A 56,548-nucleotide genomic window follows, 5' to 3' on the forward strand; every position below is an offset into this window, starting at 1 on the left:
AAATACCAGCTCCGCCCCCGCGACTGGGACGCCGCCGCCCGCGAGGGCCGCACCATCGCCCCCCTCATCACCCGCCTCAACGACATCCGGCGGCGGAGCCCCGCCCTGCGTCAACTGCGCGACATCCACTTCCACTCCGTGGACCAGGACGCGGTGATCGCGTATTCGAAGCGGCACGGTTCGAACACGGTTCTGGTGGTCGTCAACCTCGACCCTCACCACACCCAGGAGGCCACGGTCTCGTTGGACATGCCGCAACTCGGCCTCGACTGGCACGAGTCGGTGCCGGTGCGCGACGAGCTCACCGGCGAGACCTATCACTGGGGCAGGGCCAACTACGTGCGCCTGGAACCGGGCGACCGGCCCGCGCACGTCCTCACCGTCCTGCGACCGTCCACCCCGCAGACCGGAGGGTCACCCACACAATGATGCTCAACGAGCCCGTTCCGGACACGTTCGAGGACACTCCCGCCAAGGACCGGGACCCGGATTGGTTCAAACGCGCCGTCTTCTACGAAGTCCTCGTCCGGTCCTTCCAGGACAGCAACGGCGACGGCGTCGGCGACCTGAAGGGCCTCACCGCCAAACTCGACTATCTGCAGTGGCTGGGCGTCGACTGCCTGTGGCTCCCGCCCTTCTTCAAGTCCCCCCTGCGAGACGGCGGGTACGACGTCTCGGACTACACCGCCGTCCTGCCCGAGTTCGGCGACCTCGCCGACTTCGTGGAGTTCGTCGACGCCGCCCACCAACGCGGCATGCGCGTGATCATCGACTTCGTCATGAACCACACCAGCGACCAGCACCCGTGGTTCCAGGAGTCCAGGAAGGACCCCGACGGCCCCTACGGCGACTACTACATGTGGGCCGACGACGACAAGCAGTACCAGGACGCCCGCATCATCTTCGTCGACACCGAGGTGTCGAACTGGACCTTCGACCCGGTCCGCAAGCAGTACTTCTTCCACCGCTTCTTCTCCCACCAGCCCGATCTCAACTACGAGAACCCGGCGGTGCAGGAGGAGATCATCTCGGCGCTGCGGTTCTGGCTGGACCTCGGCATCGACGGCTTCCGCCTCGACGCCGTGCCCTACCTGTACGCCCAGGAGGGCACCAACTGCGAGAACCTCCCCGCCACGCACGAGTTCCTGAAGCGGGTGCGCAAGGAGATCGACGCCAGTTATCCGGACACGGTGATCCTGGCCGAGGCGAACCAGTGGCCCGAGGACGTCGTCGACTACTTCGGCGACTACGCCGGCGGCGGCGACGAGTGCCACATGGCCTTCCACTTCCCCGTCATGCCGCGGATCTTCATGGCGGTGCGCAGGGAGTCCCGCTACCCGGTGTCGGAGATCCTGGCGAAGACACCGGCGATCCCCGCCGGCTGCCAGTGGGGCATCTTCCTGCGCAACCACGACGAGCTCACCCTCGAGATGGTCACCGACGAAGAACGCGACTACATGTACGCGGAGTACGCGAAAGATCCGCGGATGCGCGCCAACATCGGCATCCGCCGCCGCCTCGCCACGCTCCTGGACAACGACCGCAACCAGATCGAACTCTTCACCGCCCTGCTGCTCTCCCTGCCCGGCTCGCCGATCCTCTACTACGGCGACGAGATCGGCATGGGCGACAACATCTGGCTCGGCGACCGCGACGCGGTCCGCACCCCGATGCAGTGGACCCCCGACCGCAACGCGGGCTTCTCGTCCTCGGACCCCGGGCGGCTGTACCTGCCCACGATCATGGACCCGGTCTACGGCTACCAGGTGACCAACGTCGAGGCGTCCATGTCCTCGCCGTCGTCCCTGCTGCACTGGACCCGCCGCATGATCGAGATCCGTAAGCAGAATCCTGCCTTCGGACTGGGGTCCTATACCGAGCTGCAGTCCTCCAACCCGGCCGTGCTCGCCTTCCTGCGCGAGGCCCCCGCGACCGAGGACCAGGGGGACGACCTGGTGCTGTGCGTGCACAACTTCTCCCGCTTCGCCCAGCCGACCGAGCTGGACCTGCGGGCGTTCCACGGGAGGCACCCGGTCGAGCTCTTCGGCGGGGTGCGCTTCCCGGCCATCGGCGAACTGCCGTACCTGCTGACCCTGACAGGGCACGGCTTCTACTGGTTCCGGCTCCGCAAGGACGCCGCCTAGAAGCCCCGGGCGGGGCGGTTTCCACCGCCCCGCCCGGGGCACGCATCAGTAACACCCCGCCCCCCGGGGAAAGGACGCGACCCATGTCGGAAGCCGTCACGCGCACCGCAACCACAGACCCTGGCCTTCTTGCGTCCCTGGACCCACTGCTGCGGGAGTGGCTGCCGCGGCAGCGCTGGTTCGCGGGCAAAGGACGTCCGGTCACCGGGTTCTCGCCGGTCGCGGCCACCGAGCTGCTGCCGGCGCACGGCTCGCTGGGCCTCTACCACCTGCTGGTGCGCGCCCACCAGCCGCCCACGCTGGGTGCCCCCGCCCAGCCCGGCGACTGCTACCAGCTCCTGATAGGCGCGCGCGAGGCGCTGCCGCCCCGGCTGGCGCCCGCGCTGATCGGACATGTGACGCAGGGGCCGCTCGCCGGACGGACGGTGTACGAGGCCCTGTACGACCCCCGGCCCGCCGATGTGCTCCTGGAGGCCCTGCGCTCCCAGGCCCGCATCGGCGGGCTGCGTTTCGAGCGGGACCGGAGCCAGGAGATACGCACCGGTCTGGTACCGCGGGTGATGACCGCCGAGCAGTCCAACTCGTCGGTGGTATACGGAGATACGTTCATTCTCAAGCTGTTGCGCCGGGTGGTGCCCGGCACCAACCCCGACCTCGAACTGCCGCTCGCCCTGGCCCGCGAGGGCTGCGCGCGGGTACCGGCGCCCACGGCCTGGCTACGGGCCGAGCTGTCCGGCGAGTCGTACGTCCTGGGCGTGCTCCAGCCGTTCGTGCAGGGCGCGTCGGACGGCTGGGAGCTGGCGCTGCGCGAGCTGGCCAAGGGCGAGGACTTCGTGGCCGAGGCACGGGCCCTGGGACGCGCCACGGCCGAGGTGCACACCGCGCTGGCCCGGGCGCTGCCCACGGTGACCCTGGGGCATGCCCAGCTGCGCCCGATGGCCGACGGCATGATCGAGCGGCTCGACGCGACCGCGCAGGCGGTGCCCGCGTTACGCCCGTACGCACCCGGTCTGCGCACCGCCTTCGAGGCGCTGGCCGACCTGGCGGCCGAGGGCCAGACCTGGACCGCCCAGCGCATCCACGGCGATCTGCACCTCGGACAGTGTCTGCGTTCGCCGTCCGGCGCCTGGTCCCTGATCGACTTCGAGGGCGAGCCGGCCAGGCCGCTGACCGAGCGGCGGATGCCGCAGCCCACGGTGCGGGACGTCGCGGGGATGCTGCGCTCCTTCGACTACGCCGAGCACTCCGTGAGCCCGTCGGTGCCGGGATGGGCGGACGCCTGCCGGGCCGCCTACTGCACCGGGTACGCCGAGGCCGGCGCCCGCGACCCGCGCACCGACCCCGTGCTGCTGCGGGCCTACGAGACGGACAAGGCCGTCTACGAGGTCCTGTACGAAGCCCGGCAGCGCCCCGACTGGCTCCCGGTCCCGCTGTCCGCGGTGCGCCGTCTGGCCGCGCCCGACCTGTCCTGACCTCACCCTCGCCCAGGAGGCTCCGTCCGTGACCCCCAGCCCCCCGTCCAACGGTTCGCATCCGAAGAAGACGGCCGAGGAGACGACGACAGCGAAGAAGGCGGCGGCGAAGAAGGCGGCCACCGAGAAGGCGGTCGCGAAGAAAGCGGTGACGAAGAAGGCGACGGCGCGGAAGGCGGTCGCGAAGAAGACGGCCGCCGACCACCCGGCCGACGAGAAGGTCGTCGCCAAGAAGGTCGTCGCCAAGAAGGCGGTCGTCGAGAAGGCGGTCGTCGAGAGGGCAGTGACAGCGAAGGCCGTGACAGCGAAGGCCGTGACAGCGAAGGCCACGGTCAAGAAGGCGGCGGTCAAGAAGGCCGCCGGGAAGACCCCCGGGAAGACCGTCCCCGCGCCCAGGGCCGCGGCCGCCCCCTCGGCCATACCCCTGGCCATCTCCCCCGCCGTGGACGCGGGCGACCGTGAGCGTCTTCTGCACGGCACCCACCACGCCCCGCACTCCGTGCTGGGCGCCCACCCGGTGCCCGGCGGTGTGGCCTTCCGCGCGTTCCGGCCGTACGCGCGGTCCGTGACCATCGCCGCCGGGAACCTGCGTGCCGAACTGCACGACGACGGCGACGGGTTCTTCTCGGGCCTGCTCCCCCTGACCGACGTCCCGGAGTACCGCCTGCTGGTGGCGTACGAGGGAACGGTCCAGGACACCGAGGACTCCTACCGTTTCCTGCCCACGCTGGGCGACCTGGACCTGCACCTGATCGGCGAGGGCCGGCACGAGCAGTTGTGGACGGTGCTCGGCGCCGATCCGATGACCCACCAGGGCGTGGCCGGAACCCGCTTCTCCGTGTGGGCGCCGAACGCGCGCGGGGTGCGGGTGACGGGCTCCTTCAACTTCTGGGACGGCGCGGGACACCCCATGCGTTCGCTGGGCTCGTCCGGCGTCTGGGAGCTGTTCGTGCCGGGCATCGGCGAGGGCGAGCTGTACAAGTTCGAGATCACCCGCCCCGACGGTTCACGGACCGTGCGGGCCGACCCGCTGGCCCGGCGCACCCAGGTCCCGCCCGAGACCGCCTCGATCGTGCACGCCTCGCACTACGAGTGGGACGACGCGCAGTGGCTGGCGCACCGCGGGGACACGCCGGCGCACGAGGCCGCGTTCTCCGTCTACGAGGTCCATCTCGCCTCCTGGCGCCCTGGACTGACGTATCGCCAGCTGGCGGACCAGTTGCCCGCGTACGTCAAGGACCTCGGCTTCACCCATGTCGAGCTGATGCCCGTCGCCGAGCACCCCTTCGGCGGCTCCTGGGGCTACCAGGTCACCGGCTTCTACGCGCCCACGGCCCGGATGGGCACCCCGGACGACTTCAAGTACCTGGTCGACGCCCTGCACCGGGCGGGGATCGGCGTCCTGATGGACTGGGTCCCGGCCCACTTCCCGCGTGACGACTGGGCCCTGGCCGAGTTCGACGGCCGTCCGCTGTACGAGCACGAGAACCCGCTGCGCTCCGCGCACCCCGACTGGGGCACGCTGGAGTTCGACTTCGGCCGCCGTGAGGTGCGCAACTTCCTCGTCGCCAACGCCGTGTTCTGGTGCGAGGAGTTCCACATCGACGGGCTGCGCGTGGACGCGGTCGCCTCGATGCTCTACCTCGACTACTCGCGCGAGCCGGGCCAGTGGGTGCCGAACGAGCACGGCGGCCGGGAGAACCTGGACGCGGTGGCGTTCCTCCAGGAGATGAACGCCACGGTGTACCGGCGGGCGCCGGGGGTCGTGACGATCGCGGAGGAGTCCACCGCCTGGGACGGCGTCACCCGTGCCACCCACCACAAGGGGCCGAGCGGTTTCGGCGGGCTGGGCTTCGGCCTGAAGTGGAACATGGGCTGGATGCACGACTCGCTGGAGTACATGAGCCACGAGCCGGTGCACCGCAAGTACCACCACAACGAGATGACCTTCTCGATGGTGTACGCGTACAGCGAGAACTACGTCCTGCCCATCTCGCACGACGAGGTCGTGCACGGGAAGCGTTCACTGGTGTCGAAGATGCCGGGCGACTGGTGGCAGCAGCGCGCCGACCACCGTGCCTACCTCGGCTTCATGTGGGCCCATCCCGGCAAGCAACTCCTCTTCATGGGCCAGGAGTTCGCCCAGGGCGCGGAGTGGTCGGAGGCGCACGGCCCGGACTGGTGGCTGCTCGACCCGGCGTACGGGGCGGAGGCCGACCACCGCGGTGTGCGCGACCTGGTCCGCGACCTCAACACCGTCTACCGCCACACGCCGGCGCTCTGGCAGCGCGACACCGAACCGGCCGGCTTCCAGTGGATCGTCGGCGACGCGTCCGAGGACAACGTCGTCGCGTTCGTGCGGTACGACGCCGAGGGCTCACCCCTGCTCGCGGTCTCCCACTTCTCCCCAGTGGTCCGCCACGACTACCGCCTCGGCGTCCCCGACGACGTCCCCGCCTGGCACGAGAGCCTCAACACCGACGCGGCGAGGTACGGCGGCAGCGACGTCACCAACCCCGACCCGGTCAAGCCGGAGCCCCAGCCCTGGCACGGCCGCCCGGCCAGCATCCGGCTGACCCTGCCGCCCCTGTCCACGGTGTGGCTGCGGCCGGCCTGAGAGCCGCCGGTTCGAGCGCCGCGCGGTGACCGCCGGTCGGCGCGGTCGTGTGCGGTGGGATCCGCCCACCGCACACGTACCGCGCCGACCGCGCCTCAGGCGGTGGGGACGGCCAGTGCCTTCGGCAGCCGGCCGGTGTGCAGCACCCCCAGCCGCTGGGTGGCCCGGGTCAGGGCCACATACAGATCGCTGGTGCCGTACAGCGCCGGCTCCACCACCAGCACGGAGTCGAATTCCAGCCCCTTCGACTGCCGCGGGTCGAGCAGGACGACGCTCCGGGTCAGGTCGGGCTGCGCGCCCGCCGTCACCCCTTCCAGCCGTGCGGCCAGCTTCCGGTGCAGATGGCGCGGGGCGATGACGGCGAGCCGCCCCTCGGCGGGCGCCAGCTCCTTGACCGCGTCGGCGACCGCGCCGGACAGGTCGTCGGTCGCGCGCACCCACGGCCGTACGCCCGTCGAACGCACCGAACTCGGCGGCTCGAAGTCGGGCTGCTCGGCGCGCACCACGGCCGCCGCGAGCTCCATGATCTCGGCGGGCGTGCGGTAGTTGACGCCGAGGCGGGTGTGCACCCAGCGGTCCTCGACATACGGTTCGAGGATCTTCCCCCAGGAGCCGACGCCCGCCGCCTCCGCGGTCTGCGCCGGGTCGCCGACCAAGGTCATCGAGCGGGTGGGGCTGCGCCGCATGAGCAGCCGCCACGCCATCGGCGACAGCTCCTGCGCCTCGTCGACGATGATGTGCCCGAACGCCCAGGTCCGGTCGCCGGCGGCCCGCTCGGCGGCGCTGCGGTGGTCGTCCTCCTCGTGCCGCTCGGCGAACCGCTCGGCGTCGATGATGTCGTGCGCGGACAGGACCTCGGAGTCCTCCGCGTCGATGTCCTCGAACTCGTAGGTGCGCGAGGCGTAGGAGACGTCGAGCACGCCCTGCGCGTAGGCGACCTGTGTCTCCCGCTCGCGCTCCGCGACCGCCCGCGCCACCCGCTCGTCCACGCCGAGCAGTTCGGCCGCCTCGTCCAGCAGCGGTACGTCCGCGACGGTCCACGCCCGGGTCACCGGACGGCGGACGGCGGCCGCGTCCTCGTCGGAGACGTAGCCCACCGGGTCGGCGAGGAAGTCCGCGACCAGGCGCTGCGGTGTCAGCCGCGGCCACAGCTGGTCGATGGCGGCCCAGACCTCGGGGTTCTCGGCGAGGTCGTCGCGGATCTGGGTGATGTCGCTCGGGTCCAGCAGGTTGGTGCCGTCGAACGGGTCCGTGCCGATGCGCTCGGCGACCATGTCGGTGAGCGTGTTGAGGATGTGGCCCTCGAAGTGCTCACGCGCCACGTTGTGCGGCAGTCCGGCCGAGCGGGTGCGCTCCCGGGCCACCCGCACCAGGCCGTCGTCGAGCATCAGGACCTCGCGGTCGTGCTCGATCGCGAGCACCGGGTCGGGCAGCGCCTGCCAGTCGCGTACGACGTCGGCGAGGACGTCCGCCATGTCGGCGCGGCCCTTCACGGCGGCCGCCTCGCGGGTGTCGGTCGCGGTCGCCTTCACGCCGGGGAACAACTCGCCGACCGTCGCCAGCAGGACGCCCGTCTCGCCGAGCGAGGGCAGCACCTCGCCGATGTAGCCGAGGAAGGCGGGGTTGGGTCCGACGATCAGGACGGCGCGCTTGGCGAGCAGTTCCCGGTGTTCGTAGAGGAGATAGGCGGCCCGGTGCAGGGCCACGGCCGTCTTTCCGGTGCCGGGACCGCCCTCGACGACCAGCACCCCGCGGTGCGGCGCCCGGATGATCTCGTCCTGCTCGGCCTGGATGGTCTGCACGATGTCGTTCATGCGGCCGGTGCGCGCGGAGTTGAGCGCGGCGAGCAGCACGGCGTCGCCGGTCGGGTCCTCGTGGCCGGTGCGGGTGGCGTCGCCGAGGTCGAGGATCTCGTCGTGCAGGGCGGTCACCGTACGGCCGCTGGTGGTGAGGTGCCGGCGCCTGCGCAGGCCCATCGGGGTGTGGCCGGTGGCCAGGTAGAACGGGCGGGCGACGTCCGCACGCCAGTCGATCAGCATCGGGGTGCGTTCGGCGTCGTCGGTGCGCAGGCCGATGCGGCCGATGTGGTGAGTCGTACCCGAGGTCAGGTCGATCCGGCCGAAGCAGAGCGAGCCGTCGACGGCGTCGAGCGCGGCGAGCAGCCCCGATCGCTCGGCGACCAGGATGTCCCGCTCCAGCCGCGCCTGCATGGGCGTGTTGCCCTGTGCGAGGGCGTCCGTGACGCCTGCCTCGGTGTCCCCGCGCAGGGCGTCCACGCGCGCGTACAGGCCGTCGACGAATTCCTGCTCGCTCCGCAATTCACTGTCTGGAAAATCGGTGTTTGACAATTCTGCTCCCGCGCGGATACACTGTGGCCAGTGAACTTCTTCGCGACCTTTTCCTCTTGAAGTCGCGAATTATCGAATATACGCAAGGAAATCCCCCGAGCGCAATTGCTCGGGGGATTTCTTGTGTACTGCGTGCATATCGCGCCTACCGCGGCCGTCGGACCGCGTGTGTTCAGCCCGCCTCGAGCACGTCGGACAGCTCCTCGAGCAACCGCCGGCCGGGCCGGGCGCCCACCATCGACTTCACCGGTTCACCGGCGCGGAACACCATGAGCGTGGGCGTCGCCAGCACGCCGTAGGCGATCGTGGTCCGCGGGTTGCGGTCCACGTCCAGCTGGACGACCTTGATCCGGTCCCCCTCCTCGAAGGCGATGCCCTTCAGCACCGGCCCGAGCTGCCGGCACGGCCCGCACCAGTCGGCCGTGAACTGCACCAGCACCGGCAGATCCGAGCCGATCACCTCCGCCTCGAAGTCCTCGTCCGTCACCTCGGTCACGCCGTCCGCCTTGATCATGGTTTGATCACCGTTTCCGACCTCCCAGTTCGCACCGGGGTTCCGGACCGCCCGGAACCAGCGCCTCGGCGGCCAGTCCGTTCCGCGCCAGCTCGGCCTTCGCCAGCTGGTCGCCGACCAGTGCCCGCACCGCCCGCAGCTCGCCGATCAGGGCGTCGAGCTCGTCCAGCTTGCGCCGGTAGACCGCGAGCGACGCCGGGCACGAGTCCCCCTCGGGGTGCCCGGCCCGCAGACACTCCACGAAGGGCCGGGTCTCCTCCAGGTCGAACCCGAAGTCCCGCAGGGTCCTGATCTGCCGCAGCAGCTTCAGGTCCCGCTCGTCGTAGGACCGGTGCCCGTGCTCGTCCCGTCGCGCGGGCAGCAGCCCCCGCGACTCGTAGTACCGCAGCGTCCGCGTGGTGGTTCCGGCCCGTGCGGCCAGCTCGCCGATTCGCATGCGGACGAACGTACGCCTTGACGCCGACGTCAAGGCAAGCGCTCGTCCTGCGGACGCGCGGCCTGGACCGGCACCCCGGCGGACTCCTCCACCTCCATCAGCGACGCGCTGCGCCGCTCCTCCTCGAACGCCCGGCGCCCGCCCCGCAGCCCGAACAGCCGCTTGGCGAGCGCGATGTAGAGCACGGCCAGGATGTTGAGGACCAGGGTGGCGATCTTCAGCCAGCTGATGTGCTCGGTGAGTTCGTAGATCTCCAGCGGGAGGAACGCGGCCGTGGCGACCACGGTCAGGTACTCCGCCCAGCGTCTGGCGTACCAGAGGCCGACCGCCTCGACGAGCTCGACCAGCGCGTAGACCAGCAGCAGACCTGCCACCAGCACCAGCGTCGAGTGCTCGTAGCCGAACGCCTTCTGGATGGTGCCGACCACGGGTGAGTGGTCGAGGTCGTAGTGGAAGTGCCGGAAGACCGGGCGGAAGACGTCGAGGTACTCGTCGAAGAGCCGGCGCACCGCGTCCTGGCTGTTGCTGAACTTCCACACGGCCGCCGCGACCAGCACGATGAACACCCCGCGCACGGCCCGTTCGATCGCGAGGAAGCGCAGGATGAACAGGTCGCGCAGCACCTTGCCGCGCGGGACGAGCGGTGCCTGGTCGGCGGGGCCCGTGCCGTGCGGCTCGCCGAGGGCGAAATCGCCGCAGCGCAGACAGCGCCAGACGTCGCCGAGGGCGGTCTCGGCGTGCAGTCGCAGCCGCAGTCCGGCTTCGTCCGGCGCGTACGTCACATGACCGTGCCGTGCGCAGGTCCGCCGGTCCCAGTCGATCTTCATCCCCCGTGCCTCCATGTGCGTGCCGCGCCAGTCGATCGGCGCGGCACGGTAATGGAGGCGATTAAGAAGACGGTAAGAATCCGGTCAGTGCGCCCGGGCGGTCTCGGCCGCTTTCGCCGGCTCGGCCTCGGGTTCCCCCGCGGCAGGCTCGGCCGCGGGTTCGCCCGCGGCGGGCTCGACATCCGGCTCCCCCGCGGCAGGATCGACATCCGGCTCCCCCGCGGCCGGCTCGGCCTCGGGTTCCCCCTCCGCCCCGGCCTCGGCCGGCGTCTCCGTCCTCGCCTTCCTGGGCAGCAGGACCGCGACCAGGACCGTGCCGACGCCCAGGATCACCGCGCCGATGAGGCTGGTGTGGGCCACCGCGTCGGAGAAGGACGAACCGACGGCGTCCGCCATCCGCTGCGCGCCCTGGGCGAGCTGCTCCGCCTGCGCCTTCAACTGGGCCGCCTGCTGCGGGTCGCCGGTGCGTGCCGCCTGTCCTGCGAGGGCGTGCGCCTTGTCGCCGATGCCCTGGGCGACGGCGTACCCGGCGCCCACCGAGTCCTGGGCCGTGGACAGCGTGTCCGCCGGGAGCTCGCCGCCGGCCGTGGCGTCCGCGAGGTGGTCCGAGTACGAGGTCGCCAGCAGCGAACCGAGGAGGGCGATGCCGAGCGAGCCGCCGAGTTCGAGCGAGGTGTCGTTCACCGCGCCGCCGACGCCCAGCTCGGACTCCTGGAAGGCGCCCATGATCGCGTCCGTGCAGGGCGAGAGGGCGAGCCCGATCGCGAGGCCGAGGACGACGAGCGGGGCGACGAGATCGCCGTACGCCGAGCCCGAGTCCACCTGGGAGAGCAGGGCCAGGGCCGCCGTGCCGCCGACCATGCCCGCGCTCACGGTCCACTTCATGCCGACCCGCGGGGTGAGGTAGCCGGTCAGGGCCGAGCCGACGAACACGGCGCCGGCCAGCGGCAGCATGCGTGTGCCGGTCTCCAGGGCGTCGTAACCGAGGACGAACTGGAGGTGCTGGGTGAGGTAGTAGAAGGCGCCGAAGACGGCGAGGAAGAAGAGGGCCACGGCGAGGTTCGAGCCCGCGAAGCGACGGTCGGCGAAGCGCCGTACGTCCAGGACCGGGCGCGGGTGGCGCAGCTCCCACAGGACGAAGGCCGCCAGGCCCGCGCCGGCGACGGCCGCCGCGGTGACCGCCCTGACGTGCCAGCCGAAGTGCGGCCCCTCGATGATCATGTAGACGAGCGCGCCGATCCACGCCACCGACAGCAGTCCGCCGACGTAGTCGATGCGCTGGTGGTGCGCGGCCTTCGACGGCGGCACGAGGACGAGGGCGCCGACGAGAGCCACGGCGGCGATCGGCACGTTGATCAGGAAGGTGGCGGACCAGCCGTGGCGCTCCAGCAGCGCCCCGGCGACCAGCGGCCCGGCCGCGATGGCGAGTCCGGCGGTGGCGGTCCACAGGGTGATCGCCTTGGCGCGTTCGGCGCGCGGAAAGGTCGCGGCGAGCAGGGACAGTGTGGCGGGCATGATCAGCGCCGCACCGACGCCCATCACCGCGCGGGCCGCGATGACCCCCGTGGAGCTGTCGACCAGGGAGCCCACGACGGCCCCGCCCCCGAAGACCACGAGCCCGAGGACGAGCGCGCCGCGCCTGCTGTACTTGTCGCCGATCGCGCCGAGCAGCAGCATCAGCGCGGCGTACGGGACGGTGTAGCCGTCGATGACCCACTGGAGGTCCGCGCTCGACAGGCCCAGGTCCCGGGTCATGTCGGGGGCGGCGACCGTGAGGGCGGTGTTCGCCATCACGATGATCAGCAGGCTCAGGCAGAGCACGAGGAGCGCCCACCAGCGCCGCCGGTAGGGACCCTCCATCCTCTCGACCGGTTCGTTCATGACGAGTCGCATGGGCGGGGTCGCCTTCCTCTTCCGCTACGTCCGAAGTAGTTGCACAGTGGAGTGCAATTACACAACGATGTGCAATCTACGACTCTGCACACCACTGTGCAAGTCGCGGAGAGGGGCAGAATGGCTGCCATGACCACGGGTAACAGCAGTCGTGCCGACGCGAACCGCCGCCGCATCCTCGACGTCGCCCTCGCCGAGCTGCTGCGCGACCCCGACGCGTCCATGGACCAGATCGCGCGCGCGGCCGGCGTCGTACGGCGGACGGTGTACGGCCACTTCCCCAGCCGTGAGGCGCTGATCAGCACGCTGCTCGACGGCGCGGTGGAGGCCGTGGAGACGGCGAACGCGGCGGGCCGCGACGGCGTGGCGGACCCGGCGGAGGCGCTGGCCCGCTCGACGCTCGCGATGTGGGCGGTCGCCGACCGCTATCGCATCCTCGTCGCGCTGGCCCAGCGCAGCGTCACGGTGCAGGGCATCCGGGACCGGCTCACCCCGGTCCGCGAGGCCTGCGTGGAGGTGCTCCGGCGCGGCCTGGACCAGCGGGTCTTCACCTCACCGCTGCCGGCGCCCGCCCTCGCGTACGTGCACGAACAGATGCTGTTCGCGCTGATGGAGGCCGTGAACGACGGCCTGCTGAGAACCGAGGAGGCGGGCCGCTCCGCCGCGGTCACGATCCTGACCGCGGCGGGCGTACCCGCCTCTCGTGCCACCGAGCTGGTGACGAAGCTGAGCGAATGAGCGCCGGTGCGCCGCGCGGCTACGCCTTGGCCAGTTCCCTCTCGCCGCCCTCGCGCGGCTCGGGCAGGTCGGCCCCGGCCCCGGCGTCGCCCTCGTCCAGCAGCGTGCGCTCGTCGAAGGGCAGCTCACCGGCGAGCACCTGCCGGACCCGGTCCGTGTCGATCTCCTTCGTCCAGGTGCCGACCAGGACGGTGGCGACGGCGTTGCCCGCGAAGTTCGTCAGGGCACGGGCCTCGCTCATGAAGCGGTCGATGCCCACGATCAGACCGACGCCGTCCACCAGCGCGGGCTTGTGCGACTGGAGACCACCGGCCAGCGTGGCCAGACCGGCACCGCTGACGCCCGCCGCGCCCTTGGAGGCGAGGAGCAGGAACAGCAGCAGCGGGATCTGCTCGCCGATCGACATCGGCGTGCCCAGGGCGTCGGCGATGTACAGCGACGCCATGGTCATGTAGATCATCGTGCCGTCGAGGTTGAACGAGTAGCCGGTCGGGACCGTGATGCCGACCACCGACTTGCTGACGCCCAGGTGCTCCATCTTCGCGATGAGCCGCGGCAGCGCGGACTCGGAGGAGGAGGTGGACAGGATCAGCAGGAACTCACGGGCCAGGTACTTGCACAGCACGAAGACGTTCAGACCGGCGACGACCCGCAGCAGCACGCCGAGCACGACGAAGACGAACAGGAAACAGGTCACGTAGAACCCGAGCATCAGCACGGCGAGGCTCTTGAGCGCGTCCAGGCCCGCCGAACCGGTCACCGCGGCGATGGCACCGAAGGCACCGATCGGGGCCGCCCACATCACCATGGCGAGGATGCGGAAGACGAGCCGCTGGATGTGCTCGACACCGCGCAGCACCGGCTGCCCGACCGGGCCCATCGCCTGCAGCGCGAAGCCGGCGAGCAGGGCGATGAGCAGCGTCTGGAGTACCTGCCCCTCGGTGAAGGCCGACAGGAACGTGGTCGGAATGATCGACAGGACGAACTCGACGGGCGGCAGCGCCTCGTCGGACACCTGGTCGTGCCCGGTCGCCTTGAGCGCGTCCGTCAGGTGCAGTCCGTCACCCGGGTGCAGGACGTTGCCGACGACCAGCCCGATGGCCAGCGCGACCAGGGACATCACCAGGAAGTAGCCGAGCGCGATACCGCCGACGGCGCCGACCTTCGCGGCCTTGCGCACCGAACCGATGCCCAGCACGATCGTGCAGAAGATGATCGGAGAGATCATCATCTTGATCAGGTTGACGAAGCCCGTGCCCAGCGGCTTGAGCTCGACCGCGAAGTCGGGAGCCACCAGGCCCACGACGATGCCGAGGGCCACCGCGGCGATCACCGCGAGATAGAGGTAGTGCGTGCGGTCCCGCTTCGCTGCGGGTGCGGCAGGTGCCGTATCGGGGGTGCTGGCGGCCACGGCTGCCCTCCTTGACGTCTTTGTCGGCTTTCCCGGAGTGCGGCTCACGGCCGGGAAGTGTCGGGAGCGGCGCTCCCGGGGGATGGGGGGATGCCGTGACTATCCACCCCTGTGTGAGGGCGGTCACCCTTCCGTTCATTTAGTTCACGCTTAACGTGGGGGGCACACTGACGACATGCCCATCCGCTTCCCGAGGCCCCGCAGCCTGGCCGGCCAGCTCTTCGCGATGCAGGCCGTGCTGATAGCGGTCGTCGTCGCCGGGTACGCGCTGTTCACCTACGTCAACGACCGCAGCCAGGCCGAGGAGGCGGCGGGACGTCAGGCCACGGCGGTGGCCCGGTCGGTCGCCGACGCCCCCTCGGTCCGCGCGGCGATCCACAGCGCCGACCCGACGGCCCTTCTCCAGCCCTACTCGCTGCGGGTCATGCGCGACACCGACGTCGACTTCGTCACGATCATGGATCCGCGGGGCATCCGCTGGACCCACCCCGCCGAGGAGGAGATCGGCCGGCGCTTCCGGGGCAACACCGCCCGTGCCCTGAAGGGCCAGACCTTCACCGAGACCTACACCGGCACCCTCGGCGCCTCGGTCCGCGCGGTCACCCCCGTCGAGGACGGCGACAAACGGATCATCGGCCTGGTCAGCGCGGGCATCAAGGTCGAGGCGATCAGCGCACGGGTGCAGGACCAGGTCACGGCCCTGCTCGGGGTCGCGGCGGGCGCGCTCACGCTCGGCGCGATCGGCACGTACGTCATCAACGCCCACCTCCGCCGCCACACCCACGGCATGAACGCCGCCGAGCTCAGCCGGATGCACGACTACCACCAGGCCGCCCTGCACGCCGTGCGCGAGGGCCTGCTGATGCTCGACGGCCGCTACCGGGTGGCGCTGATCAACGACGGCGGGCGGGAACTGCTCGGGGTGTCCGGCGAGGTGGTCGGCCGGTCGGTGGCGGAGCTGGGTCTGCCGGCCCCGCTGACCGGGGCGCTGCTGGCGTCGGAGCCCAGGGTGGACGAGGTGCATCTGAGCGCGCGACGGGTGCTGGTGGTGAACACCTCACCGGTGTCGGGCGGCGAGCGCCGGGGCACGGTGGTCACCCTGCGGGACGTCACCGAACTCCAGTCCCTGATGGGCGAACTGGACTCCGAGCGGGGCTTCACGCAGGCGCTGCGCTCCCAGGCGCACGAGGCGGCGAACCGGCTGCACACGGTCGTGTCCCTCATCGAACTGGGCCGGGCGCAGGAGGCCGTGGAGTTCGCGACGGCCGAACTGGAACTGGCCCAGGCGCTCACCGACCAGGTCGTGGCGGCGGTGAGCGAACCGGTGCTGGCGGCTCTGCTGCTGGGCAAGACGGCCCAGGCGAACGAGCGGGGCGTGGAGTTGGTGGTGTCGCGGGAGAGCGGCCTCGACGACGGACTGCTGCCGAGGACCCTGCCCGCGCGGGATCTGGTGACGATCCTCGGGAACCTGATCGACAACGCCGTGGACGCGGCGCAGGGCAGCGGGCGGGCCCGGGTGACGGTGACGGCGTACACGAAGGCGGCGGACCTGGTCCTGCGCGTCTCGGACACGGGGGCGGGCGTGGACCCGGCCCACGCCGAACTGGTCTTCCAGCGCGGGTTCTCGACGAAACCGGCCGGACCGGGCGGCCGGGGTCTGGGCCTGGCCCTCGTGCGGCAGGCCGTGGCCCGGCACGAGGGGGTGCTGTCGGTGGCGGCGGCCGAGGGGGGCGGGGCGGAGTTCGTGGCGCGGTTGCCGCTGCGAACGGGCGCCGCGGTCCAGGAAGCCGATACGCACGAAGCCGTTGCGCACGAAGCCGTCGCGCGGGGCGCCGTGTCGGGAGGCGGTGCATGACGGCCGAGCAGCCCATCCGGGTCCTCGTCGTGGAGGACGACCCCGTCGCGGCGGACGCGCATGTGATGTACGTGGGCCGGGTGCCGGGGTTCGTGGCCGTCGGCAAGGCCCACACGGGCGCGCAGGCACGGCGGCTGCTGGACCGCACGGCCGTCGACCTGCTCCTCCTCGACCTGCACCTGCCGGACGTGCACGGCCTGCAACTGGCCCGGTCGCTGCGTGCGGCCGGGTACCACGCGGACGTCATCGCGGTGACGTCGGCGCGGGATCTGACGGTCGTACGGGAGGGCGTGTCGCTCGGCGTCGTGCAGTACGTACTGAAGCCGTTCACCTTCGCGACCCTGCGGGACCGGCTGGTGCGGTACGCGGAGTTCCGGGGCGCGGCGGGCGAGGCGAGCGGACAGGACGAGGTGGACCGGGCGCTGGCCGCGCTGCGGGCACCGGGACCGGCCGCCCTGCCCAAGGGCCTGAGCGCGCCGACGCTGGAGCGGGTGACGGGAGCGCTGCGGGAGGCCGAGGAGGGGCTCACCGCGGCGGGCGTCGCGGAGACGGTGGGCATCTCCCGGATCACGGCCCGGCGCTACCTGGAACACCTGGTGGAGGCGGGACGCGCCGAACGCAAGCCGTTGTACGGCCAGGTCGGACGGCCCGAGCTGGTCTACCGGTGGGTCCGGGGGGTGGAGCGGGGGAGGTAGACGCGGCGGAACGCTTCAACGGCGGCCACTCACAGGGCACCCGGCCCGGCTCCGGCCGCTGTTCCCGCACCGGCACCCGCTCCGGGCCCTGTTGCCGCACCCGCACCGGCGCCCGCCCCAGCCGCCGCCCCCGTCCCGAACGGCAGTGCGTACACCACGATGTACGCCCCCAGCCCCGCCACAGCGACGGCCTCGATCACCGAGAGGGTCAGCAGACCGCGTTCGAGGTGTCCGGCGGCCCAGTAGACGACCAGCGCGCTCAGCGGGACGACGCAGAAGGCGAGCAGGTCGACCGCGCACTGCACGACCTTCCGTGACAGCCGCCGGGCGTCCCCGCGGTGGAAGGTCTCCCACCCGAAGGCGGGCGTCGCGCCCTCACCCGCGAGGGCGGCCAGCCGGGGCGCCAGCTCCCCGCGCACGTACGCCCCGATCGCCGAGATCTTCTCGTCGTTGACGAGGTAGGTCCACCCGAGCACCACGCACACCGGCGGCAGGCTCAGCAGCATCGACGCCTGCCTGGCCTGCGCCGCCGCGGCGATGACGGCGGCGACCACGGCGAGGGTCACGTACAGCAGGTTGTCCCGGAACCCGATCCGCGCCTTCTGCTCGTCCTTGACGCTCTCGTACTCGGCGAGCAGCAACTGCCCGACGGTGACGTCCCGCTCCGTCACTCCCTGCCCCTTTCCCGGTACCAACATCCCGTATGGGCCGACCACTTGGCAGTACCTTAAGGGGATGCCGGAGACGAACCCCACCGTCGTGGTCCTGACCGCGCTCGCGCTCGAGTACGCGGCCGTGCGCTCCCACCTCACGGACCGCGTGGAACACGTCCACCCCGAGGGGACCCGGGTCGAGCTCGGCCGGCTCGACGGCACCCCCTGGACGGTGGCCGTCGCCGAGCTGGGCGAGGGAGCCGTGGCCACGGCCGCGCTCACCACCCGGATCGCCTCCTGGCTGCGCCCGCAGGCGGTGTTCTTCGTCGGGATCGCGGGCAGCCTCAAGTCCGACATCGGGATCGGGGACGTCGTGGTGGGCACCAAGGTGTACGGCATCCACGGCGGCAAGCAGACCTCCAAGGGCTTCCTGGTCCGCCCCGAGGCCTGGCCGGCCTCGCACGCCCTGGTCCAGGCGACCCGTTCCGCGGTACGGGACATGCCGGACGTACGGGCGCACTTCAAGCCGATCGCGGCCGGGGACGTGGTGCTCGCGGACTCCCGGTCGGACATCGCCCGGCATCTGCGCGAGCACTACAACGACGCCGCGGCGATCGAGATGGAGGGGTCGGGGGCGGCCCACGCGGCGCATCTCGACGGGCAGCTGGACGCGCTGGTGATCCGCGGGATCAGCGATCTGGCCGACGCGCGCAAGAGCGCGGCCGACCAGGGGGGCTCACAGCAGCGGGCGGCGGCGCAGGCCGCGTCCGTGGCGATGGCGGCACTGCGCAAGCACCGGCCGCGTGCGGACTCGTCCGGCGCGCGGGGCGACCTTCGCCGCGGCTCCGACGGCGGTCCGGGGGGCGCGTTCGCGGACGGACCCGTCTACCACGGGGACCACATCGACTTCAGCAACGGCACCTTCCTCGGCCCCGTCGTCGGCAAGACGACGCGGGGAGATCGGGCGCCCCGCGGCGAGTAGGAGCGGGCGCCGCGACCACCTGCCGAAATCCAATATCACGCAGACTCATTGACCTGACTAGACCACTCCTCTTACCTTCGCACGGCAGCCATCCCGGCCACGACGAAGTGAGTCCGCAGGAGGTCATGTCCGTGCGTCCTACCGCCCGCCCCCGCCCCACCGCCCTGCTAGCGACACTGATCACGCTCGCCGCGCTCTCCGCCTGCGGCTCCGGTTCCGGCAGCGATCCGGACACCGTGAAGATCTCCTTCAAGCAGTCCACGGACAACTCGATCCATGTCATGGACGACTACCTCGCAGGCATCAAGAAGCAGTTCGAGAAGGAGCACCCCGGCAAGAAGGTGGAGCTCGTCCCCATCAAGGCCCCGGACTCGGAGTACTACACCAAGCTCCAGCAGATGCTCCGCTCCCCCAAGACCGCCCCCGACCTGGTCTACGAGGACACCTTCCTCATCAACTCGGACATCACCAGCGGGTACTTGAAGCCCCTCGACCCGTACCTCGCCAAGTGGCAGGACTGGAACCAGTTCATCGACACGGCGAAGGCGGCCGCGCAGGGCCAGGACGGCAAGACGTACGGCGTCCCGGACGGCACGGACACCCGAGGGCTCTGGTTCGACAAGGGCGTCTTCGAGAAGGCCGGCCTGCCCGCCGACTGGCAGCCGAAGACCTGGGACGACGTCCTGACCGCCGCCCGCACCATCAAGAAGAAGGTCCCCGGCGTCACTCCCCTCAACGTGTACACCGGCAAGCCCGCCGGCGAGGCCGCCACCATGCAGGGCTTCGAGATGCTGCTGTACGGCACCAACGACGGGCAGTCGGACCCCCTGTACGACAGGACGGCCAAGAAGTGGATCGCCGGCACCCAGGGCTTCAAGGACGCCCTCACGTTCGTCGAGACGGTCTACAAGGACAAGCTCGGCCCGGACGTCTCCGACGCCCTCGACCCCAACTTCGGCACCCGGGTGCGCGGTGAACTCTTCCCGCAGGGCAAGCTCGGCATCGACCTCGACGGCTCCTGGCTGCCGCAGGACTGGCTGCCCGGCAGCGGTCACGAGTGGCCCGAGTGGTCGGAGAACCTCGGCCTCGCCGCCATGCCCACCCAGCACGGCCAGGCCCCGGGCAAGGTGAGCATGTCCGGCGGCTGGACCTGGTCGATCCCGGCCAAGGCGGGCAACCCCGACCTCGCGTTCGACTTCGTCAAGACGATGCAGACGAAGGCCAACGCCCAGAAGTGGTACATCGCCAACTCCGGTATCGCGGTCCGCAAGGACGTCGCCGCCGACCCCGCGTACGTGAAGGCCCAGCCCGGCATCAAGTTCTTCACCGACCTCGTGGCCAGCACCCACTACCGCCCGGCCTATCCCGCGTACCCGAAGGTCTCCACCGCCGTCCAGGAGGCCATGGAGGGCGTGACGACGGGTGACCTGTCCGTCGACAAGGCGGCGAGCGGCTACGACGAGACGCTCAAGGAGGTCACCGACAACCAAGTGGTCGAGAGGTGACCGCGCGCTCGCTCACCCGCGCCCTCCCCCTCACCCCGGCCCTGGTCCTGCTCGTCCTCTTCCTGGCGGGCCCGATCGCGTACTGCGCCTACATCGCCTTCACCGACCTCCAGCTCACCGGCCAGGCCCACTCGTCCTTCGTCGGCTTCGACAACTTCCGTACGGCGTTCCAGGACGAGGATTTCCTGAACGCCGTATGGCTGACCCTCGTCTTCACGGTCCTGTCGTCGCTGGTCGGCCAGAACACCCTGGGCCTGGCCCTGGCCTCCCTGATGCAGCGCGCCTCCAAGCCGGTCCGCACGCTGACGGGCGCCGTGGTCATCACCGCGTGGGTGCTCCCGGAGGTCGTGGCCGGCTTCCTCCTCTACGCCTTCTTCCGCCGCGAGGGCACCCTGAACGCCATCCTGGACTGGCTCCATCTCCCGTCCCAGAACTGGCTGTTCACCCTCCCCATCCTGGCCGTCTCGTTCGCGAACGTCTGGCGGGGCACGGCGTTCTCGATGCTGGTCTACTCGGCGGCCCTGAACGAGATCCCGAAGGAGATCACGGAGGCGGCACAGGTGGACGGCGCGGGCGGGTGGCGCCGGATGTGGCACATCACCCTCCCGATGATCCGCCGCTCCATCGGCACGAACCTCATGCTGAACACGCTGCAGACGCTGTCCGTCTTCGGGCTGATCTGGGTGATGACGAGGGGCGGTCCGGGAGACAGGAGCCAGACCCTGCCGCTGTTCATGTACGAACAGGCCTTCCAGAACAGCATGATCGGCTACGGCACTGCGGTGGCGCTCCTGCTGCTCGTGGTGGCCTCCCTCTTCTCGGTCGTCTACATGCGTCTGCTGCGGACGGAGGTCTGACCCGCACATGTCCTCGATCTCCCGACGCTCGACCCGGCGGCTCGCCGCCGACCTGGGCCTCCTCGCCGTGGCCCTGGCTTTCGCGCTCCCCCTCGTCTGGGTGGTCCTGTCCTCGCTGGACCCGCACGCCGACCTCAGGGTGAAGGCCCCCGACGGCCTCACCCTGGGCAACTTCGACGACATCCTCACCCCGGACATCACCTTCACGCCGCTGCTGAACAGCCTGATCCTGTGCGGGGGCGCGACCGCGCTGACGGTGGCGTGCGCGGCGCTCGCGGCCTACCCGCTCTCCCGCTTCCGCTCCCGCTTCAACCGGCCGTTCCTGCTGTCGATCCTGTTCGCGACGAGCCTGCCCATCACGGCGATCATGGTGCCCGTGTACGCCCTGTTCGTGCAGGTGAACCTGATCGACACCCTCCAGGGCACGATCCTGTTCTTCGCCGCCTCCCAACTGCCCTTCGCCATCTGGCTGATGAAGAACTTCATGGACGGCGTCCCGAAGGAACTGGAGGAGGCGGCCTGGACGGACGGGGCGTCGTCCTTCCAGTCCCTGGCCCGCATCGTGCTGCCCCTCATGGGCCCCGGGGTCGCCGTCGTGACGGTCTTCTGCTTCGTGATGATGTGGGGCAACTTCTTCGTGCCGTTCATGCTGTTGCTGACCCCGGACCAGATGCCGGCGTCCGTGAGCATCAACGAGTTCTTCGGAAACCGCGGAATGGTGGCGTACGGCCAGCTCGCGGCGTTCTCGGTGGTCTACTCGACACCGGTGATCCTGCTGTACGTGCTGATCGCCCGACGGCTGGGCGGGGGGTTCGCGCTGGGCGGCGCGGTCAAGGGATGAGCACCCGGGCGGCGGCGGGTACGGCGCCGCCCGGGACAGCCGTGTCCGGGGCGTGTTTCGAAAGTCCCGTCCGGCCCGCCCTCCGGGCGGACGGCACTGCTTTCGAAACACGCCCTGGAAGTCAGAAGACCGATTCCGCCTCGTCCATGCGGTCCTTGGGGACCCTCTTCAGCTCGGTGACCGCCTCCGCCAGCGGGACCATCTCGACGTGCGTCCCGCGCAGCGCCGTCATCTTGCCGAACTCGCCCTGGTGCGCGGCCTCGACCGCGTGCCAGCCGAACCGGGTCGCGAGCACCCTGTCGTACGCGGTCGGGGTGCCGCCGCGCTGGACGTGGCCGAGGATGACCGGCTTGGCCTCCTTGCCGAGGCGTCGCTCCAGTTCGTACGCCAGTGCCGTGCCGATGCCCTGGAAGCGCTCGTGGCCGAACTGGTCGATCGCGCCCTTGCCGTAGTCCATGCTGCCCTCGACCGGGTGCGCGCCCTCGGCCACGCAGATCACCGCGAACTTCTTGCCGCGGGCGAAGCGCTCCTCGACCATCTTCACCACGTCGACGGGGTCGAAGGGCCGCTCGGGCAGACAGATGCCGTGCGCGCCCGCCGCCATGCCGGACTCCAGCGCGATCCAGCCCGCGTGCCGGCCCATGACCTCGACGACCATCACGCGCTGGTGCGACTCGGCGGTCGTCTTGAGGCGGTCCATCGCCTCCGTGGCGACGCCCACGGCCGTGTCGAACCCGAACGTCCGGTCGGTCGAGGAGATGTCGTTGTCGATCGTCTTCGGGACGCCGACCACCGGCAGACCCGCGTCGGACAGCATCCGCGCCGCCGTCAGCGTGCCCTCGCCGCCGATCGGGATGAGCGCGTCGATGCCGAAGTCGCGGGCGATGTCGGTCGCCTTGTCGCAGGCCTCGCGCAGCCGGTCACGCTCCAGCCGGGAGGACCCGAGGATGGTGCCGCCGAGGGCGAGGATGCCGCCGACCGCGTCGAGGTCGAGGGTGCGGTGGTGGCCGTCGAGCAGACCGCGGAAGCCGTCCTCGAAGCCGATGACCTCGTCGTCGTACTGGGTGACCGCTCGGTGCACGACCGACCGGATCACTGCGTTCAGGCCAGGGCAGTCGCCGCCTGCGGTCAGAACTCCGATGCGCATCGTGCTGTGTCTCCTGCTCGCTGTTGATACCGGTGAGCCGGTCCGATTGTTTCACGTCCCTCAGGACGATGTCGCTTCCGTGCGGTCCGTCGCTATCCGTCCCGATTGGCGCCATCGGACCCTCGCCGGGGCACCGGTCTTGACGGGCGCCTTATATAGCGGCAGGGGTATTGTCAAGGGGGTCCTGCTCGCGACAGCGGGCCATTTTTCGCGCCACAACGAGCACAAGAGCAGCTGACGGCGGCAGGCCCCACGAGGGCGCCCCGCGGCAGCCGGCCCTACGAAACGGAGAGCACGCGTGACGCGCAGCGTGTACGTGACCGGGATCGACCGCGGCGACGGCCGCCAGGTCGTCGAGCTGGGAGTCATGGAACTCCTGACCCGGCAGGTCGACCGGGTGGGCGTGTTCCGTCCGCTCGTCCACGATGGGCCCGATCGCCTGTTCGAGCTCCTGCGCGCTCGTTACCGGCTCTCCCAGAACCCGGCGACCGTCTACGGCCTGGACTACCACGAGGCGTCCGCGCTCCAGGCCGAGCGGGGGACGGACGAGCTGGTGTCGACCCTCGTCGACCGGTTCCACCTGGTCGCCCGCGACTACGACGTCGTCCTCGTGCTCGGGACCGACTTCGCCGACACCCAGCTCCCGGACGAGCTGTCCCTCAACGCCCGGCTCGCCAACGAGTTCGGCGCCTCGGTCATCCCGGTCGTGGGCGGCCGCAAGCAGCCGGCCGAGTCCGTGCTCGCCGAGACCCGCAACGCCTATCGGGCCTACGACGGGCTCGGCTGCGACGTCCTCGCCATGGTCACCAACCGGGTCGCCCGGGACGACCGGGACGAGATCGCCCAGCGCCTCGACTCGCGCCTGCCCGTCCCCTGCTACGTCGTGCCGGACGAGCCGGCGCTCTCCGCGCCCACCGTGGCCCAGATCGCCCACGCCCTCGACGCCAGGGTGCTCCTCGGCGACGACTCGGGACTGGCACGGGACGCCCTGGACTTCGTCTTCGGCGGCGCCATGCTGCCGAGCTTCCTCAACGCGCTGACCCCGGGCTGCCTGGTCGTCACCCCGGGCGACCGCGCGGACCTCGTCATCGGTTCGCTGGCCGCGCACAGCGCCGGCACCCCGCCGATAGCCGGCATGGTGCTCACCCTCGACGAGGTGCCCAGCGACGAGGTCCTGACCCTCGCCGCCCGCCTCGCCCCCGGCACCCCGGTGCTCTCCGTGGCCGGAAACAGCTTCCTGACCGCCTCCGAGCTCTTCTCCCTGGAGGGGAAGCTGAACGCGGCCACCCCGCGCAAGGCCGAGACCGCGCTCGGCCTGTTCGAGCGGTACGTCGACACCGCCGGTCTGCTGGGCCGCGTCTCCGCGCCGAGCAGCGACCGGGTCACGCCGATGATGTTCGAGCACAAGCTGCTCGAACAGGCCCGTTCCGACAAGCGGCGGGTCGTCCTGCCGGAGGGCACCGAGCCGCGCGTGCTGCACGCCGCCGAGGTGCTGCTGCGCCGGGGCGTCTGCGACCTCACCCTGCTCGGCCCGGTCGACCAGATCCGCAAGAAGGCCGCCGACCTCGGCATCGACCTGGGCGACTGCCGGCTGATCGATCCGGCCACCAGCGAACTGCGCGACTCCTTCGCCGAGCGGTACGCCAAGCTGCGCGCCCACCGCGGCGTGACCGTCGAGCTGGCGTACGACGTGGTCAGCGACGTCAACTACTTCGGGACGCTGATGGTGCAGGAGGGCCACGCCGACGGCATGGTCTCCGGGTCCGTGCACTCCACGGCAGCCACCATCCGGCCCGCCTTCGAGATCATCAAGACCAAGCCGGACGCCGACATCGTGTCGTCCGTCTTCTTCATGTGCCTCGCCGACAAGGTCCTGGTCTACGGCGACTGCGCCGTGAACCCCGACCCGGACGCCGAGCAGCTCGCCGACATCGCCATCCAGGCCGCGGCCACCGCCGAGCAGTTCGGTGTGCGGCCGCGGATCGCGATGCTGTCGTACTCGACCGGTACGTCCGGCTCGGGCGCCGACGTCGACAAGGTGCGGGAGGCCACCGAGCTGGTCCGCTCCCGGCGCCCCGACCTCAGCATCGAGGGACCCATCCAGTACGACGCGGCCGTGGAGCCGAGCGTCGCCGCGACCAAGCTGCCCGGGTCCGAGGTCGCCGGCCAGGCCAGCGTGCTGATCTTCCCGGACCTCAACACCGGCAACAACACCTACAAGGCCGTGCAGCGCTCGGCCGGCGCGATCGCCGTCGGCCCCGTCCTGCAGGGCCTGCGCAAGCCCGTCAACGACCTGTCCCGCGGCGCGCTCGTCCAGGACATCGTCAACACCGTCGCCATCACGGCGATCCAGGCCCAGGCCCCGAACGAGAAGGCGTCCGCCCAGTGAGCCCCACCCGCGTCCTCGTCCTCAACTCCGGCTCCTCGTCGGTGAAGTACCAGCTGCTGGACATGCGCGACAGCAGCCGGCTCGCGGTGGGCCTGGTCGAGCGGATCGGCGAGCGGTCCGCCCGGCTGAAGCACACGCCGCTCGCCACCGGCGAGGCGCGCGAGTGGAGCGCCCCGATCGCCGACCACGACGCGGCGCTCAAGGCCGTGGCGGAGGAACTCGCCAAGGACGGCCTGGGGCTCGACTCGCCGGAGCTGGCCGCGATCGGGCACCGGGTGGTGCACGGCGGGCTGGCCTTCACCCGGCCGACCGTGATCGACGACGCCGTGCTCGCCGAGATCGAGCGGCTGATCCCGTTGGCCCCGCTGCACAACCCGGCGAACGTCACCGGCATCCGCACGGCCCGCGCGATGCGCCCCGACCTGCCCCAGGTCGCCGTCTTCGACACCGCCTTCCACACCACGATGCCGGAGTCGGCCGCCCGCTACGCGATCGACGTGCAGACCGCCGACGAGTACCGGATCAGGCGTTACGGGTTCCACGGGACCTCGCACGCGTACGTGTCCCGGGCGACGGCGAAGCTGCTGGGCAAGGCGCCCGAGGACGTCAACGTCATCGTGCTGCACCTCGGCAACGGGGCGTCGGCCGCCGCCGTGCGGGGCGGGAAGTGCGTGGACACCTCCATGGGGCTGACGCCGCTGGAGGGGCTCGTGATGGGTACCCGCTCCGGAGACATGGACCCGGCCGTCATCTTCCATTTGAAGCGTGTTGGCGGAATGTCCACGGACGAGATCGACACTCTTCTCAACAAGAAGAGCGGGCTGATCGGGCTGTGCGGTGAGAACGACATGCGCGAGATCCGTCGGCGGATCGACGAGGGCGACGAACAGGCCCGGCTGGCCTTCGACATTTACCTTCACCGTCTGAAGAAGTACATCGGCGCGTATATCGCGGTGCTCGGCACGGTGGACGCCATCGCCTTCACCGCCGGGGTCGGCGAGAACGCGGCGGAGGTGCGCGAGGCCGCGATCGCGGGTCTGGAGGGGCTGGGCCCCGCGGTCGACGCCGGACTGAACGCCGTACGTTCCGACGAACCGCGGCTGATATCGCCCGCCGGAGCGCGGGTGGCGGTCGCCGTGGTGCCGACCGACGAGGAGCTGGAGATCGCCACTCAGACCTACGCGCTGGTCGGAAAGAACAGCTGAGCGAAAAACTGACGAGTAGTACGCCTGAGCGCCGACGCGCCCATTTGTATCTTCCGCCAGACGGAATATTCCGGAGCGAAACAAACCGATAGGATCGCCCCATGCGCCGTTCGAAAATCGTCTGTACTCTCGGCCCCGCGGTCGACTCCCACGAGATGCTGGTCGCTCTGATCGAGGCCGGCATGAATGTGGCCCGGTTCAATTTCAGCCATGGCACCCACGCCGAGCACCAGGCGCGGTACGACCGCGTCCGGGCCGCCGCCAAGGAGACCGGCCGGGCCATCGGTGTGCTCGCCGACCTCCAGGGCCCGAAGATCCGTCTGGAGACCTTCGCCGAGGGTCCGGTGGAGCTGGAGCGCGGTGACGAGTTCGTCATCACGACCGAGGACGTGCCGGGTGACAAGCACACGTGCGGAACGACGTACAAGGGCCTGCCGGGCGATGTCTCGCGCGGCGACCAGGTCCTGATCAACGACGGCAACGTCGAGCTGAAGGTGCTGGACGTCGAGGGCCCGCGGGTGAAGACGATCGTCATCGAGGGCGGTGTCGTCTCCGACCACAAGGGCATCAACCTGCCCGGCGCGGCCGTGAACGTGCCCGCGCTGAGCGAGAAGGACATCGACGACCTGCGCTTCGCCCTCCGGATGGGCTGCGACATGGTCGCGCTGTCCTTCGTCCGGGACGCCAAGGACGTCTCCGACGTCCACAAGGTGATGGACGAGGAGGGCCGCCGGGTCCCGGTCATCGCCAAGGTGGAGAAGCCGCAGGCGGTGGAGAACATGGAGGACGTCGTGGCGGCGTTCGACGCCGTCATGGTCGCCCGTGGCGACCTGGCCGTCGAGTACCCGCTCGAGAAGGTCCCCATGGTGCAGAAGCGCCTGATCGAGCTGTGCCGGCGCAACGCCAAGCCGGTGATCGTGGCGACCCAGATGATGGAGTCGATGATCACCAACTCCCGCCCGACCCGCGCCGAGGCCTCCGACGTCGCCAACGCGATCCTGGACGGCGCGGACGCGGTCATGCTCTCGGCGGAGTCGTCGGTGGGCGCGTACCCGATCGAGACCGTCAAGACGATGTCGAAGATCGTCAAGGCGGCCGAGGAGGAGCTGCTCTCCAAGGGCCTTCAGCCCCTGGTCCCCGGCAAGAAGCCGCGCACGCAGGGTGGTTCGGTCGCCCGCGCCGCCTGCGAGATCGCCGACTTCCTCGGCGGCAAGGGCCTGGTGGCCTTCACCAAGTCCGGCGACACCGCCCGCCGCCTCTCCCGCTACCGCGCGGCCCAGCCGATCCTCGCCTTCACCACCGACGAGGGCACCCGCAACCAGCTCGCGCTGAGCTGGGGCGTCGAGTCGCACGTCGTGCCGTTCGTGAACAGCACCGACGAGATGGTCGACCTGGTCGACCAGGAGCTCATCAAGCTCAACCGCTTCGACGCGGGCGACGTCGTGGTCATGACGGCCGGCTCCCCGCCCGGCGTCCCCGGCACCACGAACATGGTCCGGGTGCACCACCTGGGCGAGAGCGGCAAGTAGGACCGCCGACACGGCAGTACGGCACTGAGGGCGCCCCCTGGTGACAGGGGGCGCCCTCAGCTGTGCGGCTCCCGGACGGGCTCTGTGGCGACGGTCAGTCGGTGATGTACTGGTGCATCCCCGGGACGGTCAGATTGCCGCCGAACTGGCCGGCCTGCTGGACCTTCGCGTTGGTGAAGTAGATCAGCGGGATGTTCAGCGGCGGCGGGCTCTTCGGGCTGAACGTGATCGGGATCAGGCCGAACAGGTTGCCCGAGATGCTCTCGGTGTACATGACCGTGTCGCCACCGGTGATGGTGGAGTCGGTGCCCTTGCCCGCCTGCACGTGGTACGTCTTGCCGGCCTGCGCGTCCTTCACCGTCTGGTGCAGGTCGCCGATCTTCGTGCCGCCGGAGATGACGTACTTCAGGACCTCTTTGACCGTGCCGTTGGCGGTCCTGACCTTGACGACGCCCTTGTAGTCGGCGCCCGTCAGGGTCAGCGAACTGGCGTTCAGGAACCAAGGGTCGTCGGGCAGCGCGATCTTGTTGTCGACGCCGCCTTCCGCGTCCGTGGCGGCCGGGCAGTCGTCGGGGTCCGTGGTGGAGCTCGCGGAGGGGCTCGGCGACGCGGTGGCGTCCTGTGCCGCCTCGGACACCTTGTCGGTGGCGTCCTTCACGGTGTCTTCCACCGTGTCGGTGGTGTCCTTCACCGTGTCGGTGGTGTCCTTCACGGTGTCGTTCACCGTGTCGGTGACCGTCTTGGTCGTGTCCTTGACGGTGTCCGCCACGTTCTTGTCCGTGGTGGACGTGTCCTTGCCGTCGCTCGCCGGAGCGGAAGCGGACGGCGTGGACGCGGCGCTCGGGGTCTCCGTGCCGCCACGGCCCCCGGTGAGGACGTCCTTGAGCGTGTCCCCGATGGTGTCCAGCAGGTTGCCGCTGGTCGCGGAGGGCGACGGCGTCGCCGTACCCGTGTCGCCACCGGAACCGGACGAGCCGCCCGCGGGGGACGTCTGCGACGGGGTGGGCTCGGTCTCGTCGTCGGAACCTGAATCCGGCGAAGAGGGCTTGCCCGCCGTGCCCGAGGACGTCCCGTCGGAGTCCTTGCCGTCGCCCTTCGTGGCGTCGGAGGACTCGCTGGCGCTCGCCGACGCGGAGGGCGACGGTGACGCCGAGGCATCCGTCGAGCCCGTCATGGCCGCGACGCAGTCCTTGTACTCCTCGGCCGTCAGGCTCTTGGGCGCGGGCTTGTCGTCGGCACGGGCGAGCGTCGGCGTGAACCCCATCCCCATGAGGACCGCGGTCGGCATCGCCGCCAGGGCTATCGCCTTGCCCGCCGGCACGTGGAACCTGGTGAACAGCGGCTTCTTGGGCGCCGCGTGTCGCGGCCCGGTTCTCACAAGCGACGCGTCCGCGTCAGTCCTGTGAGCCACCTCGTCAGCCGACACTGTGCCTCCCGTTCGCCCCGTTGGCCGGGATCGTTCCTGACAGATCGTTCGTCTCGCCCACTCCGCCGGTCTCCTTGGTGAACACCGGACCCTGGTCGTACGGGGCCTCGGGCGCACGTTCCGCGGGAGTACCGCCGTCGGTCACCGCGCTCTCGGGTGAGTCGCCCGTCCCGGTCCCGGACTCCTTCGCCGGCTCCGCTTCGGGCGGGGCGCCGGGAACCCAGGCCACGGCCATCGCGCCGCCGATGAGGGAGAACAGGAAGCCCACGATGAAGCCACCGAAGTTGGACACCGGAAGGGACACCAGGCCCAGCAGGATCGCCGCGACACCCGCGAAGATCTGTACGTGCTTCTGGAACCACAGACTGATGCCCAGCACGACGAGCAGCACGCCGATGATCAGTGACCCGGCGCCCGCGGTGGTGGACATCGCCAGGGTCAGATGACCGATCTGGAGGTGCGCGTACGGGAAGTACATGATCGGAAAGCCGCCGAGCAGGACGAACAGACCGGCCCAGAACGGGCGAGTTCCGCGCCACGCGCGGAACTGCAGCCTCCGGCGGGTGAACTGACCGGGTGCGGCAGGGTTCTCGGCGCTCATGGAAAACAGCTCCCTGGTGCGGCGTTCTGTGGTGAGAGTGATGGCAGTGAAGGGGGTGTGGGGTGTTGCGAAGTCGAGCGGGGTGACGGGCGGGGGCGCCTCACGGCTCCCCCGCCTGTCAGAGAGTGCTTAGTAGCACTCCTTGGACCCCGCGGACAGCTTCATGCTGAGGCCGGGGAGGGTGAAGGTTCCGGCAGTGGTGGCCCACGCCGTCTGCTTCACGCCGTACAGGTCCGCCTTCTCCGCCTGCTGGGCGAAGCCGTACGGGTTGGCCTGCTCCTTGCCGCCCTTCATGCCCGGGCCCTTGCCATCCTTGGCGGGACCCGTGTCGCCTGCGGCCACACCGATGTCGATGCCGGAGAAGACAGCCTTCTCGGCGCCGAGGTCCTCGACGTCGATGTACAGGTTGTCGGCCTGGACCTGCTTCGACTCGTCGGAGCTGTTGCCCGCGGTCAGCGTCAGGGTGACAGACCCGAGAATCGGGATGTCAGGCGTGACGACCGACTGGCACATGCTCTCGATGGTGGCAGTCTTGAACGACGACACCGCGACCGGGTGCAGCGTCTGCTTGCCGGCGAGCGTGTAGCCGTTGTCGATGGCGCCGTACTGCGCGAAGCCCTTGCCGTGGAGCTCCTTCGCCGAGACCTTGAACGACTGGCCCGACACACTGAACGACGCGGCAAGCGCACCCTGCGCGAGGGCGATGCCTATACACGCCGTGGCGGCGACGCTGGGCACCATGACCACAGCGAACCGCTTCCATCTGGTCCCGCCACGCACCTGGGACTCCATATTTCCTCCTTCTCGGACGTACATCGCCTGCCCTCCCGGCTCACCCCTAGACGGCGGCTCGGCCGGGCAGCGATGGGAGAAGTGCTACGTCCTCGGGAAGGAGAGCGCCTGTACCCGGTGGCGCGAACCGCGCCCGGAATCACCGGCGATCACCCCCGAGCGACAACCACTGGTCGCGCCTGACACACATCACGCACAACCCTGCCGGACAGGCTTCGCCCTCGGGCGAAGACCCCCCTGTCCAAGAGCCGACGTCACTGTCGTCGACTCTGCCCGGTGGGGACCCACAGTCTCCCGTCGGCCCGACCGGCTGTCGGGGGTACGGGAATGGACCGAGCGTCGCCGATCGTGGTGCATTCTCGCCGCCCGCACAAGGGGGTTCGTTACTGGCTAGTAACGGGCGGATAACCGAAGCGCGACCCACAGGTCTCGAACCGCGACGCTGGGTGTCCCTCGAGGGGGGCGCAAAATAGTTGATGGTCGGACAGAACCCGACAGAACAACGCGCTCGACTTACTGGCAGTAACAGCGGCCGCGATTACCAAGTTTTGGTAAAGCGCGGCCGCAGTGACAAGTCGTCGGCAGATCTTTCACTCCGGCAACACACACTCTGGCGTTTAGCGACAGGTCAGAACGGGGCTCGCGCCCCGTCCGCGACCGCCCGCCGTCCGGCTCAGAAGAGCGCGCGTGCCAGCGCCCGCCGGGCCGCCGCGACCCGGGGATCGTCGGCCCCGACGACCTCGAAGAGCTCCAGCAGCCGCAGTCGTACGGCGTCCCGGTCCTCACCCGCCGTCCGCTGCACGGTCTCGATCAGCCGCCCGAACGCGTCCTCGACGTGCCCGCCGACGAGATCCAGGTCGGCGGCGGCGATCTGCGCCCGCACGTCCTTCGGGCGGTCGGCCGCGTCCTTGCGCGCCTGCTGCGGGTCGAGGTCCTGCACCCGCTGGAGCAACTCGGCCTGGGCGAGGCCGAGCTTGGCCTCCATGTTGCCCGGGTCGTCGTTCAGGACGTTCTTGTACGCCTGGACCGCGCCGCCCAGGTCACCGGCGTCCAGCGCCCGCACGGCCGCCTCGAGGAGCGCGTCGTACGGCCCCTCCGGCATCTCGGGGGCCGGAGGCCGCTCGCCCGGCTCGGCGTCCGGGTCGACGGTCAGGCCGGTCAGACCGAAGCGCTGCTCGGCGACCTGGACCAGCTGGTCGAGGGTCTGCCGGATCTGCTCCTCGCCGGCCGCCCCCTGGAAGAGCGGCAGCGCCTGCCCCGCCACGACGGCGAAGACGGCCGGGATCCCCTGGATCCCGAACTGCTGCATCAGCATCTGGTTGGCGTCGACGTCGATCTTGGCGAGCAGGAAGCGCCCGTCGTACTCGACGGCGAGCCGTTCGAGGACCGGGCTCAGCTGCTTGCAGGGCTGACACCACTCGGCCCAGAAGTCGATGACGACCGGCACCTCGGCGGAGCGCTGGAGGACTTCGCTTTCGAAGGAGGCCTCGTCGACGTCGATGACGAGGTCGGCCGGGGATACGGCCCCCACCCCGCCCTGGCGGGCCGTTTCGGCGCGCGTCTGCTCGGCCTTGGCCTTGGCCTCCTGGGCCGCCTTCACCGCGGCGAGGTCGACGACGCCGCTCATGGACATGTTCCGTGGCTGCATGCGTCTATCCTCCCCCGTTCCCGCGCGTGAGTGAAAAGCGATGTGGAAGCCCGGTCCGGCTGTGTGTCGTTCGGCGCCGGGTCCCCACCCCACGCCATGTGGTCGTCGCCCGCGCTGGTCCGGCACGAGCTTTCGCTACGAGTCGTAGCGTAACGGCATCGGGCGCTTCCCGTACACCACTCCTTGGTGATCTCCCTCACGGAGCCACGGGACCCGCCGGTTATGGTCGTGGGATGCAGAGCCGCACCCCCGCCAGCCGCACCGGCCGCCCGCGCAGCGCCGCCGCGGACACCGCGATCCTGGCCGCCACCCGGGAGGCACTGGTCGAACTGGGCTGGTCCAAGCTCACGTTGGGAGACGTGGCGACACGCGCCGGGGTTGCGAAAACGACGATCTATCGTCGCTGGGCCGGCAAGAACGAACTCGTCGTCGACGCGGTCGCCGAACTCTTCGACGAACTGGAGCTCCCCGACCGGGGCAGCCTGGCCGCCGACATCGAGGGCGTGGTGCTCCAGTTCGCCGCGATCCTGGCCCGACCGGAGGCGAAGAGCGGACTGATGGCGGCGGTCGCGGAGTCGACGAGGGACGACGCGCTGCGCGAACGCATCCGCTCGTCGGTCGTCGAGCGCCAGAAGCGTCTGGTCCTGGCGGGCCGCGCCCGGGCCCAGGCCCGCGGCGAACTGCCCCCCGAGACGGACTCCGAGGAGGCGGCCCGCACGGTCGACCTCATCTTCGACATGGTGGCGGGCGCCGTGGTGCACCGCACCCTGGTGAGCGCGGAACCGGTGGACCGGGAATGGGCGGCCTCCTTCGCCCGGGTCCTGCTCCTGGGGCTGGCGGGGGCTTCGGCGTAACACGGGCGGCGTTTCCGTCCGGTGCGAATCGCCGGGAAAAGACAGGCGACCGCGTACGGCGCACGGGGGTCTGGGCCGGACCTGTCACTTCGCCGTCGGCTCGGTGAACAGGCGTGCCACACAGGAAAGTTGAGGCACTGTCAGCTTTCGATCTTCCTCGGGTGAAGGTCTTGCGCGCATGGCATGCCCAGGTCACTATGTGCTGCGGAATCTACCCGCATAGATGTAGTTCCAGATTCACCTGTCCCACCCGGCACCATCCCCTGACAGTGCGTCACTCGCATCCGGAGGATCGATCCCCGTGAGACCTCGTCGTACCCCCCGACGTGTCACACTCGCCGCCACAGCGGCCACCCTGCTCGCCCTCGCCGCGGCCCAGACCCTGGCCGTGGCCCCCTCGGCCGGCGCGGCCCCCGCCGCCACCCGGTCGGTTCCCGCCCACTCCGGCACCGCCGAAGCGGTCACCGGCGCCCAGGACCGGGCGGCGCGGGCGATAGCGCGCTCGCTCGGCGACAACGCCTGGCGTACTCAACTGCGTTCGGCCGCCCTGACGTCGGACGACGTGGCCGTCACCGCGCTCGCCGCCCGGGAGAACCCCGGCCTGAGGTCCACGCTGGCCGCCGCCGACCACACGATCGCCACCGCCAAGGGCCTGGACGGCAAGGTCGGCCCGCTGCTCCGGCTGCGGCTCGGCGACAGCTCCATGCGCGCCGCTCTGACCGCCGGCACCGCCCCCTGGGTCGCCGCGGCCACCTCGGACGACGGCACGAAGACGGTCACCGCCTACGACAGCCAGGGCCACGCCCACGCCCTGGACGCCCGCGAGGCGCCCGCCCACCCGGTGTACGTCGTGGACATCGACAGCTCCAAGGCGCTGGCGGCCGGGATGGACGTCCTGCGCGAGGAACTGGTGAAGGACGGCGTGCCCTCCGCCCTCCCCGGTGCCGCGACCACCACGCCCGCCGACCGGACGGCGGCGGCCTCCGGTGGCTTCTGGACCACGAAGATCAACGCCGTCGAGCTCTCGGACGACGAGGAGCCCTGGGTCAAGGGCGACGCCGAGATCTACACCCTGGTCACCGGCTTCGGCCAGGACGGCAAGGCCCGCGTCGACCCGGTGGACATGCCGTACCTGGACAACGACGGCACGGTCTACCGGCCCAACCAGATCCTCGTGAACTGGTCGAACTACAAGTACAACCTGGCCGACGCGGTGATGATGGAGGAGGACGGCAGCACCAACTACCACGACCTCGCCGTGGCCATCGCGACCGCCCTGCTCACCATCGCCGACCAGGGCACCTACATCCCGCTGGTCAACGCGGTCCTGAACGCCATCCCGGCCGACTGGTGGACCGACGACCCGGACTACGTCGACTCCTGGTACACCCTGGCGCAGAACAACAACGGCACGTACTACGGCGCCCGCGGCAACGGCTGGATGACCGTGCAGCCCTACTTCGTGCAGGAGTTCTAGGTGTGCTGTCCGGGAACGTCGGTGACAGGCGACACGCCTTGAGTGGTCCTTGAAAGGGGTGAGGGCCGGTCGGGAACGGACATCCGTCCCGACCGGCCCTCACCGGTGTATCGGTGTATCGGTGTATCGATGCGGCGGTCAGAAGCCGGCCGGCTCCGTGTACACCCCCCACTCGTCCCGCAGCACCCCGCAGATCTCCCCCAGGGTCGCCTCCGCCCGTACGGCGTCCAGCATCGGGGCGATCATGTTCGAGCCGTCGCGGGCGGCGGCGAGCATCGCGTCCAGCGCCGAGCGCACCGCCGCTTCGTCGCGTGCCGCCCTGCGGCCGCCGAGCTCCCGCACCTGCTCCCGCTCCACCTCGTGGCTGACCCGCAGGATCTCCAGGTCGCCGGTCACGGAGCCGGTGTGGACGTTCACGCCGACGACCCGCTTCTCGCCCTTCTCCAGGGACTGCTGGTAGCGGAACGCCGCCTCCGCGATCTCCCCGGTGAACCAGCCGTCCTCGATGCCCCGCAGGATCCCGGAGGTGATCGGACCGATCGGGTGCCGCCCGTCGGGGTGCGCCCGCAGGCCCCGTTCCCTGATCTGCTCGAAGATCTTCTCGGCGTCGGCCTCGATCCGGTCGGTGAGCTGCTCGACGTACCAGGAACCGCCGAGCGGGTCGGCCACGTTGCCGACGCCCGTCTCCTCCATCAGCACCTGCTGGGTGCGCAGCGCGATCTCGGCCGCCTGCTCGGAGGGCAGGGCGAGGGTCTCGTCGAGGGCGTTGGTGTGCAGTGAGTTGGTGCCGCCGAGCACCGCGGCCAGCGCCTCCACCGCCGTACGCACCACGTTGTTGTACGGCTGCTGCGCGGTCAGCGACACACCGGCGGTCTGGGTGTGGAAGCGCAGCCACTGCGCCTTGTCCGTCTTCGCGCCGTACACGTCCCGCATCCAGCGCGCCCAGATCCGGCGGGCCGCGCGGAACTTGGCGATCTCCTCGAAGAAGTCGAGGTGCGCGTCGAAGAAGAAGGACAGGCCGGGGGCGAAGACGTCCACGTCGAGTCCGCGGCTCAGGCCGAGCTCCACGTATCCGAAGCCGTCGGCCAGCGTGTACGCCAGTTCCTGCGCGGCCGTGGAGCCGGCCTCGCGGATGTGGTAGCCGGAGACGGACAGCGGCTTGTAGGCCGGGATGCCGGCCGCGCAGTGCTCCATCAGGTCACCGATGAGGCGCAGGTGCGGCTCGGGCTGGAAGAGCCACTCCTTCTGGGCGATGTACTCCTTGAAGATGTCCGTCTGGAGCGTGCCGTTGAGGACGGCCGGGTCCACGCCCTGCCGCTCGGCCGCTACCAGGTACATGCAGAAGACCGGGACGGCCGGCCCGCTGATCGTCATCGACGTCGTGACGTCGCCCAGCGGGATGTCCTTGAACAGGACCTCCATGTCGGCGGCGGAGTCGATGGCGACCCCGCAGTGCCCGACCTCGCCCAGCGAGCGCGGGTCGTCGGAGTCGCGGCCCATCAGGGTCGGCATGTCGAAGGCCACGGAGAGCCCGCCCCCGCCGTTGGCGAGGATCATCTTGTAGCGCTCGTTGGTCTGCTCGGCGTTGCCGAAGCCGGCGAACTGCCGGATGGTCCAGGTCCGGCCCCGGTAGCCGGTCGGGTGCAGACCGCGGGTGTAGGGGTACTCCCCGGGCCAGCCGATCCGCTCGAAGCCCTCGTAGTGGTCCCCCGGCCGGGGCCCGTACACCGGCTCCACGGGATCGCCGGAGAGCGTGGTGAAGTCTGCGTCGCGCTTGCGTGCGGCGTCGTACCGGGCCTGCCAGCGTCGGCGGCCCTCCTCGATGGCGTCAGCGTCCATACCCTCGAATTTACTAGGACGTCCTAGTAAATGTCGATGGGTGACCGCCGTACAGACACCCGTACGGCGGTACTGGTCACTTCTCGGCGGGTGGCGATCACGCCTCCGCGGGCGCCGATTACGCCTTGGCGACCGCGGGCGAGCCGTCCACGAGCTTCGAGTCCAGCTCGCGGCTGATCTTCCGCTCCACGAAGAAGGCGGCCGTCGGGATGGTCCCGGCCAGCAGCACCCACATCTGCTTCGCGACCGGCCACTTGGCCTTGGAGCCGAGATCGAAGGCGAAGACCAGGTAGACGACGTACAGCCAGCCGTGCGCGATGGCGACGACGCGGGTGAAGTCGGCGGCGCCGTCGATGTCCAGCCCGTACTTCGCGATCATGCTCAGGCACAGCAGGACCAGCAGGACACCGGTGACGTAGGCCAGGACGCGGTAGCGGGTCAGCACGCTTTTCTTCATGCGGACGAGCGTAACCGTCCGTTCCGGGAGATCTTGTCCGGGGCCACCGCACGTCGGGCTGCCGCACGTCGGGCCGTCGGTCGCCGGACACCCGCTCGTCGGGGTGTCACCGGGCGGGCTACCGCTCGACCGACTACCGCCCGTACGGACTACCGGCTCGTACGGACTATCGCTCGTCGAAGTCGTGCGCGGCGACCCGCAGCGGCCGGAGCATCGCGAAGATCTCCGCGCACTCCTCGGAGTCGTACGCGCCGAGCCCGAACTCCATCGCCATCAGGTCGCGGGTGGCCGCCTCGACCACCTCGCGGCCCTTGTCGGTGATGGACGCGAGGGTGCCGCGGCCGTCGTTGGGGTTGGGACGCTTGTCGACCAGGCCGGACCGCACCAGCCGGTCCACCGTGTTCGTCACCGACGTCGGATGCACCATGAGCCGCTCGCCGATCTTGGACATCGGCAGCTCGCCCGCCTTGGAGAAGTTCAGCAGTACCAGCGCCTCGTAGCGCGCGAACGTCAGTTCGTAGGGCTTGACGACGGCGTCGACCTCGGCGAGCAGGATCTGGTGCGCGCGCATGATCGAGGTGATCGCGGCCATCGAGGGGACGTTTCCCCAGCGCTGCGTCCACAGCTCGTCGGCGCGGGCGATGGGATCGAAGGGAAGGCTGAGCGGCTTCGGCACGTCGTCAGACATTACCCGCCGGTCATATCGCGGTCAGCCCCGTCTCGCCTTTCGGTCCTCCGGCCTCTTACGGCGGGTTCGTACGACGGGTTCGTACGACGGGTTCGTACGGCGGGCCTGCAGGGCGAGCAGCGCGCAGCACACCGTGCCCAGCGCTCCGGCCCCCGCGACCGCCGCCGGCACGCCCACCACCTCGGCCGCCGCACCCGCCAGCGCCATGCCCACGCCCTGGATCGTCATCAGCCCGGCGGTGAGCAGGGTCATGGCCCGGCCGCGCAGTTCCTGCGGTACGTCCCGCACGAACCACTGGTCGAGGCCGAGCGTGTACGCGGAGCCCGCGCCCGCGACGAGGAGCAGCAGCAGGGAGACGGCGAGGCCGGGGTGCAGGGCGTAGCCGAGGTAGGGCAGCAGGGTGAGGCAGACCAGCGGGAGCGCGACGCGCTCACGGGTGGCGGGCCGCAGCCGCGCGCCCGCGTACAGCTCCCCGGCGATCGTGCCGACCGGCAGCGCGCACATCAGCAGTCCGAGGCCGGTGGAGCCCGCGCCGAGGCCGTCCGCGTACGGCGCGGCCAGCGCCTCCGGTGCGACGGAGAACATCGGCGGCACCCAGAACAGCAGGAGCAGGGTGCGTACCCGCCGGTCGGCGAGCACCTGCCGGGCACCCCTGAGGGAGTCCCCCACCAGGGCCCCCGTGCCCCGCGCGCGGGCCGGCCGGCGCCGGGTGCCGAACCGCAGCAGGGTGGCCGAGGCGAGGAAGGTGGCGACGGTGACGAGCAGCGCGTGGCGCGGGGAGACCACGGTGAGCAGCAGACCGCCCAGCCCGTAGCCGACGAGCAGCGCGCTCTGCGCCACGATCCGCAGCAGGGAGCGGCCGAGGACGAACAGGTCGCCGTCGCCCAGCACGTCGGCGAGGGTGGCCATCCGGGTGCCGGAGAACACCGGGGAGACCACGGCCAGGACGCAGCGCAGCGCCAGCAGCGCGGCGATGGGCGCGCCCGGCGTCACCATCAGCGCCACGCACCCCGCGCAGACGAGGTCGCACACCACCAGGACGCGCCGGGCCGGGTGACGGTCCGCGACCCCGGCGAGCAGGGTGCCGCCGACCAGGTACGGCAGGAACCCCAGCGCGAACGCCAGCGCGCTGAGCAGGGGCGAGCCGGTCAGGTCGTAGACCAGCACGGACAAGGCGATCTCACTGACGACCACGCCGAGCATCGACAGCAGATGGGCGGTGAAGACGGCCCGGAACTCGCGCACCGCGAAGACGCGGGCGTATCCGGTGGGCGGGGGGTTCCCCGGGGGCGAAACGGGTGCGGGCAGGGTCGTGGCGGGTTCGGGCTCTTCCGGCATGGGCGCCAGCGTGCGGCCGGGGGCCGTGCCGGTCGTAGAGTTTCGGCACAGGCCGAATCTTCGGCCTGTCATGACGGAATTCCTGGAGGGGGCGGCCCCGTGCCGGTGCGGCTGCGTTTCGGTGAGGACGACTTCCTGCGCTGCCGGTTCGCGCTCTCCGCGCTGTGGGAGACGCAGGAGGTGGTGCGCACCCTCAAACGGCCCGACCGGCAGGGCTACCACGCGCACTGGCTGCGCCGGATGGGTACGGCGGCCGACGCGCTCGACCTGACCGGGCTGTGGCTGCTGATGCCGCGCCGCGGCCACTCCCCCGACTGGCTGGGCCCGCCGCCCATCGGCCCGGCGGCGGGTTTCGAGGAGGAGATCGCCCGGGTGCGCGCCGCCGATCCGGAGGCGGCCCGCGCGGACACCGCCCGCTCGCTCGCCGACACCCCGGGCGCGCTGGACTCGCCGCGGGGCCGGGCCTGGCTGGCGGACCCGGCAGGCATGATCCGGGAACTGGCCGACACGTTGGAGGAGGTCTGGCACACCCTCCTCGCCCCCGACTGGCCCCGGCTGCGGGCCCTGCTGGAGGCGGACATCGCCTTCCACTCGCGCCGGCTGGCCGAGGTCGGGCTCGGCGGGCTGCTGCCCGAGATCAACCGGCGTTGCGGCTGGCACGCCGGGACGCTGACCGTCCAGGCGCGCGTCGAGTACGAACGGGATCTCGGCGGACAGGGGCTGGTGCTGATGCCGAGCGTGTTCAGCTGGCCGGACGTGATCAGCGGCTTCGACCCGCCCTGGCAGCCGACGCTCGTCTACCCGGCGCGCGGGATCGGCGGTCTGTGGGCCGAGCCCGCGGACCGGCTGCCCGACGCGCTCGTACGGCTGCTGGGACGCGGCCGGGCCGCCGTGCTGACGGCGCTGGACGAGCCGGCCACCACCTCGGCCCTCGCGCACCGGCTGGGGCTCGCGCCGTCGTCGGTGTCCGCGCATCTGACCACCCTGCGCGACACGGGCCTGCTGACCGCGCGACGGTACGGACACCAGGTGCTGTACGAACGGACACCCCTGGGGATCGCTCTCGCCTCGGGAGGCTGAGACCCCTCAGGGGTGCCGTGGGTGATCCCGCGTCGTGCGGTCCCCGGACTCAGACCAGGTCGAGCAGCGACGCCAGGAGGTCGTACAGCGTCGTCTCCGGGTCGGCCACCATGCCCTGCGACCGCCACGCCACATATCCGTCGGGCCTGACCAGCACCGCGCCCCGCGCTGTCGTGCCGTGCACCTCGGACCAGTCCGTGGCGTCCTGGGGGGCGAGGTCCGCGTGCGGGCCCTTGCCGATGCGGTACGACTCCAGACGTACGGCGAGACGTTCGGCGACCCGGATCGCCGCCGTGTGCCAGGCGTCGTCGTCGGCACCGCTGAGCAGGACGAGGGAGCTCTCGTACAGATCGAGGGTGGAAGTACGGACGCCGGAGCGCAGGAGCCACATGTGCGGGGCGCGGCTGCCGGGTTCGCCCGTCATCGCCAGCTGCTCGGGCACGACCGGGCCCTCGGCGTCGGTACCGACGACGGCACCGCGCGGATAGCGGTAGCCCAGGGCCACCTTGAGGACGCCGCCCTGCATTCCGCCGCCGCCACGGCCGCCGGCACCGCCTCCGGCCGCACCGGCGGCGGGGGCGTAGCCCGGGTGGCTGTGCTCCACCGACCGGGCCGCGGCGCGCGCGCTGGTCGCCTCCGCCACGGGCTGCCGCTCGGTCTCGTACGACTCCAGCAGGCCGGGGCCGGCCCAGCCGTTGAGGACGGCGGCGAGCTTCCAGGCGAGGTTGTGGGCGTCCTGGATACCGGTGTTGGAACCGAACGCCCCGGTCGGCGACATCTCGTGGGCGGAGTCGCCGGCGAGGAAGATCCGGCCCGCCGAGTAGCGCTCGGCGACCCGCTGCGCCGCGTGCCACGGCGCCTTGCCGGTGATCTTGACGTCCAGGTCGGGGACGCCGACGGCCCGTCGGATGTGCGCGACGCAGCGCTCCTCGGTGAAGTCTTCCAGCGTCTCGCCGCGCTCGGGGTGCCAGGGCGCGTGGAACACCCACTTCTCCACGTTGTCCACCGGCAGGAGCGCGCCGTCCGCCTCCGGGTCGGTCAGGTAGCAGCAGATGAAGCGCCGGTCGCCGACCGCGTCCGCGAGCTTGAGGGAGTCGAAGGTGACGCTCACGTTGTGGAACAGATCGCCGGGACCCGTCTGGCCGATGCCCAGGCCCTCGCGGACCGGGCTGCGCGGACCGTCGGCCGCGATCAGGTACTCGGCCCGGACGGTGGTGTGTCGGCCGGTCTCGCGGTTCTTCACGATCGCGGTGACGCCCTCGGCGTCCTGGTCGACGGAGAGCAGCTCGGTGGAGAACCGGATGTCGCCGCCCAGGTCACGGGCGCATTTGAGGAGCACCGGCTCCAGGTCGTTCTGGCTGCACAGGCACCAGCCGCTCGGGCTGAAGCGGGCCAGGCCGCCGCCCGGGTCGATCTCCTTGAACAGCCACTCGCCCTCGCCGCCGGTCAGGGACGGGGCCTGGAGGATGCCGTGGTTGTCCGCCAGGGTCGACGCGGCCTCCCGGATGGGCTGTTCGGCTCCGGCGACCCGGAACAGCTCCATCGTGCGGACGTTGTTGCCTCGCCCGCGCGGGTGCCTCGAGGTGCTCGCGTGCTTCTCGACGACCAGGTGCGGAATGCCGAGACGGCCCAGGAACAGTGAGGCGGACAGGCCCACGAGGGAGCCCCCCACGACAAGAACGGGTACGTGGTGGTCGACTTCTTCGGTCATCAATGCCTCCAGCAGCGGACCCCGGCTACAGGGCTTCCATGGACCCCCGGCTACAGGGCTTCCATGCCCCGGCGGGAGGGGTTCGCTCGCCCCATTCACCCGACTGGTCACCCGGTATTTCACCCGGTTCGCCCGGGTGGTCACCCACGTGGTTCACGCGACTCGCGCCGTCCCCGAGACCGAACCACGATCGGGGTCCGGGCTGATCGCCGTTCCCGACACCGGGAGCGCCCCGGACCTCACTGAGGAGATGTGTGCTGGATGACAATCTCGGAACGAGTAACGGAACGTGTGTCGGAACAGGTGCCGGAGCGCGTGTCGGAGCGGGTCTCGCAGTCCGCGTTCGACGGCTCCCGCCTGCGGGTCATCTTGCTGCTGGACCTTCATGACGGCGCCCAGAAGCAGTTTCTGAAGGCCTATGAGCGGATGCGCAACCAAGTGGCCTCCGTACCCGGCCACATCAGCGACCAGCTGTGCCAGTCGATCGAGAACCCCTCGCAGTGGCTCATCACCAGCGAGTGGGAGAGCGCCCCGCCGTTCCTCGCCTGGGTGAACAGCGAGGAGCACGTCGAGACGGTCCAGCCGCTGCACAGCTGCGTGCGTGACACCCGCTCGCTGCGCTTCAGCATCGTGCGCGAGACGGGCAACGTCTCCCCGCCGCTGCCCGAGTCGGAGAAGGGCCGCCTCCAGGCGACGGCCCGGCTCGGCGACGGTGTGGTGCGCCACGCCCTCACCTTCACCGTGAAGCCGGGCAGCGAGCGGAAGGTCGCCGAGATCCTCTCCGGCTACGCCTCGCCGCAGGCGCAGGTCGACGAGAACACCCGGCTGCGCCGCACCTCGCTGTTCATGCACGGCAACCGGGTGGTCCGGGCCATCGAGGTGGAGGGCGACCTGATGGCCGCACTGCGCCACGTGTCCCGCCAGCCCGAGGTCCGGGCGGTCGAGGAGGCCATCAACCCCTACCTGGAGCAGGACCGGGACCTCAGCGATCCGGGTTCGGCCCGGGTCTTCTTCACCCGGGCGGCGCTGCCCGCCGTGCACCACGTGGCGGTCCGTACCGGGGAGCCCGGGGACGTGAAGCGGCACGCGATGTTCTACCCGGCCAAGCCCGGGTCCGGCATGGCCCTGGCCCGGCTGCTCGCCCGCGAGGACGAGTTGGCGGCCGACGACCCCGCCAACCCGTTGCACGGCAGCACGATCTTCCAGCGTGACGACATCGTCGTCCGTCTGGTGGACGTGTGGGGCGACATCACGCACGACCCCGTGCTGACGCTCGGTCTCAAGGGTGGCCGCAACGGGGCCGTCCTGTCCCGCCTGCTCGACGCCGACGCGCTCGGCGTCGACGGGGCGCCGACGACCGAGAAGGACGTCGCGCGCTTCCTCGAGCGGTCCGACATGCAGCTGGTCACCGACCGCGACCGCACCTCATCAGGCGTCTGACCGGAGCGTCCGGCCCGGCCCGCGGCCGGACGCGCAGGCGCCGTCGGCACACATCAACCGGAGGAAACACACATGACCACGCCCCGCCCACGCATCGTGGACCTGAGCGAGACCGAACCCAACACCCGACGCGGAGGTGATCTGCGCGCCCTGCTCACGCCCACCGCGGTGGGTGCCAAGAGCGGCTTCATGGGCCTCGCCATCATCCAGCCCGGTGACCGCATCGGTGAGCACTACCACCCGTACTCCGAGGAGTTCGTCTACGTCGTCAACGGTCAGCTCGAGGTCGACCTGGACGACGAGACCTTCCCGATCCGGGCCGACCAGGGCCTGCTGATCCCGATCAACATGCGGCACCGCTTCCGCAACGTGGGCGACGTGGAGGCCCGGATGGTCTTCCACCTGGGCCCGCTGGCGCCGCGCCCCAAGCTCGGCCACGTCGACACCGAGGTGACCGACGAGACGGAGGGGGCCTGCCGGAACATGACGCCGGTGCGAGCCGAGGCAGTGTCATGACCCGGCGCGTGGCGGTCACCGGCGTCGGAATCGTGGCCCCGGGTGGCGTGGGCGTACCGGCGTTCTGGGACCTCCTGGCGAACGGCCGCACCGCGACGAGGGGCATCACGCTCTTCGACCCGGCGGGTCTGCGTTCGCGTATCGCGGCGGAGGTCGACTTCGACCAGTCCGCCCACGGAATCGACGCGGCGACGGCGGAACGAGCCGACCGCTATGTCCAGTTCGCCATGGTCGCCGCCCGCGAGGCGGTGCGCGACTCGGGACTCGACCCGGAGAAGGAGGATCCCTGGCGCATGGGGGTGTCCCTGGGCACCGCCGTCGGTGGCACCACGCGCCTCGAGAACGACTATGTCGCGGTCAGTGAGACCGGCCGGCGATGGGATGTCGACCACCGCCGGTCGGGCCCTCACCTGCACCGCGCCTTCTCTCCGAGCGCCCTCGCCTCCGAGGTCGCCGAGCAGTTCGGCGCCCACGGCCCGGTGCAGACCGTCTCCACGGGCTGCACCTCCGGCCTCGACGCGATCGGCTACGCCTTCCACGCAGTGCAGGAGGGCCGGGTCGACGTCTGCATAGCCGGTGCCTCGGACTCGCCGATCTCACCGATCACGATGGCGTGCTTCGACGCCATCAAGGCGACCTCTCCGAACAACGACGACCCGGAGCACGCTTCCCGGCCGTTCGACCGGGACCGCAACGGGTTCGTCATGGGTGAGGGCGGAGCGGTCCTCATCCTGGAGGAGCTCGAACACGCCCGTGCCCGCGGCGCGCACGTGTATTGCGAGGTCGGGGGCTACGCCACCTTCGGCAACGCCTACCACATGACCGGTCTCACCCGGGAGGGCCTGGAGATGGCGCGCGCCATCGACGACGCGCTGGCCCACGCCCAGCTGAACGGCTCCGACATCCACTACGTCAACGCCCACGGCTCCGGCACGCAGCAGAACGACCGCCACGAGACCGCCGCGGTCAAGCGGTCGCTGGGTGATCACGCGTACCGGACGCCGATGAGCTCCATCAAGTCGATGGTGGGCCACTCCCTGGGAGCCATCGGGGCGATCGAGGTCCTGGCCTGTGTCCTGGCCCTCGTCCACCAGGTCGTGCCGCCGACGGCGAACTACACGAACCCGGATCCCGAGTGCGACCTGGACTACGTGCCGCGCACCGCGCGCAAGGCCAAGCTGCGCAACGTGCTCTCCGTCGGCAGTGGTTTCGGGGGCTTCCAGTCCGCGGTGATCCTGACCCGACCAGATGGGAGGACGCGATGAAGCCACAGCGAGCTCGGCGCGCCGCCGTCACCGGCATAGGCGTCGTCGCCCCCAACGGGGTGAGTACCGAGACCTTCTGGAAGTCCACGCAGGAGGGCGTCAGCGTCCTCGACCGGGTGACCCGCGAGGGGTGCGAGCACCTGCCCCTGCGGATCGCCGGCGAGGTCCGCGGATTCGATCCGGCGGAACTGATCGAGGAGCGGTTCCTCGTGCAGACCGACCGGTTCACCCACTTCGCGATGGCGGCCGCCGACGGCGCCCTGGCGGACGCCCGGCTCGGCCGCGCCGACACCGACCGGGAGCCGTTCGCGGTCGGTGTGGTCACCGCCGCGGGATCCGGTGGTGGTGAGTTCGGGCAGCGGGAACTCCAGCGGCTGTGGGGGAAGGGCCCCCGGTTCGTGGGTCCGTACCAGTCCATCGCCTGGTTCTACGCGGCGAGCACCGGCCAGGTGTCCATCCGCGGCGGGTTCAAGGGACCGTGCGGTGTGGTCGCCAGCGACGAGGCCGGTGGCCTGGACGCCCTGGCGCACGCCGCCCGGGCGGTCCGGCGGGGCACCGATGTGGTCGTGGCCGGTGCCGCCGAGGCGCCGCTGGCGCCGTACTCGATGGTCTGCCAGCTCGGCTACGAGGCCCTCAGCACCAGCGAGGAGGCGACACGCGCCTACCGGCCCTTCACCGAGGAGGCCTGTGGGTTCGTGCCCGCCGAGGGCGGCGCGATGCTCGTCATCGAGGAGGAGACGGTCGCGCGGGAGCGGGACGCCGCCGTCCGGGCGTTCGTCGCCGGGCACGGGGCGACCTTCACCGGCGCGACCCGCTGGGAGCAGTCCCGGGAGGGGCTGGCCCAGGCGATCCGGGTCGCGCTCGACGAGGCCCGGTGCGCTCCCGAGGAGGTCGACGTGGTGTTCGCGGACGCGTTCGGCGTACCGGCGGCCGACCGTGCCGAGGCGTTGGCGATCGCCGACGTCTTCGGCGCGCACGGCCGGCGGGTGCCGGTGACGGCGCCCAAGACCGGCATCGGCCGGGCGTACTGCGGGGCTCCGGTGCTGGACGTGGCGACGGCGGTGCTGGCCATGGAACACGGCCTCGTGCCGCCCACGCCGAACGTCTACGACCCCTGCCACGACCTCGACCTGGTGACGGGGCGTGCGCGTCCCGCCGAACTGCGCACGGCACTGGTCGTCAGCCGGGGACTCATGGGCTCCAACGCGGCACTCGTGCTGCGGCACGGCGCCCAGGCCCTCTGATGAGAAGGAGAAACAGATGCACAACGAACTGACCGTCCAGGAGCTGGCCGCTCTGATGAAGAAGGCGGCCGGCGTCACCGTCGACGCGCGGGAGCTGGAGGACCGGCTCGACTCCGGCTTCGACGAGTTCGGGCTGGACTCGCTCGGCCTGCTCGGCATCGTCGGCGAGCTGGAGAACAACCACGGCATGATCCTGCCGCCCGACGCGGAGCGGTGCAGGACCCCTCGCGAATTCCTCGACCTCGTCGGCAGCAACGTAGTGGCAGGAGCCTGAACATGGCCGGACACACCGAGAACGAGATCACCATCGCCGCTCCCCTGGACCTCGTCTGGGACATGACCAACGACATCGAGAACTGGCCGCAGCTGTTCAGCGAGTACGCGTCGGTCGAGGTCCTGTCGCGGGAGAACGGCAAGACCACGTTCCGTCTCACCATGCACCCGGACGACAACGGCAAGGTCTGGAGCTGGGTGTCGGAGCGGGAGCCCGACCGGGCTCACCTCACGGTTCTGGCCCGCCGGGTCGAGACCGGTCCCTTCGCCTACATGAACATCAAGTGGGTGTACTCGGAGACTCCCGAGGGCACGCGGATGCACTGGACGCAGGACTTCGAGATGAAGCCCGACGCGCCCGTGGACGACGCGTGGATGACGGACAACATCAACCGCAACTCCGTCGTCCAGCTCAAGCTCATCCGGGACAAGGTCGAGCAGCGCGCCCGGCAGCACGCGACCGCCTCCGTCACCACCGACTGATCCCCTCCCTCAAGCCCGTCGGCCCGCGGACCGTCCCTCCGGACGGTCCGCCCGGCTTGTCGCCCCCCGAAAGGACGCTCCTCCCATGTACCAGTCCCTGATCGTGGCCCGGATGGCGCCGGGCTCGGCCCAGGACATCGCGAAGGTGTTCGCGGAGTCCGACAGCGGCGAGCTGCCGCGCCTCGTCGGTGTGACCCGCCGCACCCTGTTCCAGTTCGACGACGTGTACATGCATCTCGTGCAGGGCGAGCGGCCGCTCGGCCCCGCGATCGCCAAGGTGACCGACCATCCGTCCTTCCGGGACATCAGCGAGCGGCTCACCGCGTACGTCAGCGCCTACGACCCGGCGACCTGGCGCAGCCCCAAGGACGCGATGGCCCAGGAGTTCTACCGCTGGGAGCGCGACGGGTCAGGCGGGCACGACGCACTCGAACGCGTGCAGATAGGCGTTGACCGGCTGGATGTCGGTGACGGTCAGACCGGCCTCCGTCATGCGGGTGACGAGACTCTCCTTGGTGTGCTTGGCTCCCCCGACGTTGAGGAGCAGCATCAGGTCCATGGAGGTGGTGAACTTCATCGACGGGGTGTCGTCGACGAGGTTCTCGATGATGACGACCCTGGCCCCGGGGCGGGCCATCGCCATCACGTTCCGCAGGGTCCTGCGAGTGCTCTCGTCGTCCCACTCCAGGATGTTCTTGATGATGTACAGGTCGGCCTCGACGGGCATGTCCTCACGGCAGTCCCCGCCGACGATCCGGGCCCGTTCGGCGAGCGCCCCGCCGGCCCGCAGCCGGGGGTCCGCCTTCTCCACCACGCGCGGCAGATCGAGCAGGGTCCCCTGGACACTCGGGTGCTTCTCCAGCAGGCTGGCCAGGACGTGCCCCTGGCCGCCGCCGATGTCGGCGACCGTCGACACGCCGGTCAGGTCGAGGAGTTCCGCGACGTCCCGCGCCGACTGCTCGCTGGACGTGGTCATGGCCTGGTTGAAGACATGGGCGGAGTCGTGCGCGTCCTCGTGCAGGTAGTCGAAGAACCCCTTGCCGTACAGATCCTGGAAGACGCTGCCGCCCGTGCGCACCGCCTCGTCGAGGAGCGGCCAGGCGTCCCACGTCCAGGGCTCGGTGCACCAGAGGGAGATGTACCGGAGGCTGTGCGGGTCGTCCTCGCGCAGCAGCCGGGACATGCTGGTGTGGACGAACCGGCCGTCCTCGTTCTGCGCGAAGACGCCGTAGCAGGACAGGGCCCGCAACAGGCGCAGCAGGGGCCGGGGCTCGGTGCCCAGCTTGGCGGCGAGCTGCTCCGCGTCGGCGGGCTCCTCGCCGAGCGCGTCGGCGACGCGGAGCTTGGCCGCCGCCCGGACGGCCGCGGCGCAGGCGGCCCCGAAGACGAGCTCCCTCAGCCGCATCGCCGGAGCGGGCTGCTGGGCGGCCTGCGGGGCGGACTGCTGGGCGGCGGCCGGAGCCGACGCGGGGGCGGGACTCACAGTGGTCATGTACCGTCTCGATTCGCTTGGTCCAGCAAAGACACGGGTCGGCCGGTCAGCACATTCCGGCAGGTTCGGAACGCCGGCACGTGTTGTGGTCGAAGGTGTTTCCCTTTCCGGTGTCCCGGTTGGCCAGGTCGGCGGAATTGCCCGTCAGCTGGTTGTCCCGGACGACGTTGTGGTCGCTCGAGGCGCCGACCATGCTCTTGTACAGAACCACTCCGCCGGAGAACGGGGACTTCCCTACGTTGTCGCGGATGTCGTTGTGTTCCACGACGCTCTTCTCGACGCCGGTGAGCACGATTCCGGCGCCCTGGACGAAGGGGAGCCGAGCCGTTTTCGCGCAGTACTTGTTGTTCTCGTGGACGCTGTTCCCGCGGACGGCGATGTTTCCGGCGCGCGGCTTGTTCTCGTCGCCCACGACGAACACCCCGCCGCAGTTGCCGGCCAGCTCGTTCTCCTCGACGGTGACGTTGCGCAGCCGCCGGACCGTGATGCCGATGCGGTTGCCCGTCAGCGCGTTGTGGCGGACGAGGGTGCCGCGTGCGTCCTTGGCGCCGGCCTCGGTGCTGACCGTGTTGGACAGGAACAGACCTGACTCGCCGTTGTCCCGGGCCGCGTTGCCCTCGAACAGGCTCCGCACGGAGCGCTCCTCGGCGAAGCCCCAGTTGCCGTTCTTCTCGGCGGTCACCCACCGCACGGTCAGGCCGTCGGTGTTGGTGGCCCACAGGCCGTTCTTCTTGTATCCGCTCAGCACGAGCGAGCGGACGGTGGTGCCGGTGACGGGCTTGGCGGACGTGCCCTCGACGCAGATCCCGTTGCCGGCCGTCGCGCAGCTGTTGCCGGCCTTGGTGGCCGGCTTCAGTACGGTCCTCTTTCCCGACCCGCGGATGGTCAGACCGGATTTCGTGATGCGGACGCTCTCCCGGTAGGTGCCGGGCTCGATGAGAATCGTGTCGCCCTTTTTCGCGGCGTCAACCGCTTTCTGGATCGATTCCCCCGGATGCACCACGTGCGCGTTGGCGGCATTGGCCGACGGAATGCCGGTCAGCCCCGAGGCCACCACAAGTGCGGTGCAGCCGAGGTATCTGATCTGTTTTCTGTTCATGAGTCGAAGCTATGGTCCGCATATGCGACTCGCCATGTGTGCTCACCCGTTTACGGCAAGTGGGGCGCGAATGGCTCAATCCCGGGCCCCTGATGGCGGTGTGGTCAGCGTCGACCCGTCCGGCGCAGCCGGTGCCGCACCGCCCGCTGGGCGACCGGGCCGAGTTCCTCCAACGCGGCGGCCAGTGCGCCGAGTTGTTCCAGGGTGTCCAGCGCCGCCGTCGCCCCGGCCGCGTCCACTCCCTCGTACAGCTCCATGCCCACGAAGGACGCGGCCACCGCCCGCGCCAGTCCGGCGGGATCCGCGAACTCCCCGAACGGGGTCCCCGCGAGCACCCGGACGAGCACCCGCTCGATCTCGGCGATCCACAGATCGAGGCCCGCGGCCGTGGCCGGCCCCAGGCTCGCATGGGTCTGGGCGCCGGCGAGCAGCTGGCCGAGCCGGGCGACATGCCCGTCGGCCCGCTCCTGCTCGTGGATCTCACGTCCCAGGACGAGCAGCTCGGACAGGGAGGTCACCGCGGCGAAGCGGGCGCGGTAGCGCGCCACCGACCGCTCCGCGCCGTACCGGCACGCTGCCGCGAGGAGTTCGTCGACCGATCCGAAGTGATAGAAGACCAACGCCTGGTTGACTCCGGCGGCCGCCGCGATCGCCCGGGCCGACGTCCCGGCGATCCCCTGCTCGGCGAGCGTGCGCAGCGCCCCGTCGAGCAGCCTGGTCTTCGTCTCCTGGGCCTTGGCGGTGTCCGGGCTCACGCGGCGGCTCCCGCGCGCACGGGGCGCGGTCCGGGACGGACAGCGCGCTCGCTGACCTCCGCGTACGTCGCCGCGCGCGACCCTCCCTGGCCGGGCGGCGTCCCGAAGCACCTGTCCGCCGCGCGAACTTGGACGCGGGTGCGGACCCGGAGACGGAAGCGGAAGCGGCAGCGGCAGCGGCAGCGGAAGCGGAAGCGGCCGACGGCGCTGCGGGCGTCGGCGCTGCGGGCGTCGGTGTCGGTGTCGGCGTCGGCGTACGCCTCGCTCGCCGGCGCCGGGCCCGTGACGGTACGGAGCGCCGAGGTCATCGCGGGTTCTCCAGGGGGCGCAGGATCAGGCGGGCGCGGCCGGTGGTGCGCAGGCAGCGGCGGGCGGCCGGGGTGCGGGCGAGGGGCTGCTTGTAGAGGGCCACGCAGACGACGGTGGTCAGCAGCAGCGGCCACAGATAGGCCATCGAGGCCGCGAAGGGGCCGAAGAAGAGGAGGACCGATCGCACGCCGAGGCCGGTGCAGGCGACGGTGATGACGGCGGCTCGGACGGCGAGCTCCACGCACCAGTTGAGCAGCGCCCGCTCCGGGGTGACCCCTCTCTCCAGCCACAGGCGCAGCCGGTCGACGGACCAGGCGGTCGCCCAGACCATGAGGGGCCGCAGGAGCAGCCGGTCGGCGCGCGCGCCGAGGGCGCCGCCGCGGGTGCTGTAGTCGTAACCGATGAGGAGACGGACGCCGTCGCCGTCGGGGACCAGGCGCCGGTAGCCGCCACCCCTGGCGAACGGGGCGCGCGGATGCGGGGAGGAGCGGCGCGGGACGGAGGTTCGGGTGGCGTCGGGACGTACGCGCGGGGCGGAGGTACAGGTGCGGTGCGGACGTTCCGTCCCGTCGGCGGGGATCCCGGCGTCGTCGACCGTGCGCAGGGGCAGCACGCGCAGGTCCCAGCGCCGGTGCCGGGCCGGGTCCTGGATGTACGGCCGCACGTCTTCGAGGCCGGCCCGTATCCGCGCCTCTACGTAGAGCCCCATCCGTCAATCCCCCACGTCGGCCTGCCGCTTGACCGGAGTTTGAGCGATCGCTCAAGCTCTCGGCGCCTGAACCTACACCCCTTTGAGCGATCGCTCAATCAGCGGACACAAGGAAACCCCGGCCCACCGGGACCGGGGTTTCTCCCGCGTGCACGCCGGTCGCGCCCGCGCGCTACGCGGACAGGTGGCGTTCCACCGTCTCCACCTTGGAGGTGAGTCCGTCCGTCACGCCGGGCCGGATGTCGGCCTTGAGGACGACGGACACCCGCGGCGCCCGCGCCTCGACAGCGGCGACGGCACGCCTGACGACGTCCATCACCTCGTCCCACTCGCCCTCGATCGAGGTGAACATGGCGTCGGTGCGGTTGGGCAGACCCGACTCGCGGACCACGCGGACGGCGTCGGCGACGTACTCCCCCACGTCCTCGCCGACCCCCAGCGGGGTCACCGAAAAGGCGACGATCATGCGTTCACCTTTCCTTCCATGCGGGCGCGGGAGGCGATCACCGCGTCCTCGGCCTCGCGCCGGAGCCTGCGCTCGGCGAAGAAGCCGCCGGTCGGCAGGACCGAGAGGACGAAATAGAGCGCGGCGGTCCTCAAAGACCACTTCGCGCGGTTCCAGGCGTCCGCCCAGAAGATCACGTAGAGGATGAACAGGACGCCGTGGACCGACCCCATCACGGGCACCCCGTCGAAGTCGGTGGTCCGCTTCAGCACCGAGCAGAGGAGCAGGAGCAGGAAGGAGACGGCCTCCGGGGCCGAGACCAGTCGGAGGCGGCGGAGGGCGGTGGCGGTCTTGAGGTCCACGGGTCACCTTCGGTGGGATATTCGGCGGGAGTCAGGACGTCGACGGCTTGTGAACGCACGCACAAGCTTTCGTCCATTGTGGCAAACGTATCGGCGGGGGCCGGGAGCGGGTCCGGCCCGGACACCGACCGGCGTCCGTCCGGCTCGCGTACGGCGCCCATCCTGCTCCCGTCCGGCTTCCCCTAGGGGTGCGTTCAGGGACCTTCTCCACCCGTGGGCCCTGTCCGCGCGGCCGGGGGGAGGCTACCTTCGCAGCGTGGCGATGTTCCGACTTCAAGGCAGCAAGGTGCTCGCCGTCGACGTGACCGGGGACGCCGTGAAGGCGAAGAACGGCTCCATGGTCGCGTACGACGGGCAGATGGCCTTCAAGAAGCTCAGTGGCGGCGGCGAGGGACTGCGGGGCATGGTGACCCGGCGCCTCACCGGCGAGCAGATGACCGTGATGGAGGTGAGGGGACAAGGCACGTGCTGGTTCGCGGACCGTGCCTCCGAGATCAACCTCGTCAGTCTCCAGGGGGACAAGCTGTACGTGGAGTCGAGCAATCTGCTCGCGACGGACGCCGGACTGCGCACCGGCACCACGTTCACGGGACTGCGCGGTGCCTCGCAGGGCAACGGGCTGTTCACGACGACCGTCGAGGGACACGGCCAGGCCGCGATCACCTCGGACGGGCCGGCGGTGGTGCTCCGGGTCAGCCCGCAGTACCCGCTGACCGTCGACCCGGGCGCGTACATCGCGCACCAGGGGAACGTCCGGCAGTCCTTCCAGTCCGGCGTGACGTTCCGCACACTTCTCGGTGAGGGCGGCGGCGAGGCCTTCCAGATCCGCTTCGAGGGGGACGGCCTGGTGTACGTCCAGCCGAGCGAGCGGAACACGATCGCGGGGGATGTGTGACATGACCTTCCGTGAGATCAACTCGAAGATGATCGAGGCGACCGTCGTCCCGGGGCAACGGCTGTTCAGCCAGCGCGGCGCGATGCTCGCCTACAAGGGCGAGGTGTCCTTCACGCCCAACGTGCAGGGCGGCCAGGGCGGGATCATGTCGATGATCGGGCGCCGCGTCTCCGGCGAGGCCACCCCGCTGATGACCGTCGAGGGCAGCGGCACGGTCCTGTTCGGGCACGGCGGCCACCACATCCAGGTCATCGGCCTCACCGGCGACACGCTGTACGTCGAGGCGGACCGCCTGCTCGCCTTCGAGGGCACGCTCCAGCAGGGCACGATGTTCATGGGCTCGCAGGGCGGCGTGATGGGCATGGTCCGGGGACAGGTCACCGGCCAGGGGCTGTTCACGACCACGCTCAAGGGGCACGGCGCGGTGGCGGTGATGGCCCACGGCGGGGTCTTCGAGATCCCGATCACTCCGCAGCGGCCCGTCCACGTCGACCCGCAGGCCTACGTCGCCCACCACGGTGACGTCCGCAACAAGCTGTCGACGGCCCTGGGCTGGCGCGACATGGTGGGCCGTGGCTCCGGGGAGGCGTTCCAGCTGGAGCTGACCGGCAGCGGCGCGGTGTACGTCCAGGCCTCGGAGGAGAAGCTGTGAGCGCGTACGGAACTCCGGGCGGCCCGACGGTGCACGACCCGATGACGCTGCCCGTCGACGACAACGTCAACAACTACACCTTCTGCGTGGAGCTCAAGGGGAGCCAGTGGTTCCTGCAGAAGGGGAAGATGATCGCCTACTACGGCTCGATCGAGTTCAACGGCGTCGGGCACGGGCGATTGGACCGACTTGTCCGTACGTCGTTTCATTCGCCCCTGCACGCGAGCGACTGGGTCGTGGCGGAGGGCTCGGGCAAGATGCTGCTGGCCGACCGGGCTTTCGACGTGAACTCGTACGACCTCGAAGACGGCAACCTGACCATTCGCTCCGGCAATCTGCTCGCTTTTCAGCCAAGTCTCGCTCTCAAGCAGTCAATCGTGCCGGGTTTTCTGACCCTTATCGGAACCGGCAAGTTTGTCGCCGCATCTAACGGTCCGGTGGTGTTCATGGAGCCCCCGATCCGGGTGGACCCACAGGCGCTCGTCGGGTGGGCCGACTGCCCGTCGCCGTGCCATCACTACGACCATGGGTACATGACCGGCCTGATGGGCGGTCTACGTGCGATGACAGGCCTGGGCGGGGCCTCCGGGGAGGAGCACCAGTTCGAGTTCGTCGGGGCCGGCACGGTGCTGCTCCAGTCGACCGAGACCCTCATGGCCGAGCAGGCCACGGGGGCGGTTCCGCAGCAGGCCGGAGTGCCCGGTGGCGGCGGGGTCCCAGGTGGGCACGGGCAGCAACCGGGCGCACCGCGCCTTCCCGGACAGCTGGGAGACCTCCAGCGTCGCTTCGGGCTGTGAGCGGTAGTCTGCGGAGTGTGACATCGAACGCGTGCGCACCGTCACACCACCCTCACTAGTTCGCCTTTCAACATTTTAGGTAGACTTCATTCATGGAGACCGAAACGGCCACGCGCTGGCTGACCGATGCGGAGCAGTGCGCCTGGCGCACCCACCTGGAGGTCAACAGGCTGTTGAGTTACCAGCTCGAAAAGGACCTGCAGCCGTTCGGCCTGACAATGAACGACTACGAGATCCTGGTGAACCTCTCCGAGTCGGAGGACGACCGGATGCGGATGAGCGACCTCGCCTCCGCGACCCTCCAGTCCAAGAGCCGGCTCTCCCACCAGATCACTCGCATGGAGAACGCCAACCTGGTGCGCCGGGAGAACTGCGAGTCCGACCGTCGCGGACTGTACGCCGTCCTGACGGAACACGGCCTGGAGACGATGCAGAAGGTCGCGCCCCACCATGTGGCGTCCGTGCGGAACCACTTCATCGACCTGGTCTCCCCGGAGGCCCTGGCGGAACTCGACAAGGCTCTGAAGCCCATCGCGCAGCACCTGCGCGGGCAGCGGGGACGCCCCTGACGGCGCCTCCGGGTCGAACAGCGGCAGGCGGCGCCCGAACAGAGCTCCGCCTGCCGGCCCGTCCCTGACGAAGAGCGCCGCCGTCTCCTCGCGTACGCCCCGGCCCTGCCGACGAGCGTCGCCGTCTCCGCCCGTACGCCCGCCCGGCATGACGGTGCGCGGACCGGCGGACGCCGCAGCGAGGGGACGCCGAAGGGCCGCGACGGCGCCGGCCTGGTGCCGTTCGCCGTGCGCGGGCGCGGGCGCGGGCGCGGGCTGTGCCAAGAGGAGGAACACGCGGTCGACGTACCCACGGGCCGCGTGAGTCGGCCAGGGGGCGGGCGGACCGCCCCTGTCAGCCCTGCGTGAGTCCGGCCACCAGTTCGTCCGCCGCCCGGTACGGGTCCAGCTCGCCCGCCACGATGCGCTCCGCCAGCGCGCTCAGCCGGCGGTCGCCGTGCAGGTCTCCGATGCGTTCGCGCAGGGCGGTGACGGCGATGGTCTCGACCTCGCGGGCCGCGCGGGCCCGGCGGCGTTCGGCGAGGATGCCCCGCTCCTCCATCCAGGCCCGGTGCTTCTCCAGGGCCTCGACCATCTCGTCGATGCCCTCGGCGCGCGCGGCGACCGTCTTGACGATCGGCGGGCGCCAGTCGCCGGGGCCGCGGGACTCGCCGAGGCCGAGCATGTGGTTCAGCTCGCGCGCGGTGGCGTCGGCGCCGTCACGGTCCGCCTTGTTGACCACGTAGACGTCGCCGATCTCCAGGATTCCCGCCTTCGCGGCCTGGATGCCGTCGCCCATCCCGGGGGCCAGCAGGACCACCGAGGTGTCCGCCTGGGAGGCGATCTCCACCTCCGACTGGCCCACACCGACCGTCTCGACCAGGATCACGTCGCAGCCGGCCGCGTCCAGGACACGGATCGCCTGCGGCGCGGACCAGGCGAGCCCGCCCAGGTGGCCGCGGGTCGCCATGGAGCGGATATAGACGCCCGGGTCGGAGGAGTGCTCCGACATCCGGACGCGGTCGCCCAGCAGGGCCCCGCCGGAGAACGGGGAGGACGGGTCGACGGCCAGGACGCCGACACGTTTGCCCTGTTTGCGATACGCGGTCACCAGCACCGAGGTCGACGTCGACTTGCCGACCCCCGGGGAGCCGGTGAGACCGACGACGTAGGCGTTGCCGGTGAGCGGCGCCAGCGCCGCCATGACCTCCCGCAGCTGCGGGGACGCCCCCTCGACCAGGGAGATCAGCCGGGCCACGGCCCGCGGCCGGCCTTCCCTGGCCTGGGCCACCAGA

Annotated in this window: 51 protein-coding genes and 2 pseudogenes (1 of these 53 cut by a window edge); 28 read left to right on the top strand and 25 right to left on the bottom strand. The window is 70.6% G+C overall.

The genetic code is table 11. The features are described 5' to 3' along the window. From ACFV0T_RS08615 to glgB, 4 genes are all read left to right on the top strand, one after another. Window positions 1-429 (top strand): DUF3459 domain-containing protein (locus ACFV0T_RS08615; RefSeq protein ID WP_385775939.1); only part of this gene is annotated, 429 nt, incomplete at its 5' end. Then, window positions 426-2,144 carry a maltose alpha-D-glucosyltransferase gene (treS, locus tag ACFV0T_RS08620; protein ID WP_385775941.1) on the top strand — a complete coding sequence of 573 codons (1,719 nt, stop codon included), beginning with the start codon at window positions 426-428 and terminating at the stop codon, window positions 2,142-2,144. The genes ACFV0T_RS08615 and treS, both read left to right, overlap by 4 nt. A gap of 83 nt (window positions 2,145-2,227) precedes the next feature. After that, a complete protein-coding gene (locus ACFV0T_RS08625) occupies window positions 2,228-3,616 on the top strand; it encodes a phosphotransferase (protein ID WP_385775943.1) in 1,389 nt (462 codons plus the stop codon). A 28-nt stretch (window positions 3,617-3,644) separates the two neighbouring features. After that, entirely contained in the window at window positions 3,645-6,233 is a 2,589-nt protein-coding gene (glgB, locus tag ACFV0T_RS08630; RefSeq protein ID WP_385775945.1) for a 1,4-alpha-glucan branching enzyme, read from the top strand. Between the two features lie 95 nt (window positions 6,234-6,328). On the opposite strand, the gene ACFV0T_RS08635 is transcribed toward glgB, so the two are convergent. From ACFV0T_RS08635 to ACFV0T_RS08655, 5 genes are all read right to left on the bottom strand, one after another. Then, window positions 6,329-8,551, bottom strand: coding sequence for a HelD family protein (locus ACFV0T_RS08635; RefSeq protein WP_385775947.1), 2,223 nt, complete (start codon window positions 8,549-8,551; stop codon window positions 6,329-6,331). A 202-nt stretch (window positions 8,552-8,753) separates the two neighbouring features. Continuing rightward, window positions 8,754-9,095: a thioredoxin family protein gene (locus ACFV0T_RS08640; protein ID WP_385775949.1), complete on the bottom strand. Its 342-nt coding sequence runs from the start codon at window positions 9,093-9,095 to the stop codon at window positions 8,754-8,756. 7 nt (window positions 9,096-9,102) lie between these two features. Next, entirely contained in the window at window positions 9,103-9,531 is a 429-nt protein-coding gene (locus ACFV0T_RS08645) for a MerR family transcriptional regulator (protein ID WP_385775951.1), read from the bottom strand. A gap of 29 nt (window positions 9,532-9,560) precedes the next feature. Then, window positions 9,561-10,358: a DUF2127 domain-containing protein gene (locus ACFV0T_RS08650; protein WP_385775953.1), complete on the bottom strand. Its 798-nt coding sequence runs from the start codon at window positions 10,356-10,358 to the stop codon at window positions 9,561-9,563. Between the two features lie 84 nt (window positions 10,359-10,442). Next, complete coding sequence (locus ACFV0T_RS08655; RefSeq protein WP_385775955.1) at window positions 10,443-12,251, bottom strand: MFS transporter; 1,809 nt, start codon at window positions 12,249-12,251, stop codon at window positions 10,443-10,445. A gap of 120 nt (window positions 12,252-12,371) precedes the next feature. Between ACFV0T_RS08655 and ACFV0T_RS08660 the strand changes: the two genes are divergently transcribed. Beyond that, a complete protein-coding gene (locus ACFV0T_RS08660) occupies window positions 12,372-12,989 on the top strand; it encodes a TetR/AcrR family transcriptional regulator (RefSeq protein WP_385775957.1) in 618 nt (205 codons plus the stop codon). A 19-nt stretch (window positions 12,990-13,008) separates the two neighbouring features. On the opposite strand, the gene ACFV0T_RS08665 is transcribed toward ACFV0T_RS08660, so the two are convergent. After that, the gene (locus ACFV0T_RS08665) at window positions 13,009-14,400 is read right to left on the bottom strand and encodes a cation:dicarboxylate symporter family transporter (RefSeq protein WP_385775959.1); all 1,392 of its coding nucleotides are present in this window, start codon (window positions 14,398-14,400) and stop codon (window positions 13,009-13,011) included. A gap of 175 nt (window positions 14,401-14,575) precedes the next feature. Here ACFV0T_RS08665 and ACFV0T_RS08670 point away from each other — a divergent pair, with 175 nt between their 5' ends. Both ACFV0T_RS08670 and ACFV0T_RS08675 read left to right on the top strand, forming a co-directional pair. Next, a complete protein-coding gene (locus ACFV0T_RS08670) occupies window positions 14,576-16,255 on the top strand; it encodes an ATP-binding protein (RefSeq protein ID WP_385775961.1) in 1,680 nt (559 codons plus the stop codon). Further along, a complete protein-coding gene (locus ACFV0T_RS08675; protein ID WP_385775963.1) occupies window positions 16,252-16,950 on the top strand; it encodes a response regulator in 699 nt (232 codons plus the stop codon). Before ACFV0T_RS08670 ends, ACFV0T_RS08675 begins: the two co-directional genes overlap by 4 nt. A 137-nt stretch (window positions 16,951-17,087) precedes the next feature. Here ACFV0T_RS08675 and ACFV0T_RS08680 read toward each other — a convergent pair. Then, a pseudogene (locus ACFV0T_RS08680) lies at window positions 17,088-17,621 on the bottom strand (hypothetical protein); the annotation flags it as partial. A gap of 64 nt (window positions 17,622-17,685) precedes the next feature. Here ACFV0T_RS08680 and ACFV0T_RS08685 point away from each other — a divergent pair. The 4 genes from ACFV0T_RS08685 to ACFV0T_RS08700 all read left to right on the top strand — a co-directional run bounded on the left by ACFV0T_RS08685 (window position 17,686) and on the right by ACFV0T_RS08700 (window position 21,788). After that, on the top strand, window positions 17,686-18,585 hold the full coding sequence (locus ACFV0T_RS08685) for a nucleosidase (RefSeq protein WP_385775965.1): 900 nt from the start codon (window positions 17,686-17,688) through the stop codon (window positions 18,583-18,585). A 125-nt stretch (window positions 18,586-18,710) separates the two neighbouring features. Continuing rightward, window positions 18,711-20,090: an extracellular solute-binding protein gene (locus tag ACFV0T_RS08690; RefSeq protein WP_385775967.1), complete on the top strand. Its 1,380-nt coding sequence runs from the start codon at window positions 18,711-18,713 to the stop codon at window positions 20,088-20,090. Next, the gene (locus tag ACFV0T_RS08695; RefSeq protein WP_385775969.1) at window positions 20,087-20,947 is read left to right on the top strand and encodes a carbohydrate ABC transporter permease; all 861 of its coding nucleotides are present in this window, start codon (window positions 20,087-20,089) and stop codon (window positions 20,945-20,947) included. Before ACFV0T_RS08690 ends, ACFV0T_RS08695 begins: the two co-directional genes overlap by 4 nt. 7 nt (window positions 20,948-20,954) lie before the next feature. Next, entirely contained in the window at window positions 20,955-21,788 is an 834-nt protein-coding gene (locus tag ACFV0T_RS08700) for a carbohydrate ABC transporter permease (RefSeq protein WP_385775971.1), read from the top strand. 121 nt (window positions 21,789-21,909) lie between these two features. Here ACFV0T_RS08700 and ACFV0T_RS08705 read toward each other — a convergent pair whose 3' ends face one another. Beyond that, complete coding sequence (locus ACFV0T_RS08705; RefSeq protein WP_385775973.1) at window positions 21,910-22,935, bottom strand: ATP-dependent 6-phosphofructokinase; 1,026 nt, start codon at window positions 22,933-22,935, stop codon at window positions 21,910-21,912. Window positions 22,936-23,233: 298 nt separating this feature from the next. Here ACFV0T_RS08705 and pta point away from each other — a divergent pair, with 298 nt between their 5' ends. From pta to pyk, 3 genes are all read left to right on the top strand, one after another. Continuing rightward, window positions 23,234-25,324, top strand: a complete 2,091-nt coding sequence (pta, locus tag ACFV0T_RS08710; protein ID WP_385775975.1) for a phosphate acetyltransferase — start codon at window positions 23,234-23,236, stop codon at window positions 25,322-25,324. Beyond that, a complete protein-coding gene (locus ACFV0T_RS08715; RefSeq protein ID WP_385775977.1) occupies window positions 25,321-26,529 on the top strand; it encodes an acetate kinase in 1,209 nt (402 codons plus the stop codon). The genes pta and ACFV0T_RS08715 overlap by 4 nt, the downstream gene beginning before the upstream one ends. A 101-nt stretch (window positions 26,530-26,630) precedes the next feature. Further along, window positions 26,631-28,058, top strand: coding sequence for a pyruvate kinase (gene pyk, locus ACFV0T_RS08720; protein WP_385775979.1), 1,428 nt, complete (start codon window positions 26,631-26,633; stop codon window positions 28,056-28,058). Window positions 28,059-28,152: 94 nt separating this feature from the next. Here the strand turns inward: pyk and ACFV0T_RS08725 are convergent, their stop codons facing one another. From ACFV0T_RS08725 to ACFV0T_RS08740, 4 genes are all read right to left on the bottom strand, one after another. Beyond that, a complete protein-coding gene (locus tag ACFV0T_RS08725) occupies window positions 28,153-29,484 on the bottom strand; it encodes a hypothetical protein (protein WP_385775981.1) in 1,332 nt (443 codons plus the stop codon). Further along, complete coding sequence (locus ACFV0T_RS08730; protein WP_385775984.1) at window positions 29,474-30,085, bottom strand: DUF6114 domain-containing protein; 612 nt, start codon at window positions 30,083-30,085, stop codon at window positions 29,474-29,476. Before ACFV0T_RS08730 ends, ACFV0T_RS08725 begins: the two co-directional genes overlap by 11 nt. Before the next feature lie 129 nt (window positions 30,086-30,214). Continuing rightward, window positions 30,215-30,877 (bottom strand): DUF6230 family protein, encoded by a 663-nt coding sequence (locus ACFV0T_RS08735; RefSeq protein WP_385775986.1) that lies wholly within the window; start codon window positions 30,875-30,877, stop codon window positions 30,215-30,217. 673 nt (window positions 30,878-31,550) lie between these two features. Next, window positions 31,551-32,525, bottom strand: coding sequence for a tetratricopeptide repeat protein (locus tag ACFV0T_RS08740; RefSeq protein ID WP_385775988.1), 975 nt, complete (start codon window positions 32,523-32,525; stop codon window positions 31,551-31,553). A gap of 233 nt (window positions 32,526-32,758) precedes the next feature. Here ACFV0T_RS08740 and ACFV0T_RS08745 point away from each other — a divergent pair, with 233 nt between their 5' ends. Further along, complete coding sequence (locus ACFV0T_RS08745) at window positions 32,759-33,379, top strand: TetR/AcrR family transcriptional regulator (RefSeq protein ID WP_385775990.1); 621 nt, start codon at window positions 32,759-32,761, stop codon at window positions 33,377-33,379. A gap of 301 nt (window positions 33,380-33,680) precedes the next feature. Continuing rightward, window positions 33,681-34,856, top strand: coding sequence for a DUF3103 family protein (locus ACFV0T_RS08750; RefSeq protein ID WP_385775992.1), 1,176 nt, complete (start codon window positions 33,681-33,683; stop codon window positions 34,854-34,856). Between the two features lie 138 nt (window positions 34,857-34,994). Here ACFV0T_RS08750 and ACFV0T_RS08755 read toward each other — a convergent pair whose 3' ends face one another. The 4 genes from ACFV0T_RS08755 to ACFV0T_RS08770 all read right to left on the bottom strand — a co-directional run bounded on the left by ACFV0T_RS08755 (window position 34,995) and on the right by ACFV0T_RS08770 (window position 39,178). Next, window positions 34,995-36,695 (bottom strand): methylmalonyl-CoA mutase, encoded by a 1,701-nt coding sequence (locus ACFV0T_RS08755; RefSeq protein ID WP_385775994.1) that lies wholly within the window; start codon window positions 36,693-36,695, stop codon window positions 34,995-34,997. A gap of 118 nt (window positions 36,696-36,813) precedes the next feature. Next, complete coding sequence (locus tag ACFV0T_RS08760) at window positions 36,814-37,152, bottom strand: DUF3817 domain-containing protein (RefSeq protein ID WP_385775996.1); 339 nt, start codon at window positions 37,150-37,152, stop codon at window positions 36,814-36,816. 166 nt (window positions 37,153-37,318) lie between these two features. After that, complete coding sequence (locus tag ACFV0T_RS08765) at window positions 37,319-37,828, bottom strand: MarR family winged helix-turn-helix transcriptional regulator (protein WP_385776314.1); 510 nt, start codon at window positions 37,826-37,828, stop codon at window positions 37,319-37,321. Window positions 37,829-37,861: 33 nt separating this feature from the next. After that, complete coding sequence (locus tag ACFV0T_RS08770) at window positions 37,862-39,178, bottom strand: MFS transporter (RefSeq protein WP_385775998.1); 1,317 nt, start codon at window positions 39,176-39,178, stop codon at window positions 37,862-37,864. Between the two features lie 99 nt (window positions 39,179-39,277). On the opposite strand from ACFV0T_RS08770, the gene ACFV0T_RS08775 reads away from it, so the two are divergent. After that, entirely contained in the window at window positions 39,278-40,258 is a 981-nt protein-coding gene (locus tag ACFV0T_RS08775) for a DUF5937 family protein (RefSeq protein ID WP_385776000.1), read from the top strand. A gap of 49 nt (window positions 40,259-40,307) precedes the next feature. Here ACFV0T_RS08775 and ACFV0T_RS08780 read toward each other — a convergent pair whose 3' ends face one another. Beyond that, a complete protein-coding gene (locus ACFV0T_RS08780) occupies window positions 40,308-41,969 on the bottom strand; it encodes an FAD-dependent oxidoreductase (protein WP_385776002.1) in 1,662 nt (553 codons plus the stop codon). A gap of 291 nt (window positions 41,970-42,260) precedes the next feature. On the opposite strand from ACFV0T_RS08780, the gene ACFV0T_RS08785 reads away from it, so the two are divergent. The 7 genes and pseudogenes from ACFV0T_RS08785 to ACFV0T_RS08815 all read left to right on the top strand — a co-directional run. After that, window positions 42,261-43,409, top strand: coding sequence for a SchA/CurD-like domain-containing protein (locus ACFV0T_RS08785; protein WP_385776004.1), 1,149 nt, complete (start codon window positions 42,261-42,263; stop codon window positions 43,407-43,409). A gap of 72 nt (window positions 43,410-43,481) precedes the next feature. Continuing rightward, window positions 43,482-43,925, top strand: coding sequence for a cupin domain-containing protein (locus tag ACFV0T_RS08790; RefSeq protein WP_385776007.1), 444 nt, complete (start codon window positions 43,482-43,484; stop codon window positions 43,923-43,925). After that, window positions 43,922-45,190 carry a beta-ketoacyl-[acyl-carrier-protein] synthase family protein gene (locus ACFV0T_RS08795; protein WP_385776008.1) on the top strand — a complete coding sequence of 423 codons (1,269 nt, stop codon included), beginning with the start codon at window positions 43,922-43,924 and terminating at the stop codon, window positions 45,188-45,190. Before ACFV0T_RS08790 ends, ACFV0T_RS08795 begins: the two co-directional genes overlap by 4 nt. Next, window positions 45,187-46,434 (top strand): ketosynthase chain-length factor, encoded by a 1,248-nt coding sequence (locus ACFV0T_RS08800; RefSeq protein WP_385776009.1) that lies wholly within the window; start codon window positions 45,187-45,189, stop codon window positions 46,432-46,434. The genes ACFV0T_RS08795 and ACFV0T_RS08800 overlap by 4 nt, the downstream gene beginning before the upstream one ends. 16 nt (window positions 46,435-46,450) lie before the next feature. After that, the gene (locus tag ACFV0T_RS08805) at window positions 46,451-46,708 is read left to right on the top strand and encodes an acyl carrier protein (RefSeq protein WP_385776011.1); all 258 of its coding nucleotides are present in this window, start codon (window positions 46,451-46,453) and stop codon (window positions 46,706-46,708) included. A 2-nt stretch (window positions 46,709-46,710) separates the two neighbouring features. Then, window positions 46,711-47,190, top strand: coding sequence for an SRPBCC family protein (locus ACFV0T_RS08810; RefSeq protein WP_385776012.1), 480 nt, complete (start codon window positions 46,711-46,713; stop codon window positions 47,188-47,190). 85 nt (window positions 47,191-47,275) lie between these two features. Continuing rightward, a pseudogene (locus ACFV0T_RS08815) lies at window positions 47,276-47,596 on the top strand (TcmI family type II polyketide cyclase); the annotation flags it as partial. A gap of 3 nt (window positions 47,597-47,599) precedes the next feature. Here the strand turns inward: ACFV0T_RS08815 and ACFV0T_RS08820 are convergent. The 7 genes from ACFV0T_RS08820 to ACFV0T_RS08850 all read right to left on the bottom strand — a co-directional run bounded on the left by ACFV0T_RS08820 (window position 47,600) and on the right by ACFV0T_RS08850 (window position 52,361). After that, a complete protein-coding gene (locus tag ACFV0T_RS08820) occupies window positions 47,600-48,682 on the bottom strand; it encodes a methyltransferase (protein ID WP_385776014.1) in 1,083 nt (360 codons plus the stop codon). A gap of 46 nt (window positions 48,683-48,728) precedes the next feature. Next, window positions 48,729-49,781 (bottom strand): nitrous oxide reductase family maturation protein NosD, encoded by a 1,053-nt coding sequence (locus ACFV0T_RS08825; RefSeq protein ID WP_385776016.1) that lies wholly within the window; start codon window positions 49,779-49,781, stop codon window positions 48,729-48,731. A gap of 104 nt (window positions 49,782-49,885) precedes the next feature. Then, window positions 49,886-50,536, bottom strand: coding sequence for a TetR/AcrR family transcriptional regulator (locus ACFV0T_RS08830; protein WP_385776018.1), 651 nt, complete (start codon window positions 50,534-50,536; stop codon window positions 49,886-49,888). Next, window positions 50,533-50,844 carry a hypothetical protein gene (locus ACFV0T_RS08835; RefSeq protein ID WP_385776020.1) on the bottom strand — a complete coding sequence of 104 codons (312 nt, stop codon included), beginning with the start codon at window positions 50,842-50,844 and terminating at the stop codon, window positions 50,533-50,535. Before ACFV0T_RS08835 ends, ACFV0T_RS08830 begins: the two co-directional genes overlap by 4 nt. Further along, entirely contained in the window at window positions 50,841-51,554 is a 714-nt protein-coding gene (locus tag ACFV0T_RS08840) for a hypothetical protein (protein WP_385776022.1), read from the bottom strand. Before ACFV0T_RS08840 ends, ACFV0T_RS08835 begins: the two co-directional genes overlap by 4 nt. Before the next feature lie 172 nt (window positions 51,555-51,726). Further along, window positions 51,727-52,020 carry an MTH1187 family thiamine-binding protein gene (locus tag ACFV0T_RS08845; RefSeq protein WP_385776024.1) on the bottom strand — a complete coding sequence of 98 codons (294 nt, stop codon included), beginning with the start codon at window positions 52,018-52,020 and terminating at the stop codon, window positions 51,727-51,729. Continuing rightward, window positions 52,017-52,361: a DUF3817 domain-containing protein gene (locus tag ACFV0T_RS08850; RefSeq protein WP_385776026.1), complete on the bottom strand. Its 345-nt coding sequence runs from the start codon at window positions 52,359-52,361 to the stop codon at window positions 52,017-52,019. The genes ACFV0T_RS08845 and ACFV0T_RS08850 overlap by 4 nt, the downstream gene beginning before the upstream one ends. Window positions 52,362-52,623: 262 nt before the next feature. On the opposite strand from ACFV0T_RS08850, the gene ACFV0T_RS08855 reads away from it, so the two are divergent. The 4 genes from ACFV0T_RS08855 to ACFV0T_RS08870 all read left to right on the top strand — a co-directional run bounded on the left by ACFV0T_RS08855 (window position 52,624) and on the right by ACFV0T_RS08870 (window position 55,274). Continuing rightward, window positions 52,624-53,256 carry an AIM24 family protein gene (locus tag ACFV0T_RS08855; RefSeq protein WP_385776316.1) on the top strand — a complete coding sequence of 211 codons (633 nt, stop codon included), beginning with the start codon at window positions 52,624-52,626 and terminating at the stop codon, window positions 53,254-53,256. Window position 53,257: 1 nt separating this feature from the next. After that, a complete protein-coding gene (locus ACFV0T_RS08860; RefSeq protein WP_385776028.1) occupies window positions 53,258-53,908 on the top strand; it encodes an AIM24 family protein in 651 nt (216 codons plus the stop codon). Next, window positions 53,905-54,705 carry an AIM24 family protein gene (locus tag ACFV0T_RS08865; protein ID WP_385776030.1) on the top strand — a complete coding sequence of 267 codons (801 nt, stop codon included), beginning with the start codon at window positions 53,905-53,907 and terminating at the stop codon, window positions 54,703-54,705. The genes ACFV0T_RS08860 and ACFV0T_RS08865 overlap by 4 nt, the downstream gene beginning before the upstream one ends. Before the next feature lie 92 nt (window positions 54,706-54,797). Next, entirely contained in the window at window positions 54,798-55,274 is a 477-nt protein-coding gene (locus ACFV0T_RS08870; RefSeq protein WP_385776032.1) for a MarR family winged helix-turn-helix transcriptional regulator, read from the top strand. Window positions 55,275-55,608: 334 nt separating this feature from the next. Here the strand turns inward: ACFV0T_RS08870 and meaB are convergent, their stop codons facing one another. Next, a protein-coding gene (gene meaB, locus ACFV0T_RS08875) for a methylmalonyl Co-A mutase-associated GTPase MeaB (protein WP_385776034.1) crosses the window boundary here: on the bottom strand, window positions 55,609-56,548 show its 3' portion. 17 nt of this gene lie beyond the right edge of the window; 940 of the gene's 957 nt are visible here — the last part of the coding sequence; its start codon lies off the right edge, out of view — the gene reads right to left on this strand; the stop codon is at window positions 55,609-55,611.

The organism is Streptomyces sp. NPDC059582 (assembly GCF_042735715.1).
Lineage (GTDB): Bacteria > Actinomycetota > Actinomycetes > Streptomycetales > Streptomycetaceae > Streptomyces.

Bases quoted from the DNA above. Each gene is read 5' to 3' on its own strand.
- ACFV0T_RS08820 (WP_385776014.1), bottom strand. From the start codon at position 48,682: ATGACCACTGTGAGTCCCGCCCCCGCGTCGGCTCCGGCCGCCGCCCAG.
- ACFV0T_RS08860 (WP_385776028.1), top strand. From the start codon at position 53,258: ATGACCTTCCGTGAGATCAACTCGAAGATGATCGAGGCGACCGTCGTC.
- ACFV0T_RS08770 (WP_385775998.1), bottom strand. From the start codon at position 39,178: ATGCCGGAAGAGCCCGAACCCGCCACGACCCTGCCCGCACCCGTTTCG.
- ACFV0T_RS08800 (WP_385776009.1), top strand. From the start codon at position 45,187: ATGAAGCCACAGCGAGCTCGGCGCGCCGCCGTCACCGGCATAGGCGTC.
- ACFV0T_RS08835 (WP_385776020.1), bottom strand. From the start codon at position 50,844: ATGACCTCGGCGCTCCGTACCGTCACGGGCCCGGCGCCGGCGAGCGAG.
- ACFV0T_RS08740 (WP_385775988.1), bottom strand. From the start codon at position 32,525: ATGCAGCCACGGAACATGTCCATGAGCGGCGTCGTCGACCTCGCCGCG.
- ACFV0T_RS08735 (WP_385775986.1), bottom strand. From the start codon at position 30,877: ATGGAGTCCCAGGTGCGTGGCGGGACCAGATGGAAGCGGTTCGCTGTG.
- ACFV0T_RS08655 (WP_385775955.1), bottom strand. From the start codon at position 12,251: ATGCGACTCGTCATGAACGAACCGGTCGAGAGGATGGAGGGTCCCTAC.
- ACFV0T_RS08790 (WP_385776007.1), top strand. From the start codon at position 43,482: ATGACCACGCCCCGCCCACGCATCGTGGACCTGAGCGAGACCGAACCC.
- ACFV0T_RS08745 (WP_385775990.1), top strand. From the start codon at position 32,759: ATGCAGAGCCGCACCCCCGCCAGCCGCACCGGCCGCCCGCGCAGCGCC.
- ACFV0T_RS08855 (WP_385776316.1), top strand. From the start codon at position 52,624: ATGTTCCGACTTCAAGGCAGCAAGGTGCTCGCCGTCGACGTGACCGGG.
- ACFV0T_RS08675 (WP_385775963.1), top strand. From the start codon at position 16,252: ATGACGGCCGAGCAGCCCATCCGGGTCCTCGTCGTGGAGGACGACCCC.
- pyk (WP_385775979.1), top strand. From the start codon at position 26,631: ATGCGCCGTTCGAAAATCGTCTGTACTCTCGGCCCCGCGGTCGACTCC.
- ACFV0T_RS08640 (WP_385775949.1), bottom strand. From the start codon at position 9,095: ATGATCAAGGCGGACGGCGTGACCGAGGTGACGGACGAGGACTTCGAG.
- ACFV0T_RS08810 (WP_385776012.1), top strand. From the start codon at position 46,711: ATGGCCGGACACACCGAGAACGAGATCACCATCGCCGCTCCCCTGGAC.
- ACFV0T_RS08805 (WP_385776011.1), top strand. From the start codon at position 46,451: ATGCACAACGAACTGACCGTCCAGGAGCTGGCCGCTCTGATGAAGAAG.
- ACFV0T_RS08755 (WP_385775994.1), bottom strand. From the start codon at position 36,695: ATGGACGCTGACGCCATCGAGGAGGGCCGCCGACGCTGGCAGGCCCGG.
- ACFV0T_RS08660 (WP_385775957.1), top strand. From the start codon at position 12,372: ATGGCTGCCATGACCACGGGTAACAGCAGTCGTGCCGACGCGAACCGC.
- ACFV0T_RS08690 (WP_385775967.1), top strand. From the start codon at position 18,711: ATGTCCGTGCGTCCTACCGCCCGCCCCCGCCCCACCGCCCTGCTAGCG.
- ACFV0T_RS08625 (WP_385775943.1), top strand. From the start codon at position 2,228: ATGTCGGAAGCCGTCACGCGCACCGCAACCACAGACCCTGGCCTTCTT.
- ACFV0T_RS08825 (WP_385776016.1), bottom strand. From the start codon at position 49,781: ATGAACAGAAAACAGATCAGATACCTCGGCTGCACCGCACTTGTGGTG.
- ACFV0T_RS08650 (WP_385775953.1), bottom strand. From the start codon at position 10,358: ATGAAGATCGACTGGGACCGGCGGACCTGCGCACGGCACGGTCATGTG.
- ACFV0T_RS08780 (WP_385776002.1), bottom strand. From the start codon at position 41,969: ATGACCGAAGAAGTCGACCACCACGTACCCGTTCTTGTCGTGGGGGGC.
- ACFV0T_RS08645 (WP_385775951.1), bottom strand. From the start codon at position 9,531: ATGCGAATCGGCGAGCTGGCCGCACGGGCCGGAACCACCACGCGGACG.
- ACFV0T_RS08760 (WP_385775996.1), bottom strand. From the start codon at position 37,152: ATGAAGAAAAGCGTGCTGACCCGCTACCGCGTCCTGGCCTACGTCACC.
- treS (WP_385775941.1), top strand. From the start codon at position 426: ATGATGCTCAACGAGCCCGTTCCGGACACGTTCGAGGACACTCCCGCC.
- ACFV0T_RS08700 (WP_385775971.1), top strand. From the start codon at position 20,955: ATGTCCTCGATCTCCCGACGCTCGACCCGGCGGCTCGCCGCCGACCTG.
- ACFV0T_RS08705 (WP_385775973.1), bottom strand. From the start codon at position 22,935: ATGCGCATCGGAGTTCTGACCGCAGGCGGCGACTGCCCTGGCCTGAAC.
- ACFV0T_RS08840 (WP_385776022.1), bottom strand. From the start codon at position 51,554: ATGGGGCTCTACGTAGAGGCGCGGATACGGGCCGGCCTCGAAGACGTG.
- ACFV0T_RS08685 (WP_385775965.1), top strand. From the start codon at position 17,686: ATGCCGGAGACGAACCCCACCGTCGTGGTCCTGACCGCGCTCGCGCTC.
- ACFV0T_RS08670 (WP_385775961.1), top strand. From the start codon at position 14,576: ATGCCCATCCGCTTCCCGAGGCCCCGCAGCCTGGCCGGCCAGCTCTTC.
- ACFV0T_RS08845 (WP_385776024.1), bottom strand. From the start codon at position 52,020: ATGATCGTCGCCTTTTCGGTGACCCCGCTGGGGGTCGGCGAGGACGTG.
- ACFV0T_RS08730 (WP_385775984.1), bottom strand. From the start codon at position 30,085: ATGAGCGCCGAGAACCCTGCCGCACCCGGTCAGTTCACCCGCCGGAGG.
- ACFV0T_RS08870 (WP_385776032.1), top strand. From the start codon at position 54,798: ATGGAGACCGAAACGGCCACGCGCTGGCTGACCGATGCGGAGCAGTGC.
- ACFV0T_RS08795 (WP_385776008.1), top strand. From the start codon at position 43,922: ATGACCCGGCGCGTGGCGGTCACCGGCGTCGGAATCGTGGCCCCGGGT.